47 protein-coding genes and 1 tRNA gene (2 of these 48 running past the window's edge) are annotated in these 57,671 nt (G+C 39.3%); 26 read left to right on the top strand and 22 right to left on the bottom strand.

The genetic code is table 11. The annotated features are described in order from the left end of the window. From OB69_RS03405 to OB69_RS03395, 3 genes are all read left to right on the top strand, one after another. Positions 1–308, top strand: partial view of an SAM-dependent methyltransferase gene (locus tag OB69_RS03405; RefSeq protein ID WP_053222285.1) — the final stretch only. The gene continues 403 nt to the left of window position 1, outside the view; the window shows 308 of its 711 coding nt (coding positions 404–711); the start codon falls outside the window, past its left edge; it ends in the stop codon at positions 306–308. Positions 309–387: 79 nt separating this feature from the next. Continuing rightward, positions 388–1,641, top strand: coding sequence for a methionine adenosyltransferase (metK, locus tag OB69_RS03400; RefSeq protein ID WP_053222284.1), 1,254 nt, complete (start codon positions 388–390; stop codon positions 1,639–1,641). Positions 1,642–1,710: 69 nt separating this feature from the next. Next, complete coding sequence (locus tag OB69_RS03395) at positions 1,711–2,190, top strand: DinB family protein (protein ID WP_053222283.1); 480 nt, start codon at positions 1,711–1,713, stop codon at positions 2,188–2,190. A gap of 67 nt (positions 2,191–2,257) precedes the next feature. Here the strand turns inward: OB69_RS03395 and OB69_RS03390 are convergent, their stop codons facing one another. Both OB69_RS03390 and OB69_RS03385 read right to left on the bottom strand, forming a co-directional pair. After that, positions 2,258–3,685, bottom strand: coding sequence for a 4Fe-4S binding protein (locus tag OB69_RS03390; RefSeq protein WP_053222282.1), 1,428 nt, complete (start codon positions 3,683–3,685; stop codon positions 2,258–2,260). Positions 3,686–3,700: 15 nt separating this feature from the next. Next, positions 3,701–5,035: an NAD(P)/FAD-dependent oxidoreductase gene (locus tag OB69_RS03385; protein WP_053222281.1), complete on the bottom strand. Its 1,335-nt coding sequence runs from the start codon at positions 5,033–5,035 to the stop codon at positions 3,701–3,703. 240 nt (positions 5,036–5,275) lie between these two features. Here OB69_RS03385 and OB69_RS03380 point away from each other — a divergent pair, with 240 nt between their 5' ends. Next, a complete protein-coding gene (locus OB69_RS03380) occupies positions 5,276–5,989 on the top strand; it encodes a head GIN domain-containing protein (RefSeq protein WP_185096856.1) in 714 nt (237 codons plus the stop codon). Between the two features lie 380 nt (positions 5,990–6,369). Here OB69_RS03380 and meaB read toward each other — a convergent pair whose 3' ends face one another. Continuing rightward, complete coding sequence (gene meaB, locus OB69_RS03375; RefSeq protein WP_053222279.1) at positions 6,370–7,362, bottom strand: methylmalonyl Co-A mutase-associated GTPase MeaB; 993 nt, start codon at positions 7,360–7,362, stop codon at positions 6,370–6,372. A gap of 83 nt (positions 7,363–7,445) precedes the next feature. On the opposite strand from meaB, the gene OB69_RS03370 reads away from it, so the two are divergent. The 4 genes from OB69_RS03370 to OB69_RS03355 all read left to right on the top strand — a co-directional run bounded on the left by OB69_RS03370 (position 7,446) and on the right by OB69_RS03355 (position 10,811). Beyond that, complete coding sequence (locus OB69_RS03370; protein ID WP_082338054.1) at positions 7,446–7,940, top strand: rhodanese-like domain-containing protein; 495 nt, start codon at positions 7,446–7,448, stop codon at positions 7,938–7,940. Positions 7,941–7,945: 5 nt separating this feature from the next. Then, the gene (locus tag OB69_RS03365; protein ID WP_053222277.1) at positions 7,946–8,563 is read left to right on the top strand and encodes a TIGR04282 family arsenosugar biosynthesis glycosyltransferase; all 618 of its coding nucleotides are present in this window, start codon (positions 7,946–7,948) and stop codon (positions 8,561–8,563) included. A 57-nt stretch (positions 8,564–8,620) separates the two neighbouring features. Next, on the top strand, positions 8,621–9,451 hold the full coding sequence (locus OB69_RS03360) for an MOSC domain-containing protein (RefSeq protein WP_053222276.1): 831 nt from the start codon (positions 8,621–8,623) through the stop codon (positions 9,449–9,451). A 145-nt stretch (positions 9,452–9,596) separates the two neighbouring features. Continuing rightward, a complete protein-coding gene (locus tag OB69_RS03355; RefSeq protein ID WP_053222275.1) occupies positions 9,597–10,811 on the top strand; it encodes a porin family protein in 1,215 nt (404 codons plus the stop codon). Positions 10,812–10,834: 23 nt separating this feature from the next. Here the strand turns inward: OB69_RS03355 and OB69_RS18790 are convergent, their stop codons facing one another. The 6 genes from OB69_RS18790 to OB69_RS03330 all read right to left on the bottom strand — a co-directional run bounded on the left by OB69_RS18790 (position 10,835) and on the right by OB69_RS03330 (position 14,964). Next, positions 10,835–10,999, bottom strand: a complete 165-nt coding sequence (locus OB69_RS18790) for a hypothetical protein (protein ID WP_221404847.1) — start codon at positions 10,997–10,999, stop codon at positions 10,835–10,837. Between the two features lie 18 nt (positions 11,000–11,017). Then, on the bottom strand, positions 11,018–12,061 hold the full coding sequence (locus tag OB69_RS03350; protein ID WP_053222274.1) for a TolB-like 6-bladed beta-propeller domain-containing protein: 1,044 nt from the start codon (positions 12,059–12,061) through the stop codon (positions 11,018–11,020). A gap of 168 nt (positions 12,062–12,229) precedes the next feature. Continuing rightward, entirely contained in the window at positions 12,230–12,526 is a 297-nt protein-coding gene (gene hpf / locus OB69_RS03345) for a ribosome hibernation-promoting factor, HPF/YfiA family (RefSeq protein ID WP_053222273.1), read from the bottom strand. Between the two features lie 25 nt (positions 12,527–12,551). Further along, on the bottom strand, positions 12,552–13,433 hold the full coding sequence (locus tag OB69_RS03340) for a tyrosine-type recombinase/integrase (RefSeq protein WP_053222272.1): 882 nt from the start codon (positions 13,431–13,433) through the stop codon (positions 12,552–12,554). Between the two features lie 65 nt (positions 13,434–13,498). Continuing rightward, entirely contained in the window at positions 13,499–13,693 is a 195-nt protein-coding gene (gene rpsU / locus OB69_RS03335) for a 30S ribosomal protein S21 (protein ID WP_053222271.1), read from the bottom strand. 131 nt (positions 13,694–13,824) lie between these two features. Further along, positions 13,825–14,964, bottom strand: coding sequence for an acyl-CoA dehydrogenase (locus OB69_RS03330; RefSeq protein WP_053222433.1), 1,140 nt, complete (start codon positions 14,962–14,964; stop codon positions 13,825–13,827). Between the two features lie 176 nt (positions 14,965–15,140). Here OB69_RS03330 and rfbB point away from each other — a divergent pair, with 176 nt between their 5' ends. Together rfbB and rfbA are read left to right on the top strand one after the other, a co-directional pair. Beyond that, the gene (rfbB, locus tag OB69_RS03325) at positions 15,141–16,190 is read left to right on the top strand and encodes a dTDP-glucose 4,6-dehydratase (RefSeq protein WP_053222432.1); all 1,050 of its coding nucleotides are present in this window, start codon (positions 15,141–15,143) and stop codon (positions 16,188–16,190) included. 2 nt (positions 16,191–16,192) lie between these two features. Then, positions 16,193–17,053: a glucose-1-phosphate thymidylyltransferase RfbA gene (gene rfbA / locus OB69_RS03320; RefSeq protein ID WP_053222270.1), complete on the top strand. Its 861-nt coding sequence runs from the start codon at positions 16,193–16,195 to the stop codon at positions 17,051–17,053. On the opposite strand, the gene OB69_RS03315 is transcribed toward rfbA, so the two are convergent. Next, positions 17,054–18,061 carry a M28 family peptidase gene (locus OB69_RS03315; RefSeq protein ID WP_071426691.1) on the bottom strand — a complete coding sequence of 336 codons (1,008 nt, stop codon included), beginning with the start codon at positions 18,059–18,061 and terminating at the stop codon, positions 17,054–17,056. A 160-nt stretch (positions 18,062–18,221) separates the two neighbouring features. On the opposite strand from OB69_RS03315, the gene OB69_RS03310 reads away from it, so the two are divergent. The 4 genes from OB69_RS03310 (at position 18,222) to OB69_RS03295 (ending at position 23,091) form a co-directional block, all read left to right on the top strand. Further along, complete coding sequence (locus OB69_RS03310) at positions 18,222–18,689, top strand: ribosome maturation factor RimP (protein WP_053222269.1); 468 nt, start codon at positions 18,222–18,224, stop codon at positions 18,687–18,689. Positions 18,690–18,694: 5 nt separating this feature from the next. After that, positions 18,695–19,942, top strand: coding sequence for a transcription termination factor NusA (nusA, locus tag OB69_RS03305; protein ID WP_053222268.1), 1,248 nt, complete (start codon positions 18,695–18,697; stop codon positions 19,940–19,942). Between the two features lie 36 nt (positions 19,943–19,978). Further along, positions 19,979–22,834 (top strand): translation initiation factor IF-2, encoded by a 2,856-nt coding sequence (gene infB, locus OB69_RS03300; RefSeq protein ID WP_053222267.1) that lies wholly within the window; start codon positions 19,979–19,981, stop codon positions 22,832–22,834. A gap of 77 nt (positions 22,835–22,911) precedes the next feature. Beyond that, positions 22,912–23,091: a hypothetical protein gene (locus OB69_RS03295; RefSeq protein WP_053222266.1), complete on the top strand. Its 180-nt coding sequence runs from the start codon at positions 22,912–22,914 to the stop codon at positions 23,089–23,091. 38 nt (positions 23,092–23,129) lie between these two features. Here OB69_RS03295 and OB69_RS03290 read toward each other — a convergent pair whose 3' ends face one another. Then, entirely contained in the window at positions 23,130–24,308 is a 1,179-nt protein-coding gene (locus OB69_RS03290) for a class I SAM-dependent methyltransferase (protein WP_053222265.1), read from the bottom strand. Between the two features lie 3 nt (positions 24,309–24,311). Continuing rightward, positions 24,312–25,295, bottom strand: coding sequence for an aspartate-semialdehyde dehydrogenase (locus OB69_RS03285; RefSeq protein ID WP_053222264.1), 984 nt, complete (start codon positions 25,293–25,295; stop codon positions 24,312–24,314). A 102-nt stretch (positions 25,296–25,397) separates the two neighbouring features. Between OB69_RS03285 and OB69_RS03280 the strand changes: the two genes are divergently transcribed. The 4 genes from OB69_RS03280 to OB69_RS03265 all read left to right on the top strand — a co-directional run bounded on the left by OB69_RS03280 (position 25,398) and on the right by OB69_RS03265 (position 35,228). Further along, entirely contained in the window at positions 25,398–32,867 is a 7,470-nt protein-coding gene (locus tag OB69_RS03280) for a lamin tail domain-containing protein (protein ID WP_053222263.1), read from the top strand. Positions 32,868–33,409: 542 nt separating this feature from the next. Further along, a complete protein-coding gene (locus OB69_RS03275; RefSeq protein ID WP_053222262.1) occupies positions 33,410–33,796 on the top strand; it encodes a TraR/DksA family transcriptional regulator in 387 nt (128 codons plus the stop codon). Next, the gene (gene scpB / locus OB69_RS03270; RefSeq protein WP_053222261.1) at positions 33,796–34,365 is read left to right on the top strand and encodes an SMC-Scp complex subunit ScpB; all 570 of its coding nucleotides are present in this window, start codon (positions 33,796–33,798) and stop codon (positions 34,363–34,365) included. Before OB69_RS03275 ends, scpB begins: the two co-directional genes overlap by 1 nt. 50 nt (positions 34,366–34,415) lie before the next feature. Continuing rightward, a complete protein-coding gene (locus OB69_RS03265) occupies positions 34,416–35,228 on the top strand; it encodes a pseudouridine synthase (protein WP_053222260.1) in 813 nt (270 codons plus the stop codon). A gap of 119 nt (positions 35,229–35,347) precedes the next feature. On the opposite strand, the gene OB69_RS03260 is transcribed toward OB69_RS03265, so the two are convergent. Further along, a tRNA-Phe gene (locus OB69_RS03260) sits at positions 35,348–35,420 on the bottom strand. Positions 35,421–35,519: 99 nt separating this feature from the next. Here OB69_RS03260 and OB69_RS03255 point away from each other — a divergent pair. Both OB69_RS03255 and OB69_RS03250 read left to right on the top strand, forming a co-directional pair. Then, a complete protein-coding gene (locus OB69_RS03255) occupies positions 35,520–36,842 on the top strand; it encodes a 4Fe-4S dicluster domain-containing protein (protein ID WP_053222259.1) in 1,323 nt (440 codons plus the stop codon). A 14-nt stretch (positions 36,843–36,856) separates the two neighbouring features. After that, a complete protein-coding gene (locus OB69_RS03250) occupies positions 36,857–37,654 on the top strand; it encodes a (Fe-S)-binding protein (protein ID WP_245620772.1) in 798 nt (265 codons plus the stop codon). Between the two features lie 61 nt (positions 37,655–37,715). Here the strand turns inward: OB69_RS03250 and OB69_RS03245 are convergent, their stop codons facing one another. Further along, positions 37,716–38,564 (bottom strand): hypothetical protein, encoded by an 849-nt coding sequence (locus OB69_RS03245; protein WP_053222257.1) that lies wholly within the window; start codon positions 38,562–38,564, stop codon positions 37,716–37,718. 5 nt (positions 38,565–38,569) lie between these two features. Next, a complete protein-coding gene (locus OB69_RS03240; RefSeq protein WP_053222256.1) occupies positions 38,570–39,238 on the bottom strand; it encodes a DM13 domain-containing protein in 669 nt (222 codons plus the stop codon). A gap of 142 nt (positions 39,239–39,380) precedes the next feature. Between OB69_RS03240 and OB69_RS03235 the strand changes: the two genes are divergently transcribed. The 4 genes from OB69_RS03235 to OB69_RS03220 all read left to right on the top strand — a co-directional run bounded on the left by OB69_RS03235 (position 39,381) and on the right by OB69_RS03220 (position 49,241). Next, positions 39,381–39,881, top strand: a complete 501-nt coding sequence (locus OB69_RS03235; protein ID WP_053222255.1) for a hypothetical protein — start codon at positions 39,381–39,383, stop codon at positions 39,879–39,881. Positions 39,882–39,919: 38 nt separating this feature from the next. Next, positions 39,920–41,983 carry an OmpA family protein gene (locus tag OB69_RS03230; protein ID WP_053222254.1) on the top strand — a complete coding sequence of 688 codons (2,064 nt, stop codon included), beginning with the start codon at positions 39,920–39,922 and terminating at the stop codon, positions 41,981–41,983. Between the two features lie 91 nt (positions 41,984–42,074). Next, a complete protein-coding gene (locus tag OB69_RS03225; RefSeq protein WP_053222253.1) occupies positions 42,075–43,238 on the top strand; it encodes an AIR synthase related protein in 1,164 nt (387 codons plus the stop codon). Positions 43,239–43,694: 456 nt separating this feature from the next. Beyond that, positions 43,695–49,241, top strand: coding sequence for a beta strand repeat-containing protein (locus OB69_RS03220; RefSeq protein WP_053222252.1), 5,547 nt, complete (start codon positions 43,695–43,697; stop codon positions 49,239–49,241). Between the two features lie 8 nt (positions 49,242–49,249). Here OB69_RS03220 and OB69_RS03215 read toward each other — a convergent pair whose 3' ends face one another. The 7 genes from OB69_RS03215 to OB69_RS03185 form a co-directional block, all read right to left on the bottom strand. Further along, on the bottom strand, positions 49,250–50,035 hold the full coding sequence (locus OB69_RS03215) for a Rossmann-like and DUF2520 domain-containing protein (RefSeq protein ID WP_053222251.1): 786 nt from the start codon (positions 50,033–50,035) through the stop codon (positions 49,250–49,252). Positions 50,036–50,102: 67 nt separating this feature from the next. Next, positions 50,103–51,398 carry an aminotransferase class V-fold PLP-dependent enzyme gene (locus tag OB69_RS03210; protein ID WP_053222250.1) on the bottom strand — a complete coding sequence of 432 codons (1,296 nt, stop codon included), beginning with the start codon at positions 51,396–51,398 and terminating at the stop codon, positions 50,103–50,105. A 95-nt stretch (positions 51,399–51,493) separates the two neighbouring features. Beyond that, complete coding sequence (gene ccsA, locus OB69_RS03205; RefSeq protein ID WP_053222249.1) at positions 51,494–54,025, bottom strand: cytochrome c biogenesis protein CcsA; 2,532 nt, start codon at positions 54,023–54,025, stop codon at positions 51,494–51,496. Positions 54,026–54,046: 21 nt separating this feature from the next. Continuing rightward, positions 54,047–54,445, bottom strand: coding sequence for a cytochrome c maturation protein CcmE domain-containing protein (locus OB69_RS03200; RefSeq protein WP_053222430.1), 399 nt, complete (start codon positions 54,443–54,445; stop codon positions 54,047–54,049). Between the two features lie 66 nt (positions 54,446–54,511). Continuing rightward, entirely contained in the window at positions 54,512–54,772 is a 261-nt protein-coding gene (locus tag OB69_RS03195; protein ID WP_053222248.1) for a CcmD family protein, read from the bottom strand. Between the two features lie 5 nt (positions 54,773–54,777). Then, a complete protein-coding gene (ccsA, locus tag OB69_RS03190) occupies positions 54,778–55,440 on the bottom strand; it encodes a cytochrome c biogenesis protein CcsA (RefSeq protein WP_053222247.1) in 663 nt (220 codons plus the stop codon). A gap of 72 nt (positions 55,441–55,512) precedes the next feature. Next, entirely contained in the window at positions 55,513–56,196 is a 684-nt protein-coding gene (locus OB69_RS03185; protein WP_185096855.1) for a heme exporter protein CcmB, read from the bottom strand. Positions 56,197–56,380: 184 nt separating this feature from the next. On the opposite strand from OB69_RS03185, the gene OB69_RS03180 reads away from it, so the two are divergent. Beyond that, positions 56,381–57,667 carry a nucleotide sugar dehydrogenase gene (locus OB69_RS03180; RefSeq protein WP_053222246.1) on the top strand — a complete coding sequence of 429 codons (1,287 nt, stop codon included), beginning with the start codon at positions 56,381–56,383 and terminating at the stop codon, positions 57,665–57,667. Beyond that, positions 57,667–57,671: the start of an NAD-dependent epimerase gene (locus OB69_RS03175; RefSeq protein WP_053222245.1), read on the top strand. 1,051 nt of this gene lie beyond the right edge of the window; only the first 5 of its 1,056 coding nucleotides appear in the window; the start codon lies at positions 57,667–57,669; its stop codon lies off the right edge, out of view. Before OB69_RS03180 ends, OB69_RS03175 begins: the two co-directional genes overlap by 1 nt.

The following is a 57,671-nucleotide window of genomic DNA, read 5'->3' as shown; positions in this document are numbered from 1 at the left end:
ACGGCCAATCATTTACCTTTCATGGCTACTTGCCTATCGACAGAAAGGAAAGACAGCAGGCCATTAGAGATTTGGAAAAAGAATCGAATCAAAAAAACGTTACCCAAATTTTTATGGATACGCCTTACCGAAATGAAGCCTTATTGACCGACATTCTTAAAGTAGCAAAAAAAGAAACTTTCTTATGTGTAGCCAAGGATATTTCAGGAGCAACAGAGCATATTGTTTCAAAATCAGTAGGTAAATGGAAAGCTTCAGACATTGACATGAAGAAGACTCCAGCTATCTTTCTGCTTTACAGTAGTTAGTATTACAAACATTTGTTTTCATAATAGAATCAAAAGCCTAATTTTGGCCTCCAATATTTCAAGAAATAAAGATTAATATATGTCATATCTATTTACCTCTGAGTCAGTTTCCGAAGGACACCCTGATAAAGTTTCTGATCAAATTTCCGATGCACTTATCGATAACTTTCTGGCTTTCGATCCTGATTCAAAAGTAGCTTGTGAAACTTTAGTGACTACTGGCCAAGTGATTTTGGCAGGTGAGGTAAAGTCTAAAACTTACCTTGACGTTCAGAGAATCGCCAGAGATGTAATCGAGAGAATTGGTTATACCAAAGCCGAATACCAGTTCGATAGCAAATCTTGTGGTGTGCTTTCTGCCATTCACGAGCAGTCACAAGACATTAACCAAGGGGTTGACAGAGCAAGCAAAGAAGAGCAAGGCGCTGGTGACCAAGGTATGATGTTCGGTTATGCTACTAAAGAGACTGAAAATTACATGCCTCTGGCTTTAGACCTTTCTCATAAAATTCTTCAGGAATTAGCAGAGCTGAGAAGAGAATGTAAGGAAATTCCTTACCTAAGACCAGACGCAAAATCTCAAGTAACCATTGAATATTCTGACGACAACGTACCGTTGAGAATTGACAGTATTGTGGTTTCTACGCAGCACGATGATTTTGCAGGTGATGAAGAAATGTTGGCAACTATCCGTAAGGACATCATCAATATCTTGATACCAAGAGTGATGGCGAAATTGCCAGCTAATCTTCAGGCCTTGTTCAATGACCAGATTAAATACCACATTAACCCAACTGGGAAGTTTGTGATTGGTGGGCCACACGGTGATACTGGTTTAACAGGAAGAAAAATTATTGTAGATACTTACGGTGGAAAAGGTGCTCACGGTGGTGGTGCTTTCTCTGGAAAAGATCCTTCAAAAGTAGACCGTTCTGCTGCTTATGCTACAAGGCATATTGCCAAAAATTTAGTGGCTGCGGGTGTTGCTGACGAGGTTTTAGTACAGGTTTCGTATGCCATTGGAGTAGTTGAGCCAATGGGTATTTTTATCTCTACTTACGGAACCGCTCATGTAGATATGACCGATGGCGAAATTGCTAAAAAAGTATCTGAAGTATTCGATATGCGTCCTTATGCAATTGAAACTAGGTTGAAATTGAGAAACCCAATGTATCTTGAAACTGCGGCTTATGGCCATATGGGTAGAAAGAACGAAATAGTAAAGAAAAGTTTCATTGGATCTGATGGTCAATCGCACGAAAGAGAAGTGGAATTATTCACTTGGGAAAAACTAGATTACCAAGATCAAGTAAAGGCAGCTTTCGGGCTTTAAACTATACTTGTATAAATATTAACCCAAAGCCCGGTTCATTGAATCGGGCTTTTTATTTAACTAGCAGCTATGGAACATAATTTAAGAGAAACTATTCTTTCCGCCTTTGAGCGCTTTATGATGATGCCTGAAAACGAAGCCAACCTAAGGCTCGATGCTGGCAAATGGTCTATTCAAGAAATTGTGGGACATATGATTGATTCGGCTGCAAATAACCATGCGCGAATTGTAAAGGCACAATCTACTGATGACTTGATTTTTGATGGCTACGACCAAGTAGCTTGGGTAGAAAACCAAAATTATGCGGGTGCGCAATGGCATGATTTGATCATTCTTTGGAGACAGTACAACCTCCATATCGATTTCATTATCAGCCAAATTCCTGATAAGATATTAAAGAAGGAAAGGCTTAATCATAACCTTGATAAAATAGCTTGGAAACCTGTTCCCACAGACCAGCCCACAACACTTGAATATTTTATCAATGATTATATCAAGCACTTAAAACATCATTTGGGTCAGATTGAGGAGATTATTTCTAATACCTGAGATAACAAAAAAGGAATTGTCAAATCAGTTGACAATTCCTTTTTTGTTAAGTGATGATGCTATTTATTTACTCTGAAATTTTCACGCTCTCATTACCAATAATAATTGGAGGTAAATTGTAGCGTTTTTCTTCTGGGCCATTTTCTAATTTCAGAACCCCTCTAGGGCAAACAGCAGAACAAACCCCGCAGCCCACGCAGCTCGCGCGAACAATATTTTGCCCTTTCTGAGCATATGCCCTCACATCAATTCCTTGTTCACAATAGGTAGAGCAGTTTCCGCAAGAAATGCACTGACCGCCATTCGTGGTAATTCTGAATTTAGATTTAAAACGTTGAATAATTCCCATATAACCTGCCATTGGGCAGCCAAAACGACACCAAACGCGGTTGCCAAGCATTGGGTAAAAGCCAACTCCGATAATTCCTGAAAAAATAGCCCCAATAAAGAAACCATAAGGTTTTTGGAATTTAGAATAGATATCGAGCCCAAAAACGGAACTGGCACCAGTAAAATATCCATAGAGCGTAACGGCTGTCATAACAAAAACAAAAACCATTACGCTATGAATAAGCCAGCGCTCAAGTTTCCAAGCGCTTAATTTTTTTGAGGAAAGGTGACGGAAAGGGTCTCCTGCAGTTTCGGCCAAACCGCCACAACCACATACCCAAGAGCAGTACCAACGTTTACCAATAAAATAGGTAAGAATAGGGGTTCCGATTAAGAGCAAGCCAATCCCAACGACTAAATAAATCATTCCGAAAGGCTGATAGGCCTTTTCTTGCATCGCGTCTAAATGGTAGCTATAAAAGAAGTCGTAATCGAGTGGCCAAACGTTTTTAATGTCAGTGTCATAATAGCCAACATATTCGCCAGCCGTGGTAGTCACATCGTTATAATTAAGGGCCGCTAAAATTTCAGGTATGGTATAAGCAAAAACCAGTTGCGCAATCATCACCGAAATAGTTCTGATAAGTTGATAACGGCTATGTCGGTATTTAAAAATGAACTTCATTCCCAAAGCCAAAATAGCGATGGTGTACAGTGTTCCGTACATAAACCATTGGCTGGCAGGGCGGCCTTTTATGGCCATACTTAAGGGGTCGAACAGCGCTACTAAGCCTTGGTTTTCACCATTCTGAACAAAACCTACATAGCCTGGAAACCAATACAGAAGCACATAGAAGCCAGTAAGTAAAATCCCGACCGCCCAAGCGAAAGCACCTCTGCTGGTCAATGAGAAGTGCCAAACGCCATTGTTCTTAATTCCTTCGGGTTGTTTCAAATAACTTCGGGCGCCATACACTGTGGTTCCGCCAATCATGGAAATGATGGCGATGGGCATAAATACCGAAGCATCTAAGGCTATATTGGCCCAAGCTGCCAGCAGTATAAGCACTCCAAAGCAGGCCACCACTAAGGCTATTTTCTGGATTACATCTGTATCTTCTGGATGCGGATTCGAAATGGATAAATTCGGTTCTGTAGTCGACATTATTGTCTATTTGAATTATGATACAAAGTCTAAAATACGTTTCCAGCTTTTCTTTTTAAGCTGAATATTTTTGCCGTTTTCACGATTGAATTGCGCGATGATTTCGGTCTCATAGGTTTTATAAAGCTCAGGGTCAAAATTGGCGTCCTTTAAGTGCTCAAGTGCATAATCAACTGTTTTTCCTTCTTTAAACCATTTATCAAAAGCGTGGTGCCGAAGTCTAAAACCGAAGTTATTTACGCCCAAAAGCTTACCTGTAGATTTATCCCAGCGCAAGCGAAGACAGACTTTACCGTTTTTATGTTCCCAATAAAAGTCGCCTTCGTTTTCCTTGGCTTTTGCCCAAACCCAACCGTAAGTCTGGTATTCTATATCCAAAAATTTAGCAGAGTTGAACCAATGCCCCGGTTCATATTTGGTGGGTTTATCGCATAATGTTCTGGCGAGCGCTTCGCCCATCATTCGGCCTGTATACCAAACCTGTTCTATGTTTTTTCTTTCTCCGTTCGGCTCTAAAAACTCAGCACAATCGCCAAGGGCATACACATTATCAATATTGGTTTTTAAATATGGGTCTACCAAAATGCCTCTTTTTATTTCAATTTTCGAGCCTTTTAAGAATTCTATATTTGGAGAAACACCTACAGTGAGCCCCACGAATTCACACTGAATAGTTTCTCCCGCTCCAGTAACCACTGCTTTTACACGGCCGTTTTCATCAGAAAGAATTTCTTTTAATTCAGTCGCTAATCGAAGGTCAATGTGATGTTCTTTGATGTGGCGGTTGATCATTTGTGATTCACCGCTGGGTAAAACATTGTCCCAAAAGCTTTCTTCCCTCACTAAAAAAGTAACAGGAATATTTCTGGAGCGAAGCATTTCGGCCATTTCAATCCCAATCAAACCTCCTCCAACAATCACGGCCCTAGAAATATTCTTGGTATTGGCTTCCATGCTTTCCAAATCCTGATAGCTGTATAGGCCTTGTACGCCTTCTAAATCTTGCCCAGGCCATCCAAATTTATTCGGTTTAGAACCTGTGGCAATCACCAACTTATCATAAGTCATAGTTTCACCACCGGAAAAATGGAGGGTTTTACCATCAGTGTCTACTTTTTCTACAAAGGCGCGTTTTAGGTCAATTCTGTTTTTCTTCCAAAACCAATCCTCATACGGCTTGGTATGCTCGTATTTCATATGGCCCATGTAAATGTACATTAGCGCAGTTCTGGAAAAGAAATGGTCGGTTTCGGCAGAAATCACAGTGATTTTGTGGTCGCTGAGTTTACGGATATGCCGAGCCGTAGTAATGCCCGAAATGCCGTTTCCTATAATTACAATGTTATGCATAGCTGGATGATAATACCCAAGTTGAGGTTTTTAGTTGCCTGAACATGTCGTTTTTATGACTGTAATACAAATTCTTGATATTTGGCTTTCGCTTCTGCTGAATTTAAGGAATAAATGCCGCATGTTTAACCTCACCCTTGCTAAATGAATGAACATATTTATCTTGAGGAGTTATTCGGAATGGTCGTGCAACCTTTTATAAAGGCAACTATCTTTAGGCCAGATTTAAGTTTTAAGCATATGAAATCATTAATAGGAATTTTGAGACCCACTTTATTTGCCGCTTTTATGGTAATGTTTGCCGCGACCGCTTTTGGGCAAGCCAAGCAAAAGAGAGAGATATCTGGCGTTAGAGAGTTGAGTGTAAGTAATGCTTTTGCGGTTGAAATCCGAGTTGGAAATCAAGAATCTTTGGAAATAGAGATTGATGAGGACTACATGGATGATGTAATTACAGAAGTAAGAGGAGGTAGACTGACAATCAAAATGAGAGATCAATCTGGAAGAAGAGGCTATAGAATGAGAGAGACCCCGAGGGCTTATCTTACTGTAAAGTCGCTAGAATCAATTTCTGCCAGTGGTGCTGTTTCCATAAAAACCATGCAGACTTTAGAAAGTAGTAAAATGAGCATTGATCTTTCAGGAGCTTCATCTCTAAGCTTAGATTTAGATGTTAATGATTTGAACCTAGAAGTTTCTGGCTCATGCGTAATCAATTTAAAAGGTAGGGCCGATAGGCAAACGGTTAGAATTACAGGAGCCTCTACTTACAGCGCTTATGACCTTCAGAATAAAATTGCAGACTTGCGTGTTTCTGGTGCTAGTAATGCAAGAGTTAATGTTTCTGAAAGATTAGAAGCTAATGTTTCTGGTGCCTCTAGTGTTCGTTATCGCGGAAATGCTTCTGTAGATTCAGATACTTCGGGTGCTTCAAGCGTAAGAAAAGGAGAGTAGGTTTTTAGAATGTTTCTCTGAGTTTGAAAAGCTATATCAGAGGGGTATTCGCGTTGAGAGAGGAGAAGTCAGAGAAAAACAGATTCTTCCGAACGGTCGATTCTTTTCTATTTCAAATCGTGAAATTTAGATCCTTCGTTCCTCAGGAAAAGAAAGCAGGTGGTTTCGTTTCAATCGTTTTTTGGTGGTGGAGCAATCGCTAGACATTTTTCGGATTCTTAAACCACATACATTAATAGTTAACATGAACTTTACTTATATGCACTCTGCTTTTCATCCTGAGTGGTAACGAAGGAACTAGAAACACTTAGTGTCGAGAGATTAAACCGAAAGAGTCTGTTCGTGATATGAGCTTTTTGTCATGCACCAACAGACTCTTCTCATTCCCCCTTAAATTTTTGAATTAACTGTCTGGCTGCGTTTAGTGCGGGCAAAGACCCCTCTTTGACGGCTTTGGTGATTTCAGGAAGGCTGTTTTTTACAGCATTGTTGGTATAAAACTCTTGTTCCAATAAAGCACCGATGTTTTCCTTCATCCAATTCAAATTCTGAGCCTTTCGGTTGACATCAAAATAACCATTGGCTCGGGTGTGACGAACGTATTTCTCCATCATCTCCCATATTTCAGACAAGCCAGTGTTTTGTAAGGCAGAACAGGTTTTTACTTCAGGAATCCAACTTGATTCTGAAGCAGGGAATAGGTGAAGTGCATTTTGGTATTCAACTTTAGCCCTTTTTGCGGCTTTAATATTATCGCCATCTGCTTTATTGATGACTACCGCATCGGCCATTTCCATAATACCCTTTTTAATACCCTGAAGTTCATCGCCTGCTCCGGCCAACATGAGTAATAAAAAGAAATCGACCATACCGTGCACCAAAGTTTCCGACTGACCAACGCCTACGGTTTCGATAAAAATAACATCGAAACCAGCGGCTTCGCAAAGCAGCATCGCTTCACGGGTTTTGCCGCTTACTCCACCCAAAGCTGTGCCTGATGCAGATGGACGGATAAAGGCTTTCGGGTTTCTGGCCAAAGTTTCCATTCTGGTCTTATCACCCAAAATACTGCCTTTGCTCAGTTGGCTACTTGGGTCGATGGTAAGTACCGCTAAGTTTTTGCCTTGCTGCGTTAGAAACTCACCAAAGGATTCGATGAAAGTACTCTTTCCAACACCAGGAACTCCCGTAATACCAATGCGAATCGCCTTGCCCGCATGTGGAATAATGTTCTCCAACAATGCTTGCGCCAGCTCAATATCCGATGGTAAATTACTTTCTACCAAAGTAATGGCACGGCTCAAAATCAGGCGATCGGAATTCAATATTCCGTCCGTATAGGCTTTTACGCTAAGTCTTTTTGGTTTCAACATCTTCAGTACCGAAAGTAATAATTATTTAACTTGGCCAAACATGATTGTCGAACAAACCGATCAAATATCCTTAAGAAGACTCGATGGCATTTAAAAAACTTGGAAAACGGTTGCTGCTTTGGCCATTTGGGTTTCTGTTTCTGCTGATGACAATACTCTATTTTACACCACAAACGGCACGTTTGTTCTACCCAAAAGAAGTGTTGAACATTAGCCCATCAGAGGCGAAGAACTTAATTCAATCCCAAAAGCTACTGATCTTGGATGTTCGCGAACAAGCAGAATATGAAGTCAGTCATTTGTCGGGCGCCAAACGTTTTACACCCGAAGTACTGAAAAGCATTGAACCCGACACCGAGATTTTGGTGTATTGTACCGTAGGGGTTCGAAGTGCCAGTTTGGCGAAGGAACTTAAGAACCAAGGTTTTTCGAATGTGCATAACATTGATTTGGGCATTGTAAACTGGAAAAACCAAGGTTTTGAAGTGGTAGACGATAAAGAACAGACTACAGAAAAAGTACATGTATATAAGGGTATATTTGGCCATTGGTTGAAAAAAGGGGAAGCGGTTAAGTAAGATATATGGGAAAGGCATTACTCATCATTTTTGTTAAAAACCCAGAATTGGGAAGGGCTAAAACCCGCTTGGCCGCTACGGTAGGAGAGGAGGCCGCTTTAGCGATTTATAAACGTTTGCTGGAGCGTACTAAATCCATAACCCAACCTTTAGCGGTGGACAAAACTGTGTTTTACGATCAGGCTTTGGGCGAAAATGATTTATGGTCAGCGGAAGATTATTCTAAAGAAGTTCAATCGACAGGCGACTTGGGCGTGAAAATGCTTGAGGCTTTTCAATCTTCTTTTGCCAAGGGCTATGAAAGAATTTGCATCATTGGCAGTGACTGCTATGACTTAACTACTGAAATTCTAAACCAAGCTTTTTCCTCCCTCGAAAAACACGATGCCGTGATTGGCGAAGCCGTAGATGGAGGCTATTATTTGATCGGAATGAACCGCTTGATTACTGATGTATTTCAAAATAAGAAATGGAGTACCGAAGAGGTTTTCCCCTCTACCATTCAAGACTTTAAGAAGAAGGGGATTTCCTATTTTGAACTCCCTATTTTAAATGATGTTGATACCGAAGAAGACTTGGGCGATTGGGCACAAGATATTTTGAAAGGACACAGAAAAGCCTAAAAAGTGAATCTTGAAAGATTCCATTCTTTAATAAATTCAAGCTCAAATTTTAACCGTATGTCGAACCTGATTATTACCGCACTTTACATTTATCCGATTAAATCATTGTCGGGCATTGAAGTGGCCAAAGCCAAAGTAGAAAGCCGTGGTTTCCAAAACGACCGCAGGTTCATGTTAGTCGATGAAAACAATCAATTCATCACTCAGCGCAAATACGCTAAAATGGCCTTGCTTCAGCCAGAATTGACTACAACAGAAATTATAGTTCGGCACAAAACCGAAGCGGTAAGCCCGCTAAAAATCAGTTTGGACGAACCCAATACTTCTCCAGAAATGGTGACCATTTGGGACGATACCTGCCCTGCAAAACCGGTGAGCACCGAAGCTGACGAATGGTTCAGTGCTGTTTTAGGAATGAAGTGTAGGCTAATGTACATGCACGATGATTCCATCCGCCAAGCCGACCAGCGGTATGCCATTAACGAAACCGACAAAGTGAGCTTTGCCGATGGTTACCCTTACCTGATGATCAGTGAAGAATCTTTGGCTCAATTGAATGAGAAGCTTAATGAGTCAATTGACATGAGAAGGTTCAGGCCGAGTATTGTTTTTAAGGGAGGAAAGGCTCACGAGGAAGATGAGATAAGAAGAGTGTTTTGTAATGGTATTGAAATGTTTGGCGTAAAGCCTTGCGCCCGTTGCGTAATGACTACCGTGAATCCTGATACTTCCGAAAAGGGGAAAGAGCCATTAAAAACCCTCAGCTCTTATCGTCAAGTCGGTAACAAGATCCTTTTTGGAGAGAACTTTATTGCTACCAGCGAAGGCGAACTAAAAGTAGGGTATTTGCTTAAAGTGTTGGAGAGGAAAGAACCTGATTTAGCATAAGGAATAAGTATTCTATTTAACCACGGATAAAACTTGAGCGAGCAATCCATCTTAAAATTATTTAATTTTAAGATGGATTTATTAAGTTTATTTATATTTTCGGGCTTTTATAAAATGTCCTTCAAAAGTATAATTCTGTAGTGCTATGAGATTCAGGTTGTTAACTCTATTTTTTGTTTCAGTTCTAAGTGTTAATTGTTTCGCTCAAATTCGTTTTGATAAAGGATATTTTATAAATAATTCTGGTGAGACAGTAGATTGTTTGATAAGAAATGTGGCTTGGCGCAATAACCCAACCCAATTTCAATATAAGCTTGCAGAGGAAGGGCAAATACAAATTGCGGGTCTTGAATCTGTTAAAGAGTTTGGAATTTTGGGTGAATCAAAATACGTAAAGTTTGTGGGTGATATCGATAGATCAAGTGAAAGCCTTAGTGACATGAGTTATGATTTCGAACCATCGTTCAATAATGAAGAATTATTTTTAAAAGTAGTTATTGAAGGGAAGGCCAGTTTATATGAATACAGAGATGGAAATTTAACAAGGTACTTCTTTGGGATGCAAAATTCAGAGATTAGTCAACTCGTTTACAAATCTTACTTAACGGCAGATAAAAGAGCTTTAAAAAATAAGCAATATAAAAAACAACTTCAGGACGAGCTAAAATGTGAGGCAATTTCATTGAATACTATATCTGAATTGGAGTATGATAAAAAAGAGTTAGTTAGGCTGTTTATAGATTACAATGATTGTATTCATGCTGAATTTAATGATTTCTCAAAAAAAAATGACCAAGGAATATTTAAGTATAGGCTTAAGCCTGGTTTTCAAAGTGCTTCTCTTTCGTTGGAAAGAACGGGGCAGTATCAGAGTGCTACACAAGCATATAAATTGAACTTTGGAAGTGAGAAGAGGTTTAGTTTTGGGATTGAAGTGGAATATGTTTTCCCATTTAATAAAAATAAATGGAGCTTTTTTATTCAGCCAACTTATTTATCGCCATACAAGATAGAAAAAAAGGTCGAAATTGATAATGAGTCTGTAATAGCAAGATATAATTCAATTGATATTCCAGTAGGTATAAGGCATTACTTTTTTCTTAATGATGAATCTAACATATTTGTTAGTGCCTCCTATGTGATGAACACTACTTTAGGTAATTCAAAATTTGATTTTGAACAAAGTGAAGATTTGACCTTTAAAAGAGGTGCTAATTTAATGCTAGGGTTGGGCTATACTTATAATGATAAATATAGTCTCCATTTTGATTATGGTTTCAATCGGCAACTTTTGAATTATTTGTTTTATGATACAAAGTATAAAACAGCATCAATCGTCTTTGGCTATAAAATTTTCTAGGTATATAAACAGCTTTGGGGTTTCTAGCCTTTCTTCTTCGCTATTTTTTTAACTAAGAACTCAGCTAATCCGCCACCCACAAGTCCGGCAATAAGAATAAATAGACCATCAGTTAAACTGTAGTGGTCAAAGTAATACCCAGCAAAAATGAGTAGCAAAATTAAAGGGATTGAGTATTTAAGTTTCATAAGCGGAAATAGTATCTCTTAATTTAACGGGTAAGTATAAATGTTATAAGGCTCTTCATCTGGAAAACACACATAAAATCGTTTGTGTATTTTGTCATAGGTAAAAGAGCCAATTCTGCTATTAACTTCTAAAGTATACTGTTCTAAAGGGTTTCCGTCCCAATCGAACACTTGAATTTTGCCTTCGTCTGGCCATCTTCTCGAAGCATAGATTTTATTGTCAGCCTCTACCAGTGAAGAGAAATAACGTTTTATTCCCTCTGGCAATATTTGAATTCCAGGAGGGGGCAACAGGTTCTCCCTAGGGCTGACAATTGTGGAGCGGATATAATTTCCTTTCAAATCAAAGAAGTTCAATTCATCTAGGTAGGTGGGGGCTGCAACGAATCTGTTTCTCTTTTTATTGACAACAACCGAAGATTGAAAGATCATGAATTTTGTATAGTCCTTCAATTCTACATCCAATACTGGTATGAAAGGAATATATGTTGTATCCTTTGTGTTGGAGTTAAGAATAACAAATCTCCCACCAGTTTCAGGGTTGGCTAAAAAGAGAGAGTCATCAATATGATGTAAAGTCACGGTGACACTATTCAAATCTGGAGCGCGTTCTTGCGTAATGGCATTATCGCTGCCTTTAATTACTTTTAGAATATTTACTTCGGAAATTCGATTAGTACCTATGTCGTATAGCCTTATTACGGGTGAATTATTCTGTTTATCGTAAGAGGTTTGCTTTAACATATCTGGCATTTCAAATTCATTTGGGCCCGAACCCTGCGTGCCAATTTCTCCAAGTAGTTTATGGCTGTTTGTACTGTATATTTTTATGAAGGGCGCTTCTCTTTTTTGAATCACTAAAAATGTATCAACCACAACAAGGTTTGCCCAAGTAGTGGTGAGTATAATTTCCTTTGCAGGCTTGCCAGAAAGTATTGCTGTATTAGGGAATTCTTTGACGATTATATCTTGATTAGAAGCATCACTACCAGAAGAACTACAACTGGCGAAAATGAAAATGGATAATAGGAGACAGATGCAGGTTTTGAGCTTTGAAGACATAGTTGACCAGTTAATTTCAGATAAATGTTATTGACCTTTTATTATTTGTATAGAAAAATTAGGATCAATATAAGCACATGTACTTATTTTATTCTCGAAACGATAATAAAAAATGAGCTGCCTTTTTACAAAAGCAGCTCATTTGATTTAATGAATTCTTATTTATCGTTAGTGCGCCAAAGATTTTTCTTTGTGCTTTTTGATTTGTCTGCGTAAGGCTTCTGTACAATGATCGGTTGCGGCTTCGAACGAACCGTTGGTTTTTTCAGCAAAAAGCTGGTCGCCCGGAACGTTCAATTTAATCTCAACCGTTTTGTTTTCAATCCCCTCATTATTCACTCTTAAAATGACTTCTGCATCAATAGTTCGGTCGTAAAAGGTATCTAGTTTATCTAATTTTTTCTGAATGAAGTCGATCAACTTCTGATCTGCATCGAAGTGAACTGATTGAATCTGTACTTTCATAATCGTAATGTTTAAGGGTTAAAACTTAAGCTTTAGGGTGCGCCTGATCAAAAACCGATTTCAGCTTTTCAAGCGAATTGTGTGTATATACTTGCGTTGCCGCCAAGCTGCTGTGCCCTAAAAGATCTTTCACAGCATTAAGGTCTGCGCCTTTATTTAGAAGGTGCGTGGCAAATGTATGTCGCAAAGCATGGGGACTTTTCTTCTCGGTAGAAGAAACCATGTCCAGAAAATTATTTACTATTCTGTAAACCATCATCGGGTATGCCTTGTCTCCTTTGTTGTTTACGAGTAAAAATGCATTTGGATTGCCTCCGAACACATGATTTTTCTCAGCTTTATACTGAGCAATGAGTGAGAGGAGTGGTGCAGCTATGGGTATTACACGCTCTTTGTTTCTCTTACCCAATACTTTAAGGGTGTTTTGATGATGGTTAATATCCGAATCTTTGAGCCCAATTAATTCCGATAATCTTATGCCTGTTCCGTAAAGTAATTCGATGATTAGCTTTTGTCTCAGTCCTTCAAAGTCATGAGTAAATTCGAATCGGTCTAAAAGGTTGACTAATTCTTTTTCATCGGCAAAGCTGGGTAAGTCTTTTTGGGTTTTGAGTAAGCGAACCTTAAAGGTTGGGTCCTTAACAATTTTGCTCCGCTTAATCAAGAATTTGTAATACGACCTAAGGCTAGCAATTTTTCGGTTAACCGTACGGGGCGAAGTACCAGCATCCATTAAAGATAGCACCCAAGAACGCACCATTATTTGAGTGGCCAAACTTAGGTCACTGCATTTAAATTGTTCCGAAATGTAATTTGTGAATTGTGCGAGATCTGATTGATAGGAAATAACAGTATGCTTACTGTATCTTTTCTCGAACGATATGTATTTGAAGAATGAATCAACCATGTTAGCACGGTGCTTTCGCAAACAGTACTAACATAGTGATTAAATATGATTAGAAAAAGTAAGCCTTAGTAGTTTTCGTTGGCGTACATTTTTTCTTTGTAGGCAGCTTTGATCTTCTGAGCCCTGTTAGCAACTGAAGGTTTTTCGTAAGCTTGTCTTGCTCTTAGTTCTTTCAAAACACCAGTTCTTTCAAACTTCTTTTTGAACCTTTTTAGAGCCCTGTCGATAGATTCGTTTTCTTTTACGTTAATAATAATCATAATCCTTGAAACACCTCCCTTCAATTTGGACTGCAAAAGTAGGGGTTTTATTTTTCTAAACCATTGATTTCCACAAAAAAAGGACAGCTATTCGGCTGTCCTTCTCTATTCTTTTTCAAATTCAGGGTTGCTTACTTCAAAATTGACCTAGAAATTACCAGTTTTTGAATTTCTGAAGTACCCTCGCCAATCGTGCAAAGTTTCGAATCACGATAGTATTTTTCTACCGGATAATCTTTGGTGTAACCATATCCGCCAAAGATTTGCACCGCTTCGTTAGAGAATTCTACCGCACATTCAGAGGCATAATATTTAGCCATGGCCGATTCTTTGGTAACGCTTTTTCCGTTGTTTTTCAATTCTGCAGCCCTAAAAGTGAGAAGTTTAGCGGCTTCTAACTTTGTGGCCATATTCGATAACTTGAAGGAAATGCCTTGAAAGTTGAAAATCGGTTGGTTGAACTGCTCTCTTTCTTGAGAGTATTTCAATGCAGCCTCAAAGGCGCCTTCCGCAATACCTAAACTTAGTGCAGCAATCGAGATTCTACCTCCGTCCAAAACCTTCATGGATTGTATAAAGCCTTGACCTACTTCGCCCAAAACGTTTTCTTCAGGAACTCGGCAGTCTTCAAAAATCATTTCGGCAGTTTCTGAGCTACGCATGCCCAACTTGTCTTCTTTCTTTCCACCTTTAAAACCAGGCGTGCCTCGTTCTACCACAAAAGCGGTCATTCCATGAGAATCGCCCACTTCGCCTGTACGAACAATAACTACGGTAATATCGCTGCTTTTACCATGTGTAATCCAGTTTTTAGTACCGTTAATTACCCATTCGTTGCCGTCTTTTTTGGCTGTGGTTTTCATATTTCCAGCGTCAGAACCAGTGTTGGGTTCAGTTAAACCCCAAGACCCGATCCATTCGGCAGTAGCCAATTTTGGCAACCATTTTTTCTTTTGCTCTTCATTACCAAACTGAAGAATATGCCCCGTGCACAGAGAGTTGTGCGCGGCCATTGAAAGGCCAACCCCAGGGTCTAGTTTGGTCAGTTCCATAATGGCTGTTATGTATTCGTCATAACCAAAACCAGAACCACCGTATTCTTGAGGAACAATTACGCCCATAAGGCCGAGTTCGCCCAATTTCTTCATTACATCTACAGGGAAGGTTTGGTCATCGTCCCATTTATTTCTAAAAGGAGTTATTTCTTTCTCTCCAAAATCCTTGATCATACTGGCGATCATGGTTTGGTTTTCGTTTAGCTCAAAATCCATGGTTGTTATTATTTTCTGAAAATTACGCAATTTCATTAACCGAACAAACGATCGTTAGGTAAATTGATTGTCAATGGTTGATGTTCAATAATTTGTCAAGTTGAAAACCTTGTTGAATAGGAAGGCTGTCGAATAAGTGCAATCTGTTATCTTTGAACATGTTCAATACGGAAAACATGAATAAGATTTTAATAACAGGCGGAGCAGGCTTTATTGGAAGCCACTTGGTTAGGCTTTTTGTAAAGAAGTACCCAAATTATTCTATCTATAATTTAGATGCACTTACCTATGCTGGTAACCTCGAAAACCTGAAGGATATTGAGAATGAAGCCAATTATACTTTTATAAAAGGAGATATTAATGATGCTGATTTCTTAGATGGCATTTTTAAAGAACATCAGTTTGATGCAGTGATCCACTTGGCTGCTGAATCTCATGTAGACCGTTCAATTACCGATCCATTGGCCTTTGTGAAAACGAATGTAATCGGAACAGTAAATCTTTTGAATGCAGCCAAAAATACTTGGGCCGGAAACTTCGAAAACAAACTTTTCTATCATGTTTCTACCGATGAGGTATATGGTTCTTTAGGCGAAACGGGTTATTTCTTGGAGACTACTCCTTACGATCCACAATCACCTTATTCAGCATCAAAAGCGAGTTCAGACCATTTTGTGAGGGCTTATGCCAATACTTACAAAATGCCGATTGTGGTTTCGAATTGTTCCAATAACTACGGCCCTTTTCAGTTTCCAGAAAAGCTGTTGCCTTTGTGCATCAATAATATAAAAAACAATAAAGCCTTGCCTATTTATGGTAAAGGCGAAAATATTAGAGATTGGCTTTTTGTAGAAGATCACGCCAAGGCCATCGATATGATTTTCCATAAAGGACAACAAGGAGAAACCTATAACATTGGCGGCTTTAACGAATGGAAGAACATTGACATTGTGAAGCTGCTTTGCAAAGTAATGGACAAGAAGTTGGGAAGGGCTGAAGGTACTTCTGAAAAGTTAATTACCTACGTAACCGACAGGGCTGGCCATGACATGCGCTATGCGATTGATGCCAGTAAGATTAAAGAAGAATTGGGTTGGGAACCTTCCTTACAATTTGAAGAGGGAATGGAAAAAACCGTAGATTGGTACCTGGCCAACGAGGAATGGTTGGGTCATGTAACCTCAGGGCAGTATCAATCATATTATAGTAACCAGTACAAAGACTAATTATGAAAGGAATTATACTCGCAGGAGGCTCAGGTACAAGATTGCATCCGTTAACATTGGCAGTGAGTAAGCAGCTTATGCCTGTTTATGACAAGCCCATGATTTACTATCCGTTGTCAATATTGATGATGGCAGGCATCAAAGATATCCTGATCATCACTACACCTCATGATAACGCACTCTTCAAGAAATTGCTAGGAGATGGAAGTCAGTTGGGCTGTAATTTTCAGTATGCAGTGCAAGAAAACCCAGAAGGCTTGGCGCAGGCTTTTATTATTGGAGAAGAATTTATTGGAGAAGACAAAGTGGCCTTGGTATTGGGTGATAATATTTTTTACGGCTCTGGCTTGCCTAAACTGCTTCAATCAAATACTGAAGTAGAAGGTGGAGTGGTTTATGCTTACCGCGTTTCTGACCCAGAAAGATACGGTGTGGTGGAGTTTGATGAAGAAAAAAATGCCCTGAGCATTGAAGAAAAACCTACTGAGCCTAAATCGAATTACGCAGTGCCTGGGCTTTATTTCTATGACAACCGTGTAGTAGAAATTGCTAAGAATTTGAAACCAAGCCCTAGAGGAGAGCTGGAAATTACGGATGTAAACAAAGAATATTTAGCCAAAGGCGAGCTTAAAGTAAGTATCCTCGATAGGGGAACCGCTTGGTTGGATACAGGTACTTTCGAGTCATTAATGCAGGCAGGTCAGTTTGTTCAGGTGATTGAAGAAAGGCAAGGTTTTAAGATCAGCTGCATAGAAGAAATTGCTTACAGAATGAAATTTATTTCTAAAGAACAATTGGAAGCCATAGCCAAACCTTTGGTTAAATCGGGGTATGGGCAGTATTTATTGAGTTTGTTGAAATAGTTACTCGTTAAAGATTACAGTAAGCAAAGTTTCACCTACGGCTTGTAAGGTGGCTTTGCTTATTCCTTCCATATTATCTTGTGTGGTATGGTGGCCAGGAAAAAAGCTGTTCTGAGCCTTTCTATAGTCCATAATATCAATCATCGGAATTCGTGCATATTTATTGACGTAAACATGGTCGTCTATAAGTCCGTTTTGTAAAACACTTTCTTGTTTAAAGTATTTTTGATGGCCTAATTCATTGGCGATATCCCAAACCTGAGTGAGTATTCGGCCTGCATTTTCTTGCGACACTCCGTCAAAATAGAAGGTGGCATCTTTCGCGCCCACCATGTCGAGCAAAACTCCATAATAGGCAGTATAGTTAGGAATATGTGTTTTCTTACTCCAATATTGAGAACCCAAACACCACCATGAGTCTTTGTCTCCTTTCATTCTGCCGAAGTCCTCACCAGCATCACCCCAGTCTTCACCATCAAACAAAATGATATCGATACCCACATCTGGATTTTGAACTGAGCCAATAACTCTGGCCACTTCCAGTAAAACCCCAACCCCACTTGCTCCATCATTCGCACCATCCAGCGGAGCCCTTTTATTCTCAGGGTCATTATCCGCAAAAGGGCGAGTGTCCCAATGTGCGGCTAATAACAAGCGTTTTTTCTTCTCTGGATTAAAGCTCGCCACAATATTCTTGAGTTTGACTTTTACTCCACTGTACGTATATTCTTCAAATTCTTGTAGATATACTTTGGCGCCATACGATCTAAATTTCTCTTCAAACCATTCACTAGCTGCTTTGTGAGCTTCGGAATTGGGTACTCTCGGTCCAAAATCAACTTGTTTCTGAATAAATGAATAGATAGAGTCTACATTAAAGGCAGGCGCGGAAATAAGTGTTTTCGAATTGCCTTTTTCATTTTCTGAATTTTTTGATTCGGAACAGGCCAAGGCTGAACAAAATAGGGCAATCAACAAAAAGAAAATTAATCTGTGGCGTACCATCATTTTATGTTTGAGTTTTAGCCAAAATAATAGACTCCTAGGTTAAAATCTATCTCTCAGACATTTATTTGATTTGAATAAAAAAAACATTAATTTTGCATCACTTAAGGGAATTTACCACGAGGGGACCAAAAGTCCCCTCTTTGTTTTCTGATTATAGTTTATGGATTTAAAGGATTTTGTAGAGAAGGTGGCTTTAAGTAGCCTGAAGGATGAATCCTACTTTATCGTAGATGTGATTGTGAAAGGCGTTAGCGGAAAGACCAAAATTTTGGTGCTTTTAGATAGCGACAGCGGTTTTAACATTGACGATTGTGCAGATTTAAGCCGAGCCATCAGTAACGAAATGGAGACTGAGGCCATCATGGATGATCCATATATTTTAGAAGTTTCATCGCCTGGTCTTGATCATCCGTTGAAGTTGAAAAGACAGTATCAGAAAAATGTGGGCAGAGAGCTAAAGTTAGTTTTGACGGATAGCTCAATTGTAAAAGGAAAACTCATAGAGGTTTGCGAGAATACCATTAAGTTTGAAAAAGAAGTAAAAGAGAAAAAGAAAATAGGTTCTGAATTGGTGGAAATCAATTTCGATACTATCGAAAAAGCGAATGTATTAGTGTCATTTAAGTAATCAGAATGGACAGTTCAATATTAATCGAATCATTAGCAGAGTTTGCGAAAAATAAAAATGTCGACAGACCAACCATGATCAGAATTCTGGAAGATGTTTTCAGAACCATGATCAGGAAAAAGTACGAGGTTGATGATAACTTTGATATTATCATTAATGCCGATAAAGGTGACTTGGAAATTTGGCGCTTTAGAGAAATTGTTGACGATAACTCTGAAGATATTTGGGACTATGACAAGATAAGCCTTTCGGAAGCACGTAAGATTGAACCTGATTTTGAAGTAGGTGAGGAGGTTTCTGAGGAAATTAAATTACTAGACTTTGGACGTAGAGCCGTAATGACTGCTCGTCAGACATTGATTCAAAGGATTAAGGATTTAGAGAAGGATATTCTTTATCAGAAATATAAAGACTTAGTAGGCGAAATGATTACCGCTGAGGTATATCAGATTTTGGGTAGAGAAGTGTTGCTTATAGATGCCGAAGGGAATGAAATTTCGCTCCCAAAGGCAGAACAAATACCAAAAGATCGTTTCCGTAAAGGAGATTCTGTACGTGCGATTATCGATCGTGTAGACATGGTTAATGGCAACCCTAAAATTATTCTTTCAAGAACTTCAGGCGAATTCTTGGAAAGACTTTTCGAGAACGAAGTACCAGAAGTTTACGATGGTCTAATTACCATTAAGAAGGTAGTTCGCGAGCCAGGCGAAAGAGCCAAGGTAGCTGTTGAGTCTTACGATGATCGTATTGATCCAGTAGGCGCTTGCGTTGGTATGAAAGGGTCTAGAATCCATTCTATCGTACGTGAGCTTCAGAATGAAAATATAGATGTAATCAACTTTACCGACAACATCGAGTTGTATATCGCCCGAGCATTGAGTCCTGCTAAAATTACTAGCATGAAAATTCGGGAAGAAGATGGTAGAGTTTCAGTTTTCCTTAAACCAGACCAAGTTTCATTGGCCATTGGTAAAGGCGGACAGAATATAAAGCTAGCGTCTAAGCTAGTTGGGTTAGAAATAGATGTGTTCAGAGAACTATCTGAACTAGAAGAAGAAGATGTTGATTTGGATGAGTTTTCTGATGAAATCGACAGTTGGATTATTGATGAGTTAAAGAAAATCGGTCTAGATACCGCAAAGAGTGTGCTTGCTCTTTCTCAAGATGATATTGTGAGAAGAACAGAGTTAGAGGAAGAAACAGTAAAGCACGTTTTTGGTATCCTTTCGCAAGAATTTGATAAGGACTGAGATTTTTTAAACGCTTAAAAAAAGGGATATTTGAGTATGGCAGAAGAAAGAACGATGAGATTTAGCCAAGTGGCGAGGAAACTAAACGTTGGTCGTAGTACCATAGTAGACTTCCTTTCCTCTAAAGGATTTGATGTTGACAGCAGTCCAAACGCGAAAATCACTGGCGAGCAGTACAGTATGCTTGCCAAAGAATTTGCTGCATCAGCTTCTGAAAAAGAGGAGGCTTCTCATCTAACTATCGGTAATAAGCATACCGAAGAAAAGCCGGTTTCAAAACCTGAGCCTACTCCTTCAGTTGCTCCTAAAAAGATTGAAGAGCCAGAACCTGAAGAAAAAGAGGTGCTTATAAAGAACGTAAGCAGCGAAAAGGTTTTAAAGAAGGAAGAACCAAAACCAGCGCCTGCAGCTGAGGCACCAAAAGAGGTTAAGGAAACTCCGAAAGTTGAAAAAGAACAACCAAAACCTGAGCCTGTTAAGGAAGAGGTTAGTCCTGCTAAGGAAGAAGCAGCGCCTGTAAAGGAAACGCCTAAGGTTGAGAAAAAAGTAGAAGAACCTAAGAAAGAGGTGAAAGAGAACAAACCTCATACTTTTAAAGTATTGGGGAAAATCGACCTTGAACCTAAGAAAAAACCAGAGGCTAAAGCCAAGGTAGAAGAGAAAAAACCAGAAGAGCCTAAGCCAGCGGCACCCGTTGCACCAACTCCAGTTGAAAGCGAAACGATTAAAGCAAAAGCTGATTCGCTTAGTGGATTAAAGGTTCTTGGCAAAATAGAATTACCTACTAAGAAGGAGAAACCTAAGCAAGATCAAAACAAGGGCAATAATCAGTCTGCGGCCGATAAGAAGAAACGTCCTAGAAAAAGAATTCAATCTAAACCTGAACACCCTAATAGAGGTGGTGCTGCAGCTGGAGGAGGAGATAGAAGACCACCACAAAGAGGTGGAGGTGCAGATTCTAGAAAGAGAGTTCCGAAAGAAGAACTTACAGATAAGCAAATACAAGATCAAATCAAGGAAACTCTTGCCCGCTTAAGTGGCGGAAAAGGTGGCGGAAAAGGCCGATCTAAATACCGTAAGGAAAAGAGAAGTGCTGCCGCTGAAGCTGCCGAAGAAAGAATGCTTCAAGAGCACGAAGAGTCAAGAGTACTTAAAGTAACAGAGTTTATTTCTGCGAGTGATTTGGCTTCTTTAATGAATGTTACTGTAAACGAAGTAATCTCAACCTGTATGAGTTTGGGAATGTTCGTTTCAATTAACCAACGCTTGGATGCCGAAGCAATAACCATTATTGCCGATGAATTCGGTTTTGATGTAAGCTTTACTACCGCTGATGAAGACGTTGAAATTGTAGAAGAAACTGATGAAGCGGAAGATCTACTAGATAGAGCTCCAATCGTAACCATCATGGGGCACGTTGACCACGGTAAAACTTCATTACTAGATTACATTCGAGACTCTAAAGTAACCGAAGGTGAAGCCGGGGGAATTACCCAGCACATTGGTGCGTATGACGTAACCACTAAGGAAGGTAAGAAAATCGCTTTCCTTGATACTCCTGGTCACGAAGCCTTTACGGCCATGAGAGCCCGTGGTGCTAAAATTACTGACGTAGTAATTATTGTGGTTGCGGCTGACGATAACGTGATGCCGCAAACAAAAGAGGCAATTAACCATGCTCAAGTGGCTGAAGTGCCAATAGTAATTGCGATTAACAAAGTTGATAAGCCAAACGCTAACCCAGACAAGATTAGAGAAGAACTTTCTCAAATGAATATCTTGGTTGAAGATTGGGGTGGTAAATATCAGTGCCAAGAAGTTTCTGCCAAAACCGGTCAAGGTGTGGAAGAGCTATTGGAAAAAGTGTTGCTCGAAGCGGAATTGCTTGAGTTAAAAGCAAACCCAGAAAAGAACGCAGTAGGTACAGTAGTAGAAGCTTCTCTCGATAAAGGTAGAGGTTACTTAACTACTCTTATGGTTCAAGGAGGTACCCTTAAAATTGGAGATGTACTTTTGGCTGGGCCACATTACGGTAAGGTAAAAGCCATGTTCGATTACAGAGGAAACAAGCTAAAAGAAGTTGGACCGTCTACTCCTGTGCAAATGCTAGGTCTAGATGGAGCTCCACAAGCAGGTGACCGCTTTAATGTGATGAACTCTGAGCGTGAAGCGAGAGAAATCGCAAACAAACGTGAGCAGATTCTACGTGAGCAAAGTGTAAGAACTAAGAAACATATTACTCTAGACGAGATCGGTAGACGATTAGCCGTAGGTAACTTTAAAGAACTTAACGTAATCATTAAGGGTGACGTGGATGGTTCTATAGAAGCCTTAGGTGATTCATTATTGAAACTTTCTACTGAAGAAGTTCAAGTAAATATTATCCATAAAGGGGTAGGTCAAATTTCCGAATCGGATGTATTGCTTGCCTCTGCTTCTGATGCGGTAATCATAGGTTTCCAAGTAAGGCCATCTAGCGGTGCTAGAAGAATTGCTGAAAACGAAGAAATCGAAATCAGACTTTACTCTATCATCTACGATGCGATCAACGAAATCAAAGATGCAATGGAAGGTTTACTAGAGCCAACCGAGAAAGAAGTAATTACAGGTAACATCGAAGTAAGAGAAGTTTTCAAAATCTCTAAAGTGGGTACTGTTGCAGGTTGTTTCGTGTTAGATGGTTTCGTGAAGAGAAACAATCAAATCCGAGTGATTCGAGATGGTATTGTAACCTACACCGGTAACATCGGTCAGTTGAAACGTTTCAAAGATGATGTGTCCGAAGTTAAATTTGGTTATGAATGTGGTTTAAGCATTAAAGGATTTAACGACATTAAGGTTGGAGACGTAATCGAAGGTTTCGAGATTCAAGAAGTAAAAAGAACACTTTAAGTGCTCTAAAACATAAATTGAAAAGCCATTCTGAGAAATCGGAATGGCTTTTTTAATGAAATTAGTTTTCTTTTGGCATGGAAGTAACCCTTAAGTTTCTGATTGGTACTGCCGCATTAGCTGTGATGATTGGCCTGTATTCTCCTTGGCGTATGCTTTGGTGGATGAGCAAACAAAACCGATTGCTTGTGCTAAAATACTATGGAATTCCGCTGGTGGTTCTTGGCTTAATTTACCTCCTGTTTTATAGCTACTAACTTTCCAAAAGGTTCAAATTTTAAGGAAAGTTGTTTTATTATGCTTTCTCACACAACACCAGTTTTTTACCGCTTTGGTCTGTAGTGGCAAAAATGTAGAAATCACCTCCGTCTTTCAGCCCAGTTTTCTTTCTCATTTGCTCCACCGTCATGGGGTAGTTCCGAACGGTGATATTCGTTTTCATATTTGGTATGGCTTTGCGCAATTCTTTTTTGCTGAGGCTAATTTCAGCAATCGCCTTAAAGCTTCTACCTGGAAAATTGGCAACCAGTGTTTTAGAAGTGTACAAATGCGAATTCACATGTAGCTTTGTTAAACCGAGCCTAGCAGCAATACTTTTAAAAGCCCCAGCTTTCAAAATGGATACATTGGGCTCGTATAAGTAACTATCAATACTTCCATGAGCCAAGTGAACGCTCTGCTCTTCTTCATAATTGAACTCAAATCCTACTTCGGTATTTGCCAAGTCAATGGCCTTAATGATTGGATTTTCGCTGGCTTTATCATCAATAATAAAAAGGAGTTCTTTCACCTCATTGTTTATCGCCACAACGTGTACTTCGGTGGCTCCTCCTAAATCTTTTATAGCGCCTTTAATATCTAATAGCGGTGAAGTCTTCATTAGTATTGACCTGCCTTTGGCTTTCATTAACGGAAGCAATGAGAGCACATTGGGCTCACAGTCTTCAATTCTAAAAACCTTTTGGTCGTGGTTTCCCCTTCGGGCCGGATCCAGAAAAATAAGATCGAATTTTTCGGAAGTTTTGTTTAGGAAATCCTCGGCCTCGGTAGTGTGAAACTCAGCAGATGTTAAGCCCAAGCATTTCATGTTATGCCGCGCTATTTTCACCAAGTTGGTTTGCCTTTCTACATAAAAACCATTTTTGAAAGACTTTGAAAGGAAGGAAAAATCGATGCCCATTCCGCCAGTCAGGTCTACGAATTTTCCACCCGAGAACAATGAGGCTTTGTATTCAGCAGTAAGGGCAGAAGATGACTGCTCTAAGCTAAGTGGTGGAGGATAAATTAGATTGGTTGTCCTGTGCCAAGTGGGTAATTTAGTTTTCGCTTTTTTTCTAGATTGAATTTGTTCAACCACCTCTTTCAAAGGAATATCAGCATACTGTTTTGCCCGAAGCATCAAAGTAGCGGGATCATCGTTTTCATGATCCCGAATAAACTTTTGAACCTCAGGTGTTAGCAGTGCTTCAATCAAAAATTAGCTATTTTTAGATAAGTATTCAGCAATTTGAACTGCATTGGTAGCCGCTCCTTTTCTCAGGTTGTCGGCCACAATCCACATATTCAATGTGTTGGGTTGGCTTTCGTCTCTTCTTAAGCGCCCTACAAAAACAGCATCTTTTTTATGTGCTGTCAGTGGCATTGGGTAAAGATTGTTTTTAGGGTCATCCTGTACAATTACGCCATCAGCATTTTCTAAAATACCTCTTAACTCTTCTAGGTCGAAATCATTTTCGAACTCAACATTCACTGCTTCCGAATGGCCACCCACCGTTGGGATTCTTACCGTAGTAGAAGTTATGCGTATAGAGTCGTCACCAAAAATTTTCTTGGTTTCATTCACCATTTTCATTTCCTCTTTGGTGTAGCCGTTGTCCAAAAACACATCTATATGTGGCAAGGCATTCATGTCTATTTTATGCGGATAAGCCATGTCTCCTTGGATTCCATTGCGCTCGTTCATCATTTGATCAACAGCCGCTTTTCCTGAACCCGTTACCGATTGGTAAGTAGAAACCACAATTCTTTTAATCTTGTATTTTTTGTGCAAAGGCCCTAAAGCCACCACCATTTGAATGGTAGAGCAGTTGGGGTTAGCAATAATTTTATCTTCCGCAGTAAGGCTAGTAGCGTTAATTTCTGGTACAATTAGTTTGTGATCAGGGCTCATTCGCCATGCAGAAGAATTATCGATAACTGTGGAACCAGCAGCAGCAAACTTTGGAGCCCATTCTAATGAAGTACTTCCTCCAGCTGAAAAAATAGCGTAGTCAGGTTTTAATTCAACCGCTTTGGCCAAGCCAATTACTTCATATTCCTTTTCTTTAAAGGTCATTTTTTTTCCTACAGACCTTTCAGAAGCCACAAGAAGTAACTCATCAAACATGAAATTTCTTTCGGCTAAAACTTCTAAAATTTCTCCACCTACAAGTCCGGTGGCGCCAACTACTGCTATTCTCATTTTTTATTTCATTATTTTACACTCATAATCAAATGATTATGGAAAATAGAACCATATTTTTCGTACTTTAACAGGCTAGAATCTAACACTTGTGAGTCTCAGATGAGGTTAAGTATCTCAATTGCCATAGCAGCTCTTGTTCTGCTTACCGCAAATATAGCGTTAAGTCAGATTAACACCTTTCCTTCTAGTGAAAGTTTTGAACAGGCTTTTACTACAGGTAATCCAGTTGTTTTTATACCAAACTGGACGGGCAACGAAGTTCAGAACAGCTCAAGAATATTTCAAGGGGCAAACGGAAGAACCGGTACAAATTCGCTGAATATAATCCCTACCTCTACTTTTTCTGGCGAGGTTTTAATTGCGTTAGACTTCACAGGGGTTAATAATCCGCTTTTATCTTTTTATGCCTATTCCAAGCAAAATGGGGGAGGCACCTCAACTAGGCCCGTTTTGGTTAGTATTTCAACTTCAATTGATGGAGGAAATAATTTCCTAGATAACGTGTCCATTGGCGATGCTACCACCTTCCCGAATAATAACACTACTAGCTATACCAAATATGAGTACGAGTTGCCCAGTCAGACATCTGGCCAAGCTAATGTAATCGTCAAACTGAAAGTGGAAAGAGGTGATGGCTCAGGTTCTGCTGCAGAGTTTGTGATGGATGATGTAAGTATTGTAGAGCAAATTTTGCCATTGGCCATTAGTTCAACAAATGCTATTAGTTCAACTTCCGTAGTGGTAAATTTTAACCAAGAAGTAACGCAAGTCACAGCTGAAGACAAAACGAATTATAGTTTGGATAATGGAATAACCGTAGTTTCTGCCTCGCGAACCACTACCAATCAGGTGACACTTACCACTTCGGTAATGCCAAACGCCAATTACCAACTGACGGTGAGCAATGTTGAAGATGCGGCAAGTAGCACACCAGCAGTTAATTTAACTTCTACCTTCAGTTATGTTGAACCGCTTTCTATTACGGCAGTTCAGGTACTTTCTAAAAATTCTGTTGAAGTAACTTTCAATTTGAATCTTGATCAAACCACGGCTGAAAACGCCTCCAATTATGGCATTGATAATGGAATTGGCAGCCCAACTTTGGCCGTAAGAAGTGCAACAGAACTCAATAAAGTGGTGTTGACGCTTGGTGCCGAACTTACAGAAAGCAACTTTGCGCTAACGGTTAATGGTGTTAAAGATGAATCGACATTGGCAACTGCTTCGAACCTTAGTACTAACTTTTCTTACTTACCGTTGACGGTTTCTAGTATTTCAACCCTTTCAAATACTCAAGTAGAAGTAGTTTTCAATCAGAATGTTGAAGCCACATCTGCCAATTTAGTCAGCAATTATAGTCTCGATTTTGGCTATGGTGCACCTTCCTCTGCTGCTCGAAATGTAGCTGAACCAAGCAAAGTGGTACTCACTTTTGGAGAAGAGTTAGCGAATAATACCTATCAACTGACCATTAATAATGTTGCCAATGAAAGCGGAAACGCTTTGGCTTCTACCTTGCAGTCTTCTGTGACTAATGCCACACAAACGGCTTATCGATCTTTGGTGATCAACGAAATTTTTGCCGATCCTACTGGTTCGGCTCAGCCTGACCCCCAAACACTGCCCTCTGGCACATCGGATGAATTTATTGAACTGTATAATGCGGGCGGCAAAGCCGTAGATTTGGCCAATTTTGACTTAACAGGAGGAACGATTGCCAGTTATGTTTTGCAACCACAGACTTACGTAATATTAACTTCTACCTCAAACGTAACTGATTTTCAACCCTTTGGAAATGTAGTAGGTGTCAGCTCATGGAACGGACTTTCAAATGGAGGCGAACAACTATTACTGAAGGATAATCTCGGCAACTTGGTCGACAGCCTTACTTTCAATACCGATTGGTATAAAGATGCTGCCAAAGCAGATGGCGGTTGGTCCATTGAGCAAATAAACCCAGAGCTTGTTTGTAGCGACATTAACAATTGGCAAGCCTCAACGAATGCTCAGGGCGCTACTCCTTCAGGGCAAAACTCAGTTTATGACGATAGCCCAGATGTAAAGGCGCCCAGGTTGATTGAAGTTAGGATTGATTCGCCAAGTCAGTTGACTTTGTTTTTTGATGAAATTATGGATGATGCTTCGCTTAATGGAGCATCGTACTCCTTGAATAATGGCGGAGCTATTGCCTCAAAAACTGTAAATCAGACTACGCATAAATCTGTGGTTTTGGCTTTAAGCGCACCAATGGTTTCAGGAACGATTTATACCGTATCATTAACGGGAGCCACGGACTGTGCTGGTAATACCATAGGCACAAACAATTTAGAATTTCTATTTGATAATTTGGCACCAGTATTTGAAAGGTTTGTGTTTAAAGATAGCACCACTATTGACGTTATTTTTGATGAAAATTTGAATCAAACTTTGGCAGAAACCGAAGCCAACTTTTCAATTAATTTGGGAGTAGGAAACCCAACAAAGGCGATTGTTGATGCCGATAATAGTAAACGAGTGAGGCTAAATTTAGGCGCTGCACTTTCTGTTGGTAATGCCTATCAATTTACATTTCAAAACTTAGCAGACACGCTGGGAAACACGGTTAGTCTATCCTCTGTCAACCTCGATTTTGTGAATCAAATTGACACAGTTGTAGTGTTGTCTGCTCAATTGCTTGATGTGTATTTTGACGTTGATGCTGATGAATCCACCGCAGAACAATTGAGCAATTATTGGGTAGATGGAGATATTGGCAATCCTGTTGCAGCTTCGTTAGACAACGTGAATCCAAGATTGGTGCATTTGGTCTTCAGTACCAATTTTGATGAAAATAAAAATCAGTACATCAGTTTTGAAGGGGTTCAAGCCAGCAACAATAGCTATTTACAACTGTTTAATACGACCTTCATTTTTGACACCGATGATCCAGACATAGACTCTGTAGTGGTAATTGATGAGCGTAATCTTAGGGTTTATTTCGATGAAATATTGGATGAAACTTCCGCGGAGTCGGTAAATAATTACACCGCGAATAATGGTATTGGAAATCCAAGTTTGGTAACGCGCCAAGCGGACAAACGCTCTGTAATATTAACATTCGCCCAGGCTTTCGAGCAGGAAGTTAAGAATCGCTTATCGATCACTGGAATTCAAGATTTATCTGGCAATGTGATTTCAACACAACGAAACGAAGACTTCACTTATGACCGACTAGCACCTCGCTTGGTAGGAATTACTCTTGTCAGCCCTACTAAAATTTTGGTTGAATTTTCAGAAGAGGTGGTGAAAGAGGTTGCTGAAAATGTCAATAATTATTCAGTTGATAACGGAATTGGGGTTCCAATAGCCGCAGTTCGTACAGAAAAAAACACCAACATTGTAGAGCTTACTTTCGCTGCTTTAGGTAATAATTCTCAAAACACTCTTCGCATTTCTAATATTTCCGATGTGTTCGAGAATGGACTTCCTGTTGATTTAACGGCTATTTTTTCCAGTTTAAAGCCAAACTTTGGGACATTCACGGTTTTGAATGACACCACCATTCAGGTGCAGTTTACCAAAGCGCTGAACAAAGCTTCTGCTGAAGACATTGAAAATTATGGGTTCGATAATGGGGTTGGATTGAAGTCAGCGGTTCAGAATGCAACTGACGCTTCTTTGGTCACTTTAAACCTGACAATTTCTCTGAAAGAAGGCTTGAAATACCGGTTGGTTGTTCAAGACTTGTTGGATTTGGACGGCAACCGATCAGAAGTAATCAGTTATGACTTTACATACAGCACACATATTGTTGATATTCAAATCCTCAGTCAGAATAGTTTGGTGCTTACTTTCGATCAGGAATTGGATGAAGTTACTGCTGAAACCACTCAAAATTATTTGCTGAATTCGGGGATTAGAAACCCCATTTCTGCGGTGCTTAGTTCAGATGACTTTAAGGTGGTAACCCTTCTATTCAATACTAATTTTGTAGAAGGAATTGATTACGAGTTGACTGTCCAAAACCTAAAGGATTTGTTCGGATTCACGATAAATAGCTCAAGAAACAAACTGAGCTATGACCTTACTCCCCCTGTGATTTTAGAAGTGAATTCAACCTACTTAGATGAAATTGAGGTAGTGTTTAATGAACCATTGAATACAGCCACTGCGAGAACTATCAATCATTATTCATTGAATAACGGAGTTGGAAACCCTACATCTGCTACTTTGGTGGCAGGTTCTTCTTCAAAAGTAATATTGAAGTTCGACACACCATTGACGAATGCCTTGACCTATCAACTTACAGTGGATAGGGTGCAAGATAAACAGGGCAAGGCGATGAATGCTGCAACTTTCGACTTCACTTTTTCCGCCCCTGTTACTCCAGTGTTTCGAGATTTGGTCATCAATGAAATTTACTTCGACACAAAACCGAGTTCGAGCCTACCTAACGCTGAATTTTTAGAGCTTTACAACCGTGGAAATGCAAACATTGAACTGCGAGATTTTTTACTCACAGACAAGCGAGATACGGCAGTATTTACGGCTCAAGTTCTAGCTCCAGGTGAATATTTGGCGGTAACCACTCAAGGGGCGGTTGCACAATACTTGAATTATGGAAAGGCCATCGGTCTCAGAAATTTCCCTTCACTTTCAAATACAGGCGAATCGGTTTATTTATTGGACAGAAATAAGGTGGTGATTGACTCAATTGCTTACGATCAGACATTTTATAATGATGCCACAAAAGCCAGTGGAGGTTTTTCTGTGGAGTTAATCAATCCAGAAAAGCCATGTTTTGAATATAGCAATTTTGCGGTCTCTGTTTCGCCAAATGGAGGTACACCAGCAGGACAGAATTCTGTGTTTAGCCTTAAAGCAGATGTTACAGCGCCATCCATGACAAAATTAGAAGTGATTTCTGCCACTGAACTCAAACTGACTTTTGATGAAGCCATGGACATAAGTACTTTAATTCCTTCAAATTTCACTCTGCAAAATGGGGTTTCGGTGGCTTCTGTAAGTATACTTGATGCTTTTGGTAGAAGTGTACAATTGAAATTGAACAAGGAGTTCACCAAAGGCTATGAGCTTTCGCTTATTACTAATGCTATCACGGATTGTTCGGGTAATGAATTAACCACAAACAACTTCACTTTTGTACAAGGAGATCGTCCGGCCTTTCATGAACTTTTGATTACAGAAATTATGGCAACACCTACCCCAAGTAGAGGGTTGCCAGGTGTAGAGTATGTTGAAATTTATAATAATTCGGGTCGAATTATTGATTTGGACGGACTCTATTTTAGTGATAATGATGGAAGTTATAAACTGACAAATAAGAATATGCTTCCCGAAACCTATTTGATCCTTTCAGGAAATACAGCGGCAACAGCTTTAGCGGTTTATGGTGAAGTGTTGGCGGTAAATTCCTTCCCAACTTTAACCATTGAAGATCAGGTAAGCCTCAAAGATTATAACGGTAATATCATTTTTGAAGTGGCTTACGACCGAAGCTTCTACCAGTCTGACGCTAAAGATGATGGTGGTTATAGTATAGAGCTCATCAATCCGCTCGCTTCGTGTTTTGATAATAGCAATTGGATAGCCTCGAGTAGTGAAAATGGTGGAACTCCAGGGGTTCGGAATTCAGTATTTGATACTACGCCAGACACAACGGCTCCTTTGGTGGTTTCACTTTATGCAGAGTCAGAAACACAGCTTAAAATTACTTTTAATGAAGCCATGAATACGGCTTCCATACTCACTTCGACCTTTAACTTATCTGGAGGACTTCAAGTCTCTAGCGTTGAAATTCTTGATGGTTTAGGCCAAGTAATTTTGGTGAATTTATCTAGTGCTTTTCAAAGAGGAGTGGTGTATTCAATTACACTTTCTGACCTAAGCGATTGCGAAGGAAATGTGATTTCAACCGTAACCAAGAATTTCTCATTAGGAGCTGTTCCAGCATATCAAGAACTTATTTTCACTGAAATTATGGCAAATCCCTCTCCGTCTCAGGGTTTACCCGTGGTGGAATACCTAGAAGTCTTCAACGCCTCCTCTAAAATAATTTCTTTAGAGGGCTTAACGCTTTCCGATGGAGCAAGCTCAACTACTTTGGGTAATTTCAATCTAAACCCATCTGAATATTTAATTCTCACGGCCAATTCAGATAAGGCTAAATTGGATCCATATGGTAATGTTTTAGGTGTTAGTAGCTGGCCCAGCTTAAATGCCAGTGGCGACAAAGTTTCTCTCAAACTAGGTAATCAAGTGATCCATAGTGTAGACTACTCCTCGGCTTGGTATCGATCTTCATCTAAAGCCAATGGAGGCTATAGCCTTGAGTTGATTGACCTTAGTTATGCCTGTGTAGAGCAATCCAATTGGAAGGCCTCTGAGGCTGTTGTTGGAGGAACCCCAGGAGCACAAAATTCTGTCAATGGAATTAATCCCGATCTAGTAGGGCCAGAGTTGATAAAAGCAGTGGCGCTAAATGATAGCCAGATTCAGCTGATGTTTAATGAAAAACTAGCCGTCTCTTCGTTTCTCTCTAATAACATTTCCATATCTGGAGGAATTTCTGTGTCGAGCATAAGTTTGGGGTCTGACGCCAAATCTGCCACTTTGAATTTGAGCAGTGCTCTCGTACCAAATACTGCTTATCAAATTACGGTGGAAAACATCACCGACTGTAGTGGCAATCTGATTTTGGCAAATACCCGTCAGGCAACCGTTGTGATAGCTGTGGAAGCAGCAGCACTGGACATTGTGATAAACGAAATCCTTTTCAACCCTAAAACGGGCGGTGTGAAGTTTGTTGAAATCTATAACCAGTCTAACAAATACATTAACCTTAAAAACTGGCGAATAGAGGGAAAGACAAACGATAGAGTCATTTCTACGGAAGATATTATTATTGGACCATCGAGCTATAAAACTATTACTACCGATGGTGATATTCTGAAAAATCAATACGCAAGCACGGAGCTTTCTACGATCTTAGAATTGAGTTCCTTACCAAGCATGCCTTCCGATGCGGGTGTGGTACGGTTTGTGAATAGTAAAGCTATTGTAATCGATGAAGTGGAATACAATGAAGATTATCATTCCTCATTATTAAGTTCTGTTGATGGTGTTTCGCTTGAGCGCATTCGTTTTTCTGGTCTTTCAAATGATGCTAATAATTGGCAGTCAGCGTCAAGCCAATCGGGCTACGCTACTCCTGGTTATCAAAATTCGCAAGCGCAAAGTCAGCCGTCAACCTTGGCTACATTTAGTATAGAACCTAAAACCTTTGCGCCAGATGTAGCAGGTAGTGCAAATTTCACCACCATTAACTATGAGTTCGACAATTCGGGCAATGTTATTACAGTTTCGGTTTACGATTCAAATGGGAACCTCATTAAGAATGTTTCGCAGAATTCACTGGTAGGAACCACAGGCTTTTTCCGTTGGGACGGCACCACAAACTCAGGTGAAAAAGCACGTTTAGGTTACTATTTAATTCTGTTCGAAATTTTAACCCCCTCAGGGGAGGTTACGATAAAGAAAGAGACAGTTGCTATCGGCACTCGCTTCTAACTTTATCCGATAATTTATTCGTTTCAAATACAATTTATTGCAGTTTGTCAGTTTGTGACCTTAATTTTATCTCAGTGTGAAGAAATTTAGGTCATAAATTCTTATATTAGGTGAGACTATTTTCAGAACCATCTAATACCCAACTAAATGAATTGTTTAATTAATAATGCAATCGATTTTAACCTGAAAAAGGGTAGAAAGATCGAAGTGATTAATCGGTACCTCAGAATGAAGTACAGGGTGCAAATTGATAACTTTTCAATTACGAAAAGGATGCAATCCCTGAACATTCAATACTGAAACAACTAGACAACCTAAGAAAAAAAGACCCATTGGGTCTTTTTTTTATGAAGCAATCACGATCAAAAAAACTTATATCTTACTGTTTTTACAACCATATTATTTGTTTGAAGTCTTCAGTTTCAGGAAGGAGAAACGCGATATTCAGCATTCTTAAAAATTATATGAAAGCCTTTGCGTTCTCTTGTAGTAGGGCTATTTTAGTGCAATTTTTATAGCAGTACATTTAAACAAAGCTAATTATGAGCCAAGCAGAAAAAACGAGATATTCTGATAGTGAATTAAAGGAATTTGAGGCGCTCATCAACGACAAGTTGGAAAAGGCTAAAAGTGAATTCAACGAATTAAAAAGAAGCATTTCAAAAGGTGGGGATGCAGGAACTGATATAACCAACAATTCTACCAAGGTTTTGGAAGATGGGGCTGACACATTGGAAAAAGAAAACCTTAATCAGCTTGCCGCCAGACAACAGAAATTCATCAATAACTTAGAGAATGCATTGATTAGAATTAAGAATGGTACTTATGGCATTTGTGTAGACACCGGAAAACTTATTTCAAAAGAAAGGTTAAAAGCGGTACCACATACCATGCATTCTATTGAGGCTAAATTGGCACAAAAGAGCTAGTGGATTTCCTTGGAAATCATATAGAAGCCCTTATTTTTTGCTCTGAAAAACCAATTAAAATAGCAGAACTTAAATCTTGCCTGAGCGAAATGTTTGAGGCAGACGTGCCAGAGCAAGATATAATTAATGCTATTGATAAAATTGAAGAAAAGTATTTAGGTGATCAATACCCCTTTACTGTATTTAAAAGTGGAGGGGGTTATCACTTTCTTACCAAGCCTGCCTACCAAGCCAGTATTGGCATTTTGCTCAAACAGCAATCGAAGAAAAGACTTTCAACTTCGGCCTTAGAAACCCTTTCTATTATTGCATACAAGCAACCAGTTACCAAATCAGAAATGGAACAAATTCGTGGTGTAAACTGCGATTATGCCGTTCAGAAGCTATTGGAAAAAGAACTAGTGGAAATTAAGGGAAAGTCTGAAAACGTAGGGCGACCGTTGCTTTATGGAACTTCAGAAAAATTTATGGACTACTTCGGCATAAATAGTCTTAAGGATTTACCTACCCCAAAAGACTTCTCCACTGAAGAAAACGAAATAGGTCAACCTACAGAAGGAGATTCCTAGATAAGCTTTTCGTACCTTTGCGTATATTCCAGTAGAGATACTGCATCATTATGGCAAAGAAATTCAAATCAAATAAGCCTTTTTTCAATAAGGTTAAAAACACTCCAAAAACTCCACCTACTTACGATCGCGAGCTCGTGCAAAAAGGACGAGCAAGTGCAAGTGAAATAAGGCTCAATCGCTATATTTCTAACTCAGGCGTTTGTTCTAGACGCGAAGCGGATAAGCTTATTGAGGCGGGCGAAATTAAAGTGAACGGAGAAGTAGTAACCGAAATGGGTTACAAAGTAAAGCCTACCGATAAGGTTTCGTATGAAGGCAATGTGTTGAAAAGAGAGAAACTGGTTTATTTGGTTCTTAACAAGCCCAAAGATTTTATCAGTACTACAAGCGATCCGGAGGGTAGAAAAACCGTAATGGACTTGATTAAAAATGCTTGTGAGGAACAAGTTTTTCCTGTAGGAAGATTAGACAGGGCCACCACAGGCTTGCTGATTTTTACTAACGATGGAGATTTGGCTAAAAAACTGACACACCCTTCACACAAAGTGAAGAAAATCTATCAGGTTACTTTAGACAAGCCTATTGAAGAAGAAGATTTCGACAAAATTAAAGCAGGAGTAACGCTGGAAGATGGCCAAGCACCAGTAGATGACTTGGCAGTGACAAGCCCCGATGGAACTGTTTTAGGAATCGAAATTCACATGGGTAAGAATAGAATTGTTCGTAGAATTTTTGAGCACCTGGGCTATAAGGTTGAAAAGCTAGACCGAGTAGTATACGGTGAATTAACCAAAAAGGACTTGCCGCGTGGTAAATGGCGCTTTTTGACAGAAAAAGAATTGATGAAGCTTAAAAAATAGTATGCATGCATACTATTTTAATTTCATTATGTATATTTGTTTATGCCCAGCGGAGTGAGATTGTTATTAACTGAAGAGCAAAAAATAAAGCCTTCCATTTCTAGAAGGCTTTTTCAACGTGGTGCTGAGTGGATTCGAACCACCGACTCACGGATTTTCAGTCCGATGCTCTACCAACTGAGCTACAGCACCCTCAATTGGAGGCACAAAAGTATACAAAAAGTTCACCCGTACAAAACATTTTTAATAATTTCAGGTCTGAAATCTTATTAACCCTTGAAGCCCTAATCTATGCAGTATATTTCTCAAATCGTTTTCTTGATTCTAGTGGCTGTAGCAGCATATTTTCTGTACCAACGCATTAGTCGAATCAGAAAAAATATTTTTCTAGGAAAAGCTTCTGGAAGAACAGCGAGCCCCGAAAGATGGAAGACAATGCTATTGGTAGCCTTTGGGCAGAAGAAAATGTTTAAGCGCATTGTGCCTGCTTTTTTACACATGTTGATTTATGTGGGCTTCTTGGTAATCAATCTTGAAGTACTTGAATTCGTAATTGACGGAATTGCAGGAACTCACAGAATATTTGCTCCAGTTTTGGGTGATTTCTATACCGTTCTCATCAACGTTTTTGAATTCTTAGCTGTAGGTGTCCTTTTTTCATGTGTGGTTTTCTTAATCAGAAGAAACATATTGAAAGTAAAGCGCTTTCAGGGAAATGAAATGAAGAAATGGCCGACATTAGATGCCAATCTTATTTTAGTTATTGAAATTATTTTGATGTTTGCCATTCTTACCATGAATGCAACAGATATGCTTATTCAAGGACAAGATGAGCATTATGCCCAAACGGGAACATTCTTCTTTAGCAGTTTTCTAGTGCCTCTTTTTGAAGGAATGCAACTTTCAACACTGATCTTTATAGAGCGCTTTGCTTGGTGGTTCCATATTCTCGGAATTTTAGGCTTTGCCGTTTACGTTACTTACTCTAAACATTTACACATTGCTTTGGCCTTTCCAAATACATGGTATTCAAACCTAAACCCTAAAGGTAAAATGGAGAACATGGCCGAGGTAACCAACGAAGTGAAAATGATGTTGGGAATGCCTACAGAGAATGCCAATGAACCTCCAGCAGAAATTGCAAGGTTTGGTGCCAAGGATGTAAATGATTTGAGTTGGGTGAATATCATGAATGCCTATTCTTGCACAGAATGTGGACGCTGTAGCGATAATTGTCCAGCAAATATGACGGGCAAAAAACTTTCCCCTCGAAAAATTATGATGGACACACGTGATAGAGCCGAAGAAGTAGGCGCTAGTTTGGCCAAAGGAGGTAAAGGGTTAGAAGATGGAAAGTCGCTTTTGGGTGATTACATTACTAAAGAAGAAATTAATGCTTGTACCAGCTGTAATGCCTGTGTGGAAGCTTGCCCGGTAAATATTGACCCGCTGGCCATTATTTTACAAATGAGAAGATATGTAGCCATGGAAGAGTCAGGGTCGCCAGCTTCATGGAATAGCATGTTCCAAAATGTGGAAACTAATTTTGCTCCATGGAAATTTCCACCAACAGACAGGTTTAAATGGGCAGAAGAAATGGAGTCTAAATCTTAAGAACGAAGGAAATCATGAGTGATAAATTGAATAATGTACCCGTTATGGCCGATTTGGCCGCTAAAGGTGAATCTCCTGAAATACTTTTTTGGGTAGGTTGTGCTGGTTCTTTTGACGATAGATATAAAAAAGTAACCCAAGCTTTTGTCAAAATATTGAACAAAGTAGGAATCTCCTTTGCCGTTTTGGGCCCAGAGGAAACCTGTACTGGAGACCCTGCCAGAAGGGCTGGAAATGAGTTTTTGTTTCAAATGCAGGCAGTCTCTAACATTCAGGTTTTGGATACTTACAACGTAAAGAAGATTGTTACGGCTTGTCCGCATTGCTTTAATACCATTAAAAATGAATATCCAGAGCTAGGTGGTAATTACGAAGTGATTCACCATTCTACTTACCTTCAGCAATTAATTAATGAAGGCAAGGTTGGCTTGAAAGGTGGCGGAGAGTTCAAAGGGAAGAAGATTACTTATCACGATTCTTGCTACTTAGGAAGGGCGAACAATATTTATGAAGCTCCACGCGAGGTTTTAGCAGCTCTCGATGCCGAGTTAATTGAAATGAAGCGTTGCAGAACGAAAGGTCTTTGCTGTGGGGCTGGTGGTGCTCAAATGTTTAAAGATGCAGAACCTGGTAATAAAGAGGTAAATGTTGAAAGAACGGAAGAAGCGATTGAAACAGGTGCGAGTATTGTTGCTTCGGCTTGTCCGTTTTGTATGACTATGATGCGTGATGGTGTAAAAAGTAAGAATAAGGAAGCCAGTGTAGAAGTAATGGATTTGGCTGAGCTGATTGCTAAAAATGAAGGCTTATAAGTTAAAAGCCTCTAGAATAATCGTTTTCTAGAGGCTACATTTTAATTAAGGTTTTCTCTTTCTACAAATTGAAGAATACTCCAAAAGATGCCGAAGGGCTTGCTAACACTCTTTTTCCTGAGGCGGCAAAACCTATGGCGCTCGAAATACCCCATTTATCATTCCATTGATATGCTAGCTCTGGCGTAATAGCAAGGTATTCAATATTGTTAGAGAATATTCCGTTAGAAGGCGTTTCAAAATCGTTTCCATTATTCAATGAATTAACGCTTAGTACTTTTACATTGGCTAGCCATTTATCTCCTAGTTTGGTTCCAAGTTCAATACCAACTCTAAACTCATCTGAAAAACTCTCAGATCTATTATTGAAGGCAATCAAAGTTGATACCCATGATTTCCCCTTGTTTAACCCCCTGCTTGCTTCTATACCCAGCATTTGATTAAACTCTCCATCTCCAGTTTGTAGCACTTCTGTTCTTCCGCCCATACTGTTCCCTAGCGGAATTCCAAACATAACGGAAGCACTCACAACAATGGGTTTATCCACTATAATCCCATACTTAAAGCCCAAATCTGTATCGCCAAATGAATTTACAGCGTCACCTTCGGAGATCACATTTCCTGTTCTTGCCGATTTTTGTTCGTTTAGTGTAGCCCTAGAAAAAAAGGGAACATAAGCAATCCCTGTCAAGCGTTTGGTTAACCCATATTCTCCATAGAAATTGGCAATATGAATACCTGCTGTTGAAATATCTAAAATATTACCATTGGGCGAATAATAGTTACTAGATACTATACCGTAATAACCAAGCTTAAAATAGCCTTTGCCTTTAGGCTGCGGCCAACCTCCTCCCGCATATGAGTTTAGGTTAAGGCAAAGCAAAATGATTAGTAAATAAATGTTTCTCATGGTGGTTAATTATAAGAGCCAGTACCAAACGGTACTCCAAAAGGTTTACAATATATTAGCACATAATTGTAGGTAGTGAGCTGGATGTTTGTAGCAATAGAGTAGGATTGAGCTCCTGCGTTTTTCATTAATTTTCCCACCTCTTCTCCTCCAGTAATGCTTGTAGGTTGATTAGATAGATAGACATAAAGCCCTGGGCCACTTGATGCTCGAAAGTTGTCATCAAAAATTAGTGTGAGGCTTCCATTAACTTCTTGCAAGCTGAAATTTCCAGAAACAGAATAATTGTTTCTTCCCATAAAAGTGCCCTGTCTATTGTTTGCCAATACCGAAGTGGTGTTTCCGGCATTCACCTTTACAGAATCCGCATTGTTACCTTTTGCAGCTTTAATGTATACGTTTCCTGCTGTAATGGCTTGAGCACTGCCGGTTTGCTCAATACTAATGATAGACGGGTCTGAACTTGACCATGTAATCATAGCCTCAACAGGCTTACCAAGTCCGTTGAAATAATCAGCGCTGAAGGTATAGGTGTCTCCAATCTTTAAACTATCTATGGCATTGTTTATAGAAACCGTTTCGATAACAGCAACGTCTTCCACAATATCAGTTCCTATACAATTAGAAAGTAAAGCCATTGAAAGAATTGAAAAGTAAAATTTAATGTGTTTCATTTTGAGTAATTTTCAAGTGTTGATTTCAAACGCCTCTGGTTCAAAAATTCTTTATCTCTGATTTACAACAACCGAAAAGGAATTATTATCCGTTATAGTTGGTTCAAAATGACAAGTGAACGACATTTGAATAAAAAAGACTATGCTAGCCGATTTTGACAAACTCAGCAAAAACTCACGCCTCTGGATTTATCAGGCTGATAGAAAATTGACTGCCTTAGAACAGAAAAAGTGTTTAGATCAACTTGAAGCTTTCCTGAATCAATGGGCGGCTCATGGTAATGATTTGATGGCTTCGGGAATTATTAAGCACGATTACTTTCTTATTATAAGCACCGATGAGTCTTTCAATATGGCCAGCGGCTGTTCTATCGATACCCAAGTAAGGTTTGTCCAACAACTTTCATCAAATTTAGGAGTTGACTTTTTTCAGCGTACCAATATTGCCTTCTTAATTAATAATGAAGTAGAATTGGTGCCATTGAGCCAAATTAAATCGGAGGTTGAAAATGGACGAATTTCGGCTCACACACTTTTCTTCGACAATACAATTCAGACAAAAGGCCAACTTAAGAATAATTGGTGCGTTGAAGCGGGTAAAACTTGGCTAAACAGATACTTTAAACAATCGGCAAACGTATAGAGTATTAGCATTCAGCTTATTTCGCTAATTTACAACCGATGAGGAATAGGATTCAAATTATAGGTATTCTTATGATGGCCCTTTTAGTGGGCTGTAAATCTTCCCAAAACTTTCTTGGAGTTGATACACCCAGTACTCCTGCTAATGGTGGTCGCTCTACAAATGCGCAATCTAGCAATGTGGGTAGCTTGACTGGCGGAGTAGAGGAAGAAATTGAGAAGTTCAAAGAAGTAAAAGTGAAGAAGAGCTATGAGAATGCAAACTACAATCTAGCAATCGAAGATTATAAAAAAGAATTGGAGGACGATCCTGAGTCGCCAGTTTATAATTATTTCGTGGCGGAATCATACCGCAAAACCAACCGAATTTATGAAGCAACCGATTATTACGCCAAGGCCATTGAAGGCGGCTATGCTGATGATGAAATGGAGTTGCACTATGCTCAAGCTTTAAAGGCATCTGAGCGATACAATGATGCCAAGAATGTACTTCAAAAGTATTTGCAGTATGCCACGGTCGAAAATTTTGTAGATAGGGCTAAAGCAGAGTTAAAGAATCTCGACAAGCTGGACAGTATTAGTTTGAATGTTCGAAACATTGATGTGAAAAACGCAGAAGGCATTAATACTGAAAATGCAGAATACAGCCCTTATTTCTTTAAAAATGAGCTTTATTTTGCTACTGGCCGAGAGCAAGCGAGCTTTGAGCGTTATGGAATTCCCTTTACCGATTTATATAAAGTACAAACCAACGGACTGAATTTGGATGCGGCTTCAATTGAAAAACTATCGGGTATATTCAATGATGAAGAAATCAATGAAGGCTCTTTGGCCTTTTCACCCGATGGAAACTCAGTGGTATTTGCAAAAGGAAACTCAGCAGACAAGCGAGGACGCTTTAACACAGACTTATACATTTCCACCAAGAAAAACGGAGAATGGACCACTCCACAGTTGATGCCTATTAATAGCCCAGACTCTTGGGATAGTAGCCCTACTTTTAGCGGAGATGGAAAAACCATTTACTTTGCTTCAGACCGCCCTGGAGGCTTGGGTGGCTCAGATATTTATAGAACAAGGCTTAATGACAGAGGCAGATGGGCCGATGTTCAAAATATGGGGCCGACTATTAATACACCGGAAGATGAAATGTTTCCTTATGTCTCGCCAGATAACAAACTTTACTTTTCTTCAACCGGTCATGCTGGTTTTGGAATGCTCGATGTTTTTGTGGCTATTAATGAAGGCGGAAATATTACTATCGAAAACATGGGGCCTTCCATCAATTCATCTTATGATGATTTTGGTTTAGTCTATTCTGAATTTCCATATGAAGGTTTTTTCAGTTCTAATCGACCAGGAGGTAAAGGAGATGATGACATTTACACTTTCATAGACAACTCTTCCGACCTAAAGAAAATCGAATACATTCTAGCAGGAGTAACTTATCAGTTGAATGAAGACAGTACACAAAGTATTTTGCCAGATGTGCGTGTAAAACTTATGAGCACGGATAATGAAGTTATAGACGACCAATTAACGGGTCGTGGTGGTATTTTTCAATTCAAAGTAGACCCTGAAAAGGAATATATTTTACTTGGAGAGAAACCGAACTTCTTCGTAAAGAGACGTGCATTTTCAACTGTGGGTGGAGAAATTAAACAAGAAGATTTGGTGGAGCGATTTACCACCAAAAAGTTTGAATCCTCTTTAACATTAGATCCGATTATTCTTGAGAAAACAATCGTGCTTCAGAATATTTATTATGATTTGAACAAGGCTGAAATTAGGCCAGACGCAGCAGTAGAGCTGGATAAACTTGTAGAACTCTTAAAGGATAACCCGAATATTAAAATTGAGCTAAGCTCTCATACCGATTCACGTGCGGAAGATGCGTTTAACCTAGACTTATCTGAAAGAAGAGCCCAAGCAGCTGTTCGTTATTTGATTCTCAAAGGAATTTCGCAAAATAGGCTTGTAGCGAAAGGCTATGGAGAGTCTCAGTTGATTAATGGCTGTGGTAACGATGCGGATTGTACGGAAGAACAACATCAGCAAAACCGTAGAACAGAGTTTAAAGTAATTGAATATAAAGACAACTAAGCTGCATTAAATTTTCTGGCAGATTAAAAACCTGAAAAAAGAGCCCCGTCATACGGGGTTTTTTTATTTTTGTGATCTTAAATTATCAGATATGAGCGACCGGTACATGCAAAGAGGCGTTTCAGCTTCAAAAGAAGATGTTCACAACGCAATCAAGAACTTAGACAAAGGAGTTTTTCCTACTGCTTTTTGTAAAGTTGTTCCTGATTTTATGGGCAGTGATGATGCGTTCTGTAATATCATGCATGCCGATGGAGCGGGCACAAAGTCAGCTTTGGCTTATATGTATTGGAAAGAAACCGGTGATCTTTCGGTTTGGCGTGGCATTGCTCAAGATGCTATTATTATGAATATTGATGATTTACTTTGTGTTGGCGCCACCGATAACATTCTTCTTTCTTCGACAATTGGCAGAAATAAAAACCTGATACCGGGTGAAGTGATTGCTGAGCTGATCAATGGCACCGAAGAAGTACTTCAGATGCTGAGAGATAACGGCATGAACATTATTAGCACTGGAGGCGAAACGGCAGACCTAGGTGATTTGGTAAGAACCGTTGTAGTGGACAGTACGGTTATCGCTCGAATGAAAAGGGAAGATGTAGTAACCAATGAAAAAATTAAACCGGGTCAGGTTATTGTTGGTTTGGCTTCCTACGGTCAGGCAACTTATGAAAATGAGTACAATGGCGGAATGGGCTCGAACGGGCTTACTTCTGCTCGTCATGATGTATTCCATAAAGACTTAGCTGCTAAATTTCCAGAAAGCTACGATCACGCTGTGCCTTCAGATTTAGTGTATTCTGGTAAATATCAATTGACTGACCCTGTGGAGGGAAGCCCATTGAATGCTGGTAAATTAGTGTTGTCTCCGACTAGAACTTACGCTCCTGTGATGGTGGAAATTCTCAAGAAATTCCGAAATCAAATTGGAGGATTGATTCATTGTAGCGGAGGCGCTCAAACCAAAGTACTTCACTTTGTAAACAATGTTCATATTATAAAAGACAACCTTTTCGAACTTCCTCCTTTATTCAAAATGATTCAGGAAGAAAGCGGAACTAGCTGGAAAGAAATGTATAAGGTCTTTAATATGGGGCACAGAATGGAGATTTATATTGATGAAGAATTTGCCGAAGAAATCATCTCCATTTCAAAGAGCTTTAACATCGATGCACAAATTGTAGGCAGAGTGGAAGCCTCAGAAAATAGGAAACTTACCATCAATTCTGAATTTGGAAATTTTGAATACTAGTCGTGTCCTTTTTTTAAGGAGTCTAAATGCCTCATAGAATTATATACTGCCAGTATAATATTGCCAAGTAAAAATTCAGTAGGATAGTTTTTTAAGTCAAGATGCTGAATCAATGTTATTGAATTACAAGATAAATCAAAGGTGGGTGTTTTGTGGCCAAATGCTAATTTTTATATCTAAGTGGCATAAGATTATTTTTGATTAACAAAAATATAATATACATTTGCCACCTCTTTCACCCACTATTTAAGGCAAAGCTACCATCTTTGCATCATTATTATTTTCCTCAACCCACCATTTACTTAACCATTTGATTTTGAACAAAAGATGTTCAACGAATTACTCAAACATTTTTCAATGTCATAGAAGAAAACCTATGGCGAGAGATTTTAACTAAAACAAAAGGTGAGGTACGTAGATTTAGTTGATACTTTTTTCGGGAGAGTTTTTTTAGGCATGCTATTGCTATGTTTTATCAATACGGCATTATTAGGGCAGTCCCATATAACTTCTATTAACTATGCAAGCCCTTTGCCAACCTCTGTTCCTTCAACAGTTTCGGTAACCTCACCGAGTGATGCTATCAATGACATTCAGCCAAGTTTACCCTACGATCTTTATTATGGAACAGGGGACAACTTGAAAATCAAGTCTTACACTGTTGGTGGTAAACTCTATGATAACTTTGTTCTTCCAGATACTTTAGTTATTAAGAGGACTGACAATCAAGCATATATCAACGTTTGGTATACTTTAGGTAGTATTGTTGACCCATCGTTTAGTCCACTTACACCAGGAGAACTGGAGTTAGATGCAGATGAAGTAGAAGATGCAGATGCCCTTTATCAGTCCGGGGTTTTGAATGCTGGTTATGATAATATTATGGTTAACGAGGATGATGAGGGACTCAATACCATACAAGCACAGGTAGAGCGTTTAGATGTAATTTGGTTTACAGGCTTAGTTACTTGTGAACCAGATAGTGCTGTTTTTCCAATCATTGAAAGGGGAGGAAATGATGAAATAAAGATTGCAGCAATACTCTCTCTTGATGTTAATGGCGAACCAGCATCTTATGGTTCAATGATTGATATTGAAGACTCAGATTGGCCAGACCCGACAAATTCAGGCACAGGAGGTGGACGCTCATTCGACAACTTTCTTATTTTAAGAAGACAGGATACGGGATTAGACCCAACCCCAATTATCAATATTGGTACTTTTTTTGGACAGAGTGCCCAAAGTTTGCAAGGAGTAGCGGTTTCTTTTAGTGAACTAGGAATTGCTGCAAATACAGTTATTTATGGCTTCTCAATTTTTGCATTCGACACAAACGATACAGATCATGATTTAACTGATATTTTCACTTTTCCTACCGATACCAAAGCCAGTGACTCAGGGCTTGATTTGGTTGCTGGTTTATCAGCGGGTGTGTCATCAGATAACTGTTTGACTCCAGGAACTGGGCCTGGAGGCTATAAAGCTGCTTTAACTACATGGTTAAAGGCTAATGTTGGAGTAACTACTGCTACTGATGGGAGTACCGTGACCGACTGGCAAGATCAGTGGATTGGAAATCATGATGCTACTACAGGAGTTGCCGCACCAACGTACAGAAGCACGACTAGCAACATCAATTTTAACCCTACGGTTGATTTTACTACAGGAAGTACAAGCCTCACTATAGCTAATAACCTAGCGTTTAATACAGGTGGGCCATATACTAAAAAGGGAATCAATTTAGCTTTTAGAACAAGCACTTCGGATATTAATACTCGTCAAGTATTATATGAGCAAGGAGGGAATGATCGAGGTATCACCGTTTATATTCGAGATGGAAAACTACACCTTTCGTCTTGGAACAGAACGAGTGATGGTAGCGGGTCTCCTTGGAATACGACAGCGAATGTGGCAACCATTGCAACAGCAACTTTGTCTGAGAATACAGAATACATAGTTACTTTAGAGTTTAGTGGAAACACATCTTCAACAGGTACAGTTACGGGCTACTTAAATGGCCAAAGCTTTGCGACCTTAAACAATGTTGGGCTACTTTATAGCGACACCGATGGAATAGAGTTTGGAGCTTCAGATGGAGCTTCAAGATATGACAATGGTAGCAGTAGCAGCGCAAACTCATATTATGGAGAAATTTCCGAACTTATTTACTGTAATGAGCCGGGTGCTTTCCTTATCTCACAACGCAATAGAATAGAGAGTTATTTGGCCGTAAAGTATGGAATCACACTTGACCAGTCGACTCCTATTAACTACGTAAATTCTCAAGGTGATATTGTTTTTAACACAACGCTAAACGCCTCTTTAGGAGGGTATTTGGAATACAACAAGGACATTGCAGGTATTGCAAGAGACGATAACTCTGAATTTGAGCAGGTTAAATCAAGGAGTGAAAACATGGGTTCTGTGGTTACTATGGATCATGGAGGTTCATTTCCTAATAACAATTCATGGCTAATCTGGGGAAATGACAGCGGTGATAAAGATGATGATGAAACCACAGATGTACCTCCTTTAATTACTCGTAGAGTAGAACGCGTTTGGAGAGTTGGCGAAACTGGTGAGACAGGTAATAATAGTGTCTCTTTCGATATTTCTGGCTTTACGTTTAGTGGAGGCACACCTGCCGAATCGGACTATAGTTTACTAATAGCAGGGAATTCTTCAGGTGGTGATTTCAGTTCTGCTCAGGTAATAACTGGCGGTACCTTAAGTGGTAGCACCATCACTTTTTCTGGAGTTAATTTTGAAAATGGTCAATACTTTACCTTAGGTACAGGTTTTATTAGCTGTGGGCCAGGTAATGTAACTACAAATTTAACCTTATGGCTAAGAGCCGATAATGGACCAAACACCACCGTTAACGGAGCTGACGTTACCTCATGGGGTGATTTTTCTGGGTCAAACGATGCAAACGTTGCCACTAATTACCCAAATTATGTTAGTAACTCAATAAACTTCAATCCCGCATTAAATTTCGACATCACTAATTCAGAGTGGATGAGTGGTAGTGCGGGGTTTTATACAACCGCTTATTATTTCGTTTTTAAAGCGGATAATGAAATAACTACAGGTTCGACTCCTCAAACAGTTATTGGTTTTGATGCTCCTTCTGCGTCAGTTAATATAGGTGGTTTTACACTTGGTAATATTGCGTCTGGCTCTGAACTGTTTACCCATGTAATGGGCACAACAAACACATGGTATAGACGTGCAAACGATACAGCTGGTAGGCCGAAAGTACTTGCAGGGGAGAGTTTACTCTTGGGAGTGAGAAATAATGCGACTAATACCAGTACTCAGATATATATTAATGGAGAACAGAGAGATGATGCCTCAACTGGTACTTTTAAAACTTCCTCTAATGTGGCTTATCGTCTAGCTAATTTTCGAGCATTCTTTTCGAGAGCTTACGATGGACAAATTGCAGAGCTGATTTCATTCTCCGTACGTCCCGATGATACCAACGAACATCTTAGAATTCAAAGTTATTTGGCTATAAAATATGGTATAACGCTAGATCAAACTACAGGACAGAACTATTTGAATTCATCAAGTTCAGTGATATGGAATGCCACGGACAACGCTTCATATAAGAACGATATTGCTGGTATTGGCAGAGATGATGGTTCTTGCTTTATTCAAAAACAATCTAAAAGTGTGAATGATGGTTCAATTGTTACCATTGGTTTAGGTGGAATTGCGGCAGATAATAAATCCAATCTTAATAGTTTCTCAGCAGATGAATCATTTATGGTTTGGGGTAATGATAATGCCGATAAGGAACAGTCAAACGCTGTAAATGCTGCAAATGATGGTAGTCCAGATGTTCCTACTGGGGTTACTGAGCGAATGAGAAGGGTTTGGAGAGTGGATGAAACCGGAACTGTAGGTAATACTACTATATCTTTTGATTTAACAGGTCTGGGGTACTCTTCTTCGGCAGCAGACTTTAAACTGATTAGGTCTGCTAGTTCAACCATGGCCTCTGGTACCACAGTAGGTGGCGGTACTTTCAATGGAAATGTATTGACTTTTGAGAATGTAGATTTTGCCGATGGAGATTATTTTACACTTGGAACAGCAATAGAGCTTTGTGGTCCAGGTGGAGTAACAAGTGGTTTAGCCTTATGGTTAAAAGCAAATAATGGCCCTGATGCTGTTATAAATGATGCTACCGTTAATACTTGGACCGATAAGAGTACGGCTGATAATGATGGAGCGGTAACACCAAATGGAGTGTCTCCAGTATTACCAAAGCTCAAAACAGCAACCTTTAATTTTAATCCAGTCGTTCGTTTTTCTGATCCAGGCACTTCTGATCTAGCATATATAAGTACCGATAATGGTAATGTGGTAAGTGATGATATGACTTTAGCGACTGTTTTCTCAACTACTCAAAATGGAGGGAATACTGGAAACTTTGAGGATTCTCCAGTGCTAATGAGCTCTGGCGTATCGGGAGGAACAGCCGATTATGCATTAGGCTTGGCAGATAATGGTGCAGTTCATTTTAATGCTGCTAATAACTCTGGTCGTACTGCTTATAGCACTGCCAAATACAATAACGGTATTCCTCATATTGCAATGGGAACCCGTGTAAAGGCAGCCTCTGGAACAGTTAAACTGTATGTGGATGCTGCGAATGTAGGTTCTGGTACCTCCGATAATGTTTCGTTAAATGGTGGTACAGCTATGGGTATAGGAAATAACGGAGCTATTGCTGATTATACAATAAACTCTCAGCTACAGGGAAATATAGCCGAAGTGCTAGCTTACTCTAGGGTTTTGACAGCCAATGAGCGTGTGCGAGTTGATTCATACCTTGCTTTAAAATACGGAATCACTAGAGCTGGAGATACAGGTGAAAAAGATTATTTAGCCTCTGATAGTGGCGTAGTATGGGATTGGACCGAACAACCGACTTATAACTATAACATTTCTGGCTTGGCTCGAGATGACAACTCTTGTTTCCTTCAAGAAACCTCTAAGAGTTCTAATGCCGGTACCATTGTTAAAATGGCGTCAGTCAGTCCGATTGGAGATGATGATTCGTTCTCGATATGGGGAAGTGAAAATAAGCCACTGACTGGAACAAAGGCTGACGGAAATACAGAGTTTAATACTTCTCAAGTAAAGAGTAGGCTATTTAGAGAATGGTATGTTCAAGAGACTGGAACAGTTGGACAAGTTGATTTAACTTTTGACTTATTCTCAATTGGCGGACCTTCTGGTGTAGGAACAAACAACCTTAACCTTGTAAGACTAATGCTAGATGCAGATGGAGATTTCACCTCAGGTGTTACTCTTCAAGCACCTACTTCAATTGATGCGGTTAAGAAAACAGTAACCTTTAGAGTTGACTTAACCGATACACAATTCTTTACATTAGGAGCAACTGAAAAGTATGCGCTTCCAATTACCTTGATTTCATTTGATGCTAAGAATATCAATAATGAATCTGTTCAATTGAATTGGACAACGGCTAGTGAAGAAGGTAACGCTTATTACACAATTGAAAGAAGTGCAAACGGAAAGGATTTCACAGCAATTGGAGTACTTAATGGGGCTGGAAATAGTGATGAGATATTAAACTATACCTATACTGATTCAGAGCCTTTGAGCGGCACTTCTTATTACCGATTAAAGCAGACTGACTTTAATGGTGAGTTTGAATATTCAGAGGTGAAAAGGGTGCTGCTAAACAAAGCTCAACTTGAAATCAATACTGTATTCAGTGTCTTCCCTAACCCTGTTGTTTTTGGAGAGAAATTTAAACTTGCTTATAAAGTAGCTGAAGATCAAGAAATTGAGCTTCAGGTAGTGACTTCCAGTGGTGTAGTAGTGAGTAGTTCCAACTTTGAAATTAAGGCTGCTTCAGGTTACATAGAGCTTGATTCTAAAGACTTGCCAAAAGGCTTAAACATGATCAGAATCATTGATCGAGACAGAAAAGTAGTTACAATTAAAATGTTGGTTCGTTAGCGAGCAGTTTATTCTTCGGAATAATAATCGATGATATTTTGGGAGATTGCCCTGTAGATTTCTGCTATCTCTGGATTGTTAGATAAAGCCTGAAAGTGATTGTCCAAGGTTTCGAAATCGCCTCTTTTTGCAGGGCCAGTTTGAGCATTATTGGGGCCTATTTCAAGCGACTTATTGAGCGTTTCAACAATTAATGGCTCTAGCAAGTCAAAATTGAGGTTTCTGTTTTCTAAAATACCTTTTGAAATCGTAAACAGATGGTTTGTGAAGTTGCAGGCAAAAACAGCTGCCAAGTGAATCGTTCTTCTATCTCGGCTATCCATTAACTGAACTTTGTTGCTAATGCTTTTGGCCAAACTGTTCAATGCATTTTCTGTCATTTTGTTTTCTGCTTCAATGCCAATTGGAATTTCTGAAAAGTCCACGGCCTTGCCTTTGCTAAAGGTTTGAAGTGGATAAAAGACCCCTTGGTTTTCCGTTCGTGCGTAACCCAAAGCAGCCATTGCTACAGACCCCGAGGTATGGACTAAAATTGCGTTTTTTGGAAGTAAAATTTCAGGTGCAATTTCAGCAATAGAGTCATCCGAAACGGCCAAAATAAATATTTGAGCATTGCTATCATTAAAGTTGAGTTTACTTGTGGCTTTAGCATTAAAAAAGTCTAAAGCAAAGTGTTTGGCCTTTCTGATATCTCGGTTATAAATATCAGTAATTACATGCCCTGCGTTTTCAAATGCTCTGGCCAAGTGCCAAGCAACATTCCCGGTGCCTATAATACCTATTTGATAGCTCATGGTTCGAAGTTAGAAAAACGAATGGAATGGTTGATATCGAAAGCGCTGTTCTTCTCTCCAATAAAGTTTACTTAGGTGTTCCGGCAATTTTAAGCATGGCTTCTACCAACCGATCTAAGTCATACTTTGTAGTGTACACATGTGGGGTAATTCTAGGGCCGTTTACCTTTTCCCATTGCACAGGGCTCGTATGTATTTTGTATTCATTAAAAAGCCTGTTGTGTACTTCTCCAGCGGTCATGCCTGCTACGCCAAAGTTGCATAGGGCTCTACTAAATTCTGGTTTTAGCGAAGTGTATGGAATAACGTTTTTATGCTGAATCACTTCCTTGGCCCAATATTGCTTCAAGTATTCTAATCTGGCTCCTTTTCGCTCTTGGCCAATTGCGTTGTGAAAGTTGAGTGCTCCGCCAATGGCTTGTTCGGTAGCAAAAGAGCGAGTACCAATGTTTTCGAATTTGCGAATATTTGTTTGTTGGTCTTCGGGCGAGGCCAAAAGAGGCCAAATATCTTTTATTTTTTCCTTTCTAATGTAAAGCATTCCCGTACCAAAGGGTGCGCAAAGCCATTTATGAAGGCTTGTTCCGAAGTAATCGCAGCCCAAATCTGAGATTTTAAAATCTAAGTGAGCGAAGGTGTGTGCTCCGTCTACCACAGAATCAATTCCTCTTTTTCGGGCTTCGGCACAAAGTTTTTTAGCGGGCATAATTTGACCAGTCCAATTAATCATGTGGGTAATATGAAAAACACGTGTTCGTGGCGTTACCGCATCAGTAAATTGCTTTACAATGATATCATCGTTTTCATTGGGTAAATCTAAATCCAACCAAACCAATTTTATTCCATCGCGTTTTTCACGCTGCTTCCAAGCATTTATCATGTTTGGGTAATCATATTTGGTCAGAATTACTTCGTCTCCCTTTTTCAGGTTCATTCCAAATATTACCGTGTTGATGGCCTCAGTGGTATTTCGGTTGATGGCTATTTCATCTGGAGAGCAACCAGCGAGTTCGGCAAGTTTATCTCTAACAGGTTCGCGGCCTTGGTCAAGAATTCGCCACATGTAATAAGAAGGTGCTTCGTTGGCGTATTGGTAGTAGCGAATCACAGCATCTTGCACCACTTTTGGCTGTGGACTTACTCCTCCATTATTAAGGTTAATTATATTGGGGGAAGTAGTATAGGCCTGCTGAATCCTTGCCCAAAGCTCTTCGTCTTGGGCAGCGGCTTCAGGAGAAAGCTGATTTATTTCCACCATCGCCTGACTTACATCTTCGGCAACGGATTTTTTAAAGAATGAAGTTAGAGAAAGACTTCCTGCCGTTAAAAAGGATTTTTGGATAAATGATCTGCGTGAATTCATAGCCTAAAAAAGTTTAGTCAACTCAAATTAGGCAATTTTCAACATTTTAAAACCGTTGATTAGAAGAGAGGTAAAAACGCCACGGTTTGGCGATTTTACTCAACCCCCTTATCTCTCATTTGCATAAATTCGACATAACGTCTTCTTACTGCTATAATAAAGCCAGCAATCATCACCAAAGTACCAATCCAAAGCACATTGATGTGTGGCTTCTCTAGCGCTTTCATAATAATAAAATCCTTTTGAGTAGTGTTTAAACCTAGAGTCACAGAGCCTGCGTCAGGGTTAATACTTTCCACCGAGATTTTAGAAGCAATTTCTTTAATTACATCTGGTTGTTTACCTACTTGTCCATTCTGGATAATGAAAATAGGTTGGGCTAGGTATTTTTCATTGTCTTCGGCATAAACCGTAATATTTGCTCTTACGGCTACATCATCAGGGCCAAGAGTAGCGAAACTCATGCGCTCGACTCTTTCTAAACCATTGAAGTCGGCTACGTAGTCATTGATGAAAAAGCGTTGTCCAGCTTTTACTTCAATCTCTTGTTTTTCACCCCATTCAATGTCTTCTTCAAAATTTGGTTTTACAGAAACATAAGAATAGATATCTCTACCCCATAGCTTTTTAATATCAGGAGAAATCACATCACCCATTTGTGGGTTTACTTGTATTCTTGGGTATAATGTAAACTCTTTCCCTGTTTCTAAATCCTTATAATCGGTTTGATAATAGAAATTTTCAGGGCTTTGGAGATAAACCGTGTCGCCAGCTTGGGCGTAGGTCTTACCGTCAACCACAATGTCTTGCTTTACTACTTTGTAGTAAGGGTCTTCAGTATTATTGAGATTCGATTTCTTAACATAGCCAGGTATATCGTATACTTTCATAAGTTCATTACGGTAAGTAATCTCATACTTATCCATAAAACTTGGCTCATTTAAGAAAAGAGGAATGTTAGTTTGATTTTGATCATCCGTCCATTCTTTACTTATGAGAAGTGTATTGCGAGAAATAGCTTCAGAGTAACCTTCTGAAAACATGATCCCAATCAACATCATGGCGATACCAATATGGGCAACTGAACCGCCAACCAACTTAAAGCTCTTACTTTTCAGCAGTTCTAAAAGAATTTTTGTATTGGCCACAATGGAGTACATTCCAGCAACGAGTACGAGAATATATACGGGGTCATAAATTTTAGCTACAATGAAAATAACAGCACTCAGCAATAATGAAATCAATACAGGAAAAGTGAGTGACGCAATAAGCTTTTCCTTGTCCATTTTTTTCCAAAAGAAAAACTGACCTGTTCCACTAAGTAGAGCTACAGCTATTGCAAACCAAACTTGGCTATTTGAATAGAATTCAATTTGATTGGCTGGTTGAGCAAGTGTAGAAATGCCACCAAACAATTCAATGATTTTGTTGAATACAGGGAATGAGGTTGGAATCAATACTTGAAATGCCATTAGAGACAGCGTTAGTGCTCCAATAAACACCCAAAATTCTCTAGAATAAGTTGATGCTTCCTTTTCGGAAGAAGGAATTTGCTTCCAAACCCTTACTGCAAATATGATAGAAATGATAAGGAAGAACATCAAGTAAATCAGAAGCTGTCCTGAAAGTCCTAAGTCAGTAAAAGAGTGAACTGACGCATTCCCTAAAATTCCACTTCTTGTTAAAAAGGTAGAATAGAGAATAAGTATAAAAGAAGTAATGACCAGAATGATCGATGTCTTTAGGGCTGTGGCGCTTTTCTTAAAGGTAATCATGGTATGAATACTGGCTACCATAATTAGCCAAGGCACATAAACTGCGTTTTCAACGGGATCCCAGTTCCAATAGCCACCAAAGTTTAGGGTTTCGTAAGCCCAATAACCTCCCATAATAATAGCAGTACCTAAAATCATGGTGCCAAAAATTGTCCATGGTAAAGCGGGCCTTATCCATTCTTTCACCCTGCCAGTCCAAAGCCCAGCAATACAATAAGAGAACGGAATTAGAGAGCAGGCAAAGCCTAAGAATGTCATTGGAGGGTGAATGACCATCCAATAGTTCTGTAATAATGGATTAAGCCCAGTTCCGTCTTCAGGTATAAAGTCTGGATTGATTAGGAAAATGGGGTCATTCAGTACCTCTCTTAACAATAGGAAAGGAGAACTTCCTATTTTCAAATCGCCAATTACAACACCTAATATCATTGAAGCCAAGAATGCCTGAACTACGGCAAAAACCGTCATTACAGGAGCTTCCCATTTACGGTTGGTTTTAATAATAATGAAGCCTAAAAGTGCATTCCAGAATAACCAAAGCATAAAGCTTCCTTCTTGACCTTCCCAAAAGGAGGCAATCATATAATAGGGAGGAAGGTTTTTTGAGGCGTGACTCCAAGCGTAATGATACTCGAAGTAATTATTATAAATTATGATGTATAGCGTAACCACCACACCAACTACTGAAAGGCCATGGAAAATAAAGGCAGCACGGCTAAAGCTGATCCAAGGGGATTTGCCTACCTCATTATTATTAGTGGCTTTGAAATACCCAAAGGCCGCCATTAATGAAGTAATAAATGAAATTATAATGAGGAGGTGGCCAATATTGCCTATGCCTGTATGTACCATGCTCGGTTACCTTATTTCAGATTAAAGTTCAGTCTCTTCGTATTTTGAAGGGCACTTGAGAAGTATTTTATCAGCAATGAATTTGTCATCGTGATAAGACCCAATTACTACCACCTTCTCTGACCTAAGAAAATCAGAAGGCATTGGTTCGTTATAATATACGGTTTGCTCTAGGTTGTTATCATCTAGCATAACAAACGATACAGAAAGCTTATCTGGGCTTGGGTTGACACCAATTACTTGACCAACAGTGTTCTTTTTAAGTTCTCCTACCACATGGATTTTTTTATTGCTTCCATTCTCAGCCATTTCTTTGGCTACATCAAATGAAACATATGAGCTAGCACTGTTTTGTGTAGAAATGATGATAGCAATGGCGATGGCGATCACTACGATTCCGATGATACTCGATTTTTTCATAACAGGAATTTTTTTGGGTTCAACGGGATGAACCACTATTTGGGTGCGAAATTACAACACAAACGACTATGAATTAGCCTTTTCTTTGAAAACCTCCTTCTCAAGCTTGCTTATCTTTTTATCAACTGAAATAGTATAAGCACTAAGGCCCACAAAAAGAATCATAATAACGGCTACAACTACATATATTTTACCATTAGAGCGCATTATATCGGCCATTTCAACCGTTTGATCTTTGTAACTGTCATCGGTAATTTCATATGTGCCATCTTGAGCAATGGAAGCTAAGCTGAAGCAAAGGAAAAGGATGGTGAGAAATTTTTTCATATCAATTAATCTTCTAAAGCACGTTCAATTTGTCGGGTTCTAACTCTTAGGTTGGCTAACCAAGCCCCCATGAGCGTCCAGCCAATTACGGCAGGGTAGAAAACAACCCTTAGCTTACTATCAAGGTCATAAGAATTAAAACCAGGATTTCCTCCATTACCTGGGTGTAAAGAATTAGGGTCTAGCCTTGGTAAAATGAAAAGGAGCGGAATCATTGCCGCATAGGCAAAGATGTTATAAACACCGCTTACTCGAGCCTTTTGTTGTTCATCTTTCATTGAGTTACGAAGCACTAAATAAGCAAAGTAAATCAATAGGCATATGGCAGCAGCATTTTGCTTGGAATCACCACTCCATGGTTCACCCCATGTATAATTTGCCCAAACTGCTCCGGTAATAATTCCTAAGGCTCCCATTAAAACCCCTGCTTTGGCCAGTTCTACGGATTTGTCATCTAGTGTAATTTGCCCTGATCGTAAATATTTAATCGCATAAACCATTGATGCAGTTAGCAGTATTACCATTCCAAACCACATGGTAACGTGGAAATGGAGGTTTCGAATAGTTTCGTTTAGAATATTTAATCGAGGGGCATCCATGAGTAAGCCTGCCAATAGTGTGTAGGTTACTAGAATTAAGGCTAGGGCTTTCCACCAGTTTTTCTTCATGACAATTAACCTTTAGTGGCTCATTTAACAAAGCGATTAGACGAGAGTTAACTCAGAATGGTTGCGCTTCTTTTATGATCGCCAAAGATAAGGGAATAACAAGTAAGATACCGCTAATACGATTGCATTTATGGCTACCAGTATTAGAATTTCGTCTGTACTCACCGATCGATCAAGTCCATCCATAGCGTTTTTAGAAAGCTTGATTACCATCAGGATAATAGGAAGTATAACAGGAAAGCTCAAAACGGCCATCAGCGAGGTGCTATTTTCAGCTTTAGCAGCAATACCAGAAATCATGGTAAGGCTAGATGCAAGGCCTAAAGAGCCAAGTACAATGGCAATCAGGAAATAGAGCAGGTCAAAGGTAGCACCCTCTTCATTGGCTCTTTCCATTACAAAAGAATAGATTGCAAAACCAACTAAGGCCAAGGCCAAGAGTAAGAGCGCATTATAGATAATTTTAGAAATAATGATTTCAATAGGGCTTGCTATGGAGTAATAATAAAGAGCCCTACCTCTCGATTCCTGAATAAAACTTTTAGCAACAGAATTCACAGCAGTAAAGAGAAGTATAATCCAAAATAGCGCGTTCCATGTTATAGCGTCTATGGCTCCTGCTTTTAGTCCAAAACTCATATAGCACACAAAAATGGTGCTGGCCAAATAAAGTACCATTCCATTTAATGCAAACCGCTGTCTCCATTCAGAGAGTAGCTCTTTTCCTATTAGAGAGAATATTTGATTCTTGTTCATTTTAGATGGGCAAATATAGGGCTTTAAGAACAGTGTGTTTGAATTTTTGCTAATTATCACCCAATCAGGGTATTGACGAATGTTAGTAAAATGTTAAGAGATAAATATGGGAGAGAATAAACTTTTTTATTCCACTTGAAGAATCTTTTATAATCCCTATTTTCGTGCCGAACAAATTTTTGGCATGTCAGAGAATAAGATTGCAATTATTGGATTGGGCTATGTTGGCCTTCCGTTGGCAGTAGCTTTTGCGGAGAAATACAAAGTTTTTGGCTTCGATATTAATCAATCAAGAATTGATGAACTCAATAGTGGTCATGATAGAACGCTTGAAGTAGAGGATGACCTTCTTTCTTCGGTTTTAACAAAGAAAGATTCCGCATTGGGTCTTTTTAACACAAATCAACTAGAGGACATTAAGGGCTGTAATATTTTTATAGTGACAGTCCCAACACCGATTGATGACGATCAAAACCCTGACCTAACACCACTAATTAAAGCTTCTGAAACGGTGGGAGGAGTGCTTAAAAAAGGAGATATTGTTATTTATGAATCGACTGTTTATCCTGGAGCAACTGAAGAAGATTGTGTGCCTGTTTTGGAGAACAAGTCTGGGTTGAAATTCAACAAGGATTTTTATTGTGGTTACTCACCTGAGCGCATTAACCCAGGAGATAAAGAACATACCGTAAAAAAGATTTTGAAAGTCACTTCTGGCTCAACACCAGAGATTGCTGAAACGGTTGATCAGCTTTACAAAAGCGTAATTACTGCAGGAACATATAAAGCGGCCTCAATAAAGGTGGCGGAAGCTGCCAAAGTAATAGAGAACTCACAGCGTGACATAAACATTGCTTTCGTAAATGAATTGGCAATGATTTTTAATAAAATGGGTATTGATACTGTTGACGTTCTAGAAGCAGCGGGTACAAAGTGGAACTTCTTACCATTTAGACCAGGCTTAGTGGGAGGTCACTGTATAGGGGTTGATCCATACTATTTAGCTCAGAAAGCCAAAAAGACTGGCTATTATCCGCAAATTCTCTTGGCTGGCAGAAGGCTCAATAATAGCATTGGCCCATACGTTGGTAGTCAAGTAGTCAAGCTTTTGATGAAGAAGGGAAAGGTTATCAGAGATTCAAAAGTGCTGGTTTTAGGTATTACTTTTAAAGAGAATTGTCCAGACATTCGTAATTCTAGAGTGATTGATATCATTCAGGAATTGAAAGAGTTTGAGGTGAATGTAGATGTGTTTGATCCTTGGGCAGAGCCTAAAGAAGTTAAGCATGAATACGGTTTGGACTTGGTTGGTCAATCGGAACTTGACCTAAAATCTTATGACGGAATTGTATTGGCTGTGGCACACAATGAGTTTAAAGCTATGATGCTGCCTGATAATTTGAATTCAGACTCTATTATATATGATGTAAAATCATTCCTTCCAAAAGAAACTATCACAGCACGATTATAATGGC

It is taken from the genome of Roseivirga seohaensis subsp. aquiponti (assembly GCF_001267955.1).
Taxonomy (GTDB): domain Bacteria; phylum Bacteroidota; class Bacteroidia; order Cytophagales; family Cyclobacteriaceae; genus Roseivirga; species Roseivirga seohaensis.
This window is presented reverse-complemented; position numbering and strand designations above follow the sequence as displayed.

What these genes read in the sequence shown, in the direction of transcription:
- OB69_RS03265 (WP_053222260.1), top strand. Translation starts at nt 34,416, where the DNA reads ATGGCAAAGAAATTCAAATCAAATAAGCCTTTTTTCAATAAGGTTAAA.
- OB69_RS03255 (WP_053222259.1), top strand. Translation starts at nt 35,520, where the DNA reads ATGCAGTATATTTCTCAAATCGTTTTCTTGATTCTAGTGGCTGTAGCA.
- metK (WP_053222284.1), top strand. Translation starts at nt 388, where the DNA reads ATGTCATATCTATTTACCTCTGAGTCAGTTTCCGAAGGACACCCTGAT.
- OB69_RS03395 (WP_053222283.1), top strand. Translation starts at nt 1,711, where the DNA reads ATGGAACATAATTTAAGAGAAACTATTCTTTCCGCCTTTGAGCGCTTT.
- OB69_RS03210 (WP_053222250.1), bottom strand. Translation starts at nt 51,398, where the DNA reads ATGAATTCACGCAGATCATTTATCCAAAAATCCTTTTTAACGGCAGGA.
- OB69_RS03275 (WP_053222262.1), top strand. Translation starts at nt 33,410, where the DNA reads ATGAGCCAAGCAGAAAAAACGAGATATTCTGATAGTGAATTAAAGGAA.
- rpsU (WP_053222271.1), bottom strand. Translation starts at nt 13,693, where the DNA reads ATGATTATTATTAACGTAAAAGAAAACGAATCTATCGACAGGGCTCTA.
- OB69_RS03350 (WP_053222274.1), bottom strand. Translation starts at nt 12,061, where the DNA reads ATGTCTTCAAAGCTCAAAACCTGCATCTGTCTCCTATTATCCATTTTC.
- meaB (WP_053222279.1), bottom strand. Translation starts at nt 7,362, where the DNA reads ATGTTGAAACCAAAAAGACTTAGCGTAAAAGCCTATACGGACGGAATA.
- OB69_RS03360 (WP_053222276.1), top strand. Translation starts at nt 8,621, where the DNA reads ATGTCGAACCTGATTATTACCGCACTTTACATTTATCCGATTAAATCA.
- OB69_RS03240 (WP_053222256.1), bottom strand. Translation starts at nt 39,238, where the DNA reads ATGAAACACATTAAATTTTACTTTTCAATTCTTTCAATGGCTTTACTT.
- hpf (WP_053222273.1), bottom strand. Translation starts at nt 12,526, where the DNA reads ATGAAAGTACAGATTCAATCAGTTCACTTCGATGCAGATCAGAAGTTG.
- OB69_RS03230 (WP_053222254.1), top strand. Translation starts at nt 39,920, where the DNA reads ATGAGGAATAGGATTCAAATTATAGGTATTCTTATGATGGCCCTTTTA.
- OB69_RS03195 (WP_053222248.1), bottom strand. Translation starts at nt 54,772, where the DNA reads ATGAAAAAATTTCTCACCATCCTTTTCCTTTGCTTCAGCTTAGCTTCC.
- OB69_RS18790 (WP_221404847.1), bottom strand. Translation starts at nt 10,999, where the DNA reads ATGAAACTTAAATACTCAATCCCTTTAATTTTGCTACTCATTTTTGCT.
- OB69_RS03380 (WP_185096856.1), top strand. Translation starts at nt 5,276, where the DNA reads ATGAAATCATTAATAGGAATTTTGAGACCCACTTTATTTGCCGCTTTT.
- ccsA (WP_053222249.1), bottom strand. Translation starts at nt 54,025, where the DNA reads ATGGTACATACAGGCATAGGCAATATTGGCCACCTCCTCATTATAATT.
- infB (WP_053222267.1), top strand. Translation starts at nt 19,979, where the DNA reads ATGGCAGAAGAAAGAACGATGAGATTTAGCCAAGTGGCGAGGAAACTA.
- OB69_RS03245 (WP_053222257.1), bottom strand. Translation starts at nt 38,564, where the DNA reads ATGAGAAACATTTATTTACTAATCATTTTGCTTTGCCTTAACCTAAAC.
- OB69_RS03225 (WP_053222253.1), top strand. Translation starts at nt 42,075, where the DNA reads ATGAGCGACCGGTACATGCAAAGAGGCGTTTCAGCTTCAAAAGAAGAT.
- ccsA (WP_053222247.1), bottom strand. Translation starts at nt 55,440, where the DNA reads ATGAAGAAAAACTGGTGGAAAGCCCTAGCCTTAATTCTAGTAACCTAC.
- OB69_RS03285 (WP_053222264.1), bottom strand. Translation starts at nt 25,295, where the DNA reads ATGAGAATAGCAGTAGTTGGCGCCACCGGACTTGTAGGTGGAGAAATT.
- OB69_RS03365 (WP_053222277.1), top strand. Translation starts at nt 7,946, where the DNA reads ATGGGAAAGGCATTACTCATCATTTTTGTTAAAAACCCAGAATTGGGA.
- OB69_RS03180 (WP_053222246.1), top strand. Translation starts at nt 56,381, where the DNA reads ATGTCAGAGAATAAGATTGCAATTATTGGATTGGGCTATGTTGGCCTT.
- OB69_RS03330 (WP_053222433.1), bottom strand. Translation starts at nt 14,964, where the DNA reads ATGGATTTTGAGCTAAACGAAAACCAAACCATGATCGCCAGTATGATC.
- OB69_RS03250 (WP_245620772.1), top strand. Translation starts at nt 36,857, where the DNA reads ATGAGTGATAAATTGAATAATGTACCCGTTATGGCCGATTTGGCCGCT.
- OB69_RS03295 (WP_053222266.1), top strand. Translation starts at nt 22,912, where the DNA reads ATGGAAGTAACCCTTAAGTTTCTGATTGGTACTGCCGCATTAGCTGTG.
- OB69_RS03370 (WP_082338054.1), top strand. Translation starts at nt 7,446, where the DNA reads ATGGCATTTAAAAAACTTGGAAAACGGTTGCTGCTTTGGCCATTTGGG.
- OB69_RS03390 (WP_053222282.1), bottom strand. Translation starts at nt 3,685, where the DNA reads ATGTCGACTACAGAACCGAATTTATCCATTTCGAATCCGCATCCAGAA.
- OB69_RS03280 (WP_053222263.1), top strand. Translation starts at nt 25,398, where the DNA reads ATGAGGTTAAGTATCTCAATTGCCATAGCAGCTCTTGTTCTGCTTACC.
- OB69_RS03340 (WP_053222272.1), bottom strand. Translation starts at nt 13,433, where the DNA reads ATGGTTGATTCATTCTTCAAATACATATCGTTCGAGAAAAGATACAGT.
- rfbB (WP_053222432.1), top strand. Translation starts at nt 15,141, where the DNA reads ATGAATAAGATTTTAATAACAGGCGGAGCAGGCTTTATTGGAAGCCAC.
- OB69_RS03215 (WP_053222251.1), bottom strand. Translation starts at nt 50,035, where the DNA reads ATGAGCTATCAAATAGGTATTATAGGCACCGGGAATGTTGCTTGGCAC.
- OB69_RS03220 (WP_053222252.1), top strand. Translation starts at nt 43,695, where the DNA reads ATGCTATTGCTATGTTTTATCAATACGGCATTATTAGGGCAGTCCCAT.
- OB69_RS03310 (WP_053222269.1), top strand. Translation starts at nt 18,222, where the DNA reads ATGGATTTAAAGGATTTTGTAGAGAAGGTGGCTTTAAGTAGCCTGAAG.
- OB69_RS03185 (WP_185096855.1), bottom strand. Translation starts at nt 56,196, where the DNA reads ATGAACAAGAATCAAATATTCTCTCTAATAGGAAAAGAGCTACTCTCT.
- OB69_RS03355 (WP_053222275.1), top strand. Translation starts at nt 9,597, where the DNA reads ATGAGATTCAGGTTGTTAACTCTATTTTTTGTTTCAGTTCTAAGTGTT.
- rfbA (WP_053222270.1), top strand. Translation starts at nt 16,193, where the DNA reads ATGAAAGGAATTATACTCGCAGGAGGCTCAGGTACAAGATTGCATCCG.
- OB69_RS03200 (WP_053222430.1), bottom strand. Translation starts at nt 54,445, where the DNA reads ATGAAAAAATCGAGTATCATCGGAATCGTAGTGATCGCCATCGCCATT.
- OB69_RS03385 (WP_053222281.1), bottom strand. Translation starts at nt 5,035, where the DNA reads ATGCATAACATTGTAATTATAGGAAACGGCATTTCGGGCATTACTACG.
- nusA (WP_053222268.1), top strand. Translation starts at nt 18,695, where the DNA reads ATGGACAGTTCAATATTAATCGAATCATTAGCAGAGTTTGCGAAAAAT.
- OB69_RS03235 (WP_053222255.1), top strand. Translation starts at nt 39,381, where the DNA reads ATGCTAGCCGATTTTGACAAACTCAGCAAAAACTCACGCCTCTGGATT.
- OB69_RS03315 (WP_071426691.1), bottom strand. Translation starts at nt 18,061, where the DNA reads ATGATGGTACGCCACAGATTAATTTTCTTTTTGTTGATTGCCCTATTT.